This is a genomic window from Micromonospora sp. DT63, assembly GCF_049841615.1.
Taxonomy (GTDB): domain Bacteria; phylum Actinomycetota; class Actinomycetes; order Mycobacteriales; family Micromonosporaceae; genus Micromonospora.
In genome coordinates, this window is the sequence record NZ_JBNCKQ010000003.1 from 677,699 (window position 1) to 727,228 (window position 49,530).

A 49,530-nucleotide genomic window follows, 5' to 3' on the forward strand; every position below is an offset into this window, starting at 1 on the left:
CGATCGCCGGCACCCAGTCCGCCGACGACGTCTCCGCCTACGCGCGCCGGATCGCCCAGGAGCTGGAGAAGGCGCACCCCAAGCTGATCGTGTCGAAGATGGCGAAGAACCTGCGCCCCGGCAAGGTCTTCATCGACTGGAGCCAGAACAACGCGGCGAAGACCACAGTGGCGCCGTACTCGCTGCGCGCCCAGCGCACGCCCTCGGCCTCGACGCCGTTGACCTGGGACGAGGTCGAGGCCGGCGCCCGCGGCCGGAAGCCCGCCGTCCGCCAGTTCACCGCCGCCGAGGTCCTGGAGCGGGTCGAGGAGTACGGCGACCTGCTGGCCGCCCTGCTCGACGGCGGCCCGGAACTGCCCGGCGGACGCTAGCCCGGCCCGGTCGTTCGGGCCGCCCACGTAACGGTGGGTGCGTGACCGGCGCCGTCGCCACCTGTCGCTCAGTGTGACTGCCCCAGCCGCCCCCGTTCGAACCGCTCAGCCCCTTTGCTCTGCTTCAACAGAGGAAACACCGGGATCTACCTGCTGTTCTGTCTTCAGGAGAGATGACCGGTCAGGTGCGGCCTGCACGGAGCGTGTGTGTTTCCTTGGTTGAAGCAGAGCAAAGGGTGCCGAGGTGGAGGCGACCCCGGACGTCCAGGTTGCGGTGTGTGACTGGCCGACGGCCCGACCGTGGGGCTGGACGCCACATCGAACGTCCCGGATGAGACCGGTCTGGCCGACAGCCGCTAGAGTGCGTCGATGCTTCAGAGTGAAGTCGTCGCCGCGTTGAGTGAACTTCGCGCGCTACGGGTCGAGCAGGACGGGCCCGCCCTGCTCGTCACCGTGCCGGCGATCGACGTGAGCCTGCGGCTCTACCCCGAGACGGTGGTGTGGCTCAACCACCTGACGTTGCCGCAGGGTGAGCCGATCCTCCAGGTGGTGGTCCGCCAACACGGCCGGGACCTGCGGATGATCCTGCTGAACGATGACGTCGCCTGGGAGCCGGCCGACCTCGACTCCCTGCTCGACTCCCCGATCCCGGTGCTACTGACGGACATGCCGGAGCTGGTGGCGTACAGCGAACTGGAACGGAACTCCGTCGGCGCCCTGCGGGCCTACGACGAGCCGAGGGCGAACCTGGCGGCGCTCGCGGGCACGCTGCAACTGCACCGGTGCGTCCTCGTCGCCGCCATGCGGCTCGGCCTTCGACCCCTCAACGCGGTACGGCTGTGGCACGAGCTGTGGTGCCGCGTCAGCGAGTTCGCGCCGGCCCCGTACTGGCCCGACCCGGACTTCGATCGGCTCCTCGTCGAGGCGGGGGTGCCGTTGACGCCGTACGAAAAGGTCCGAGCCGGGGATCGACCGGTCGAGATCGAGGCGTTGACAGTGGCCGACCTGCGGGCGGCGGAACCGGCGCTGACGGTCGGCCGGGCGGACGAGGCCGCGCTCGCCGCCTGGCGACAGTGGATGAAGCTGACGCCGAGGCAGTTCCACGAGGTGTTGACAGCGGAGCTGCCCGAGGCGCGTGTCGAGGTCTCGTTGTATGCCGACGGCGGTGCCGCGGTCTCGCTGCGTATCGCGCCGTCCGACGTCCTGCGGGTCCTGCTCGAACTGCGACTCTCCTTCCCGCGCCGGATGGCGATGCTGGACGAGATCCGCATCACCGAGGAGGCCACCGACACCGGGCTCTTCCAGCGCATCATGTCCAACCTGGAAAGGCTCACCCGGTCGCTGGGCCTGAAAGCGATAAAGGTGTACGCCACCGGGGACGGCAGCGTCGCGTTCGCCCGCGCCGGCTTCGACTGGGACCGGGATCCGGGCGACTGATTCCGCTCAGCGGTGCTGCTGTCGGGGCGTCAGCGTCCGCCGGATCCGGGCGGTGGCCGCCGGACCGATGGCCTCCTGGGTCGCCGTGAGCAGCCGCGCGCACAGCGCCCGGGCGGCGGCCAGGTCGGCACGGGCCCGGCCCGCGTCCCGCAGCAGCGTCGCGCGCTCGTCGTCCGCGACGGCTCGGATGTCCGCCACCTCCCGTCGGCGCACGCTGCGTACCTCGTCCGCCATCACCAGCACGAAGTCTGTCCGGTTCCGGTCGAGTGCGGTGGCGGTCGAGGCGGCCGGGCTGGCGGCCACCACCCGCGTGACCGCCTCGGCGGGCAGGAAGAACAGCGTCGTGGTGGAGTACCGACTGACGGCCGCCTGCTGTTGCCAGCGGGTGAGCAGCCCCGACTTGCCGTCGAGGAAGGGCGCCATCGCGAACGCGAAGTCCACGTCGACGGTGGCGAGCAGCGCGCGGGAGTCGTCGATGCCGCGTCGGAGCTGGTTGATCAGCACGGACTGGCGGTGCAGCAGGGCGGCGAACTCCGCCTGGTCGTCGGCCCGCGGCTCCGCACCGGAGATCATGGTGTCGGCCAGGCTCAGGAGACGGTCGCCGTTGAGGCACAACTCCTGCAACGTGAGGACCACGTCCAGCAGGTGGGCGCCGACCTCGGCGTCCTGGGAAACCGCCCGCCGATCCAGCAGCCTGGTGACGTACGAGTTGAGTATCTGAACCACAGTCGACAGCAGTTCACCCACTGCGCCGCCCCCTCCACGTGGTGTGGGGGTGAGTGTAATCGCCCAGGTCGCGGCACCCGGCCCAGTGCCGAACGTGATCAGCGTGCCGCCTCCGCCGGATCGGCCGGTACGAGCGACTGGGCCAGTCTGGCGTAGCTGTCACCTCCGTGGCCCGCCGCGATGGCCCGTTCGATGATCGAGTGCACGGCCTGTAGCGGCGCGGGGTCGACACCGCGCGCGGCAGCGGCGTCGCGGACGTGGGCGACCGCCGAGCCCGCCGACGCGATGGTGGACACGTCGGCGGCGAAGGTTCCGGACGTGAGTTGATCGCCGAACCGGTCGGCCATGTCGGGCAACAGGCCGCCGATTCCGCGGGCGAAGCGGGCGAACGCGGTAGGGGATATGCCCTCGGTGGCAGCCAGGGCGAAGGCGTGCGCGAGCCCGCCGACGGACATGGTGAACAGGTCGAGCAACGCCATCTCGTACGCCGCTGCCGTGCCGGCGTCGGCGCCGAGGTAGGCGCTGGTGCCACCGAAGCTCTCCAGCCAGAGAAGGCTGTCGTCGAAGAGGGCCCGCGGACCGCTGTAGAGGATCGTCGCGGCAGGTGTCCCGATGGTCGGCGCGGGCGTCAGGATCGCGCCGTCGAGATAGTTGACGCCCCGCTGCGCCGCCCAACCCGCCATGTCCCGTGCCTCGGCGGCGTGCCCGCTGCTGAGGTTGACGAACGTTCCTCTCGGCGGGCGTTCGAGCCCCGACAGGACGGCGCGGACCGCCCGGTAGTTGATGACGCAGGCGATGACGACCGATGCCCGGTGTGCCGCATCGGCCACCGTCGGAGCGAGCACCGCCCCCTGGGCCACCAGCGCGGACGCCTTGGCGGGTGAACGGTTCCAGAGCACGGTGGGGTGGCCGGCGGCGAGCGACGCGGCGGCCAGGGCCCGGCCCATCGGGCCGAGTCCCAGGACGGCGACGGCTGCGGATTGATTGTCATGGCTGCGGTGAGTCACAGCGACGACGCTAAACCTTCACGTTGACGTGAAGGTCAAGCCCTGATCTGCTGTCGGTGTGCGGATCAGCGAACTGGCGCGGGAGGCGGGCACCACCCCGCGCGCCCTGCGCTACTACGAGGAGCAGGGCCTGTTGCGACCCGCCCGTCTCGCCAGCGGCTACCGTCACTACGACCCACAGGCGGTGGGCACGGTGCGGCACATCCAACTGTTGCTGTCCGCCGGCTTGAACACCGCGGCGATCGCCGAGATCCTTCCCTGCATCCCGGACGACGTGACCGTGCTGGCCCCCACCTGCCCGGAGCTCCTCGACGCTCTGGCCGTGGAGCGCGCCCGCATCACGGCGTCCATGGATCGGCTCGGCGCCGCTCGCGATGTCCTGGATCGGCTCATCCAGGCCGGCCCTGCTGTCAGCGAGAGCGTCACCTCGCGGCGACGGGAACAGCGGCCGAGCTAGGGCGGCCCAGACGCCACCAGGCGCCCACGACCAGTGCGACGGTGATGACGGTGACCGCGACGTCACCGGCGAGGGCCGCCGTCGGGCTAGCCGGGGAATATGGCGGCACCAGGTACGCGAACGCGGCGGCGCTGACCACGCTCGCCCAGCCCGCGGCGAGCACGTGCCGCTGCCCCCAGCGCGCGCCCGCCGACAGGTACGCGAGCACGGCCCCGACGGTGGCGGCGAGCGCCAGCGCGATGACCACTCCCGCCCAGCCGGGTGCCAGGTCGGTGCCGAAGTGGACGAGGACGACAAGCAGACCGACCCAGAGCGGGTGCGGCACCCGGCGGACGCGGCGCGGGTGCGGGCGACGCCAGCGGGGCAGCAGGGCCGTCGCGACCAGGGTGAGGACCACCGCCGTGGCGAAGGCCAGTTGAAGCGGGCTGGCCAGGAAGTTCTTCCGGCCCTCGGGAGAGGCGAAGACCAGCAGGCTGCCGAGCAGGTAGACCACAGCGACCACCGCCAACCCCTGTCGTCCGAGCCACGGCGAAAGCCGCCGCTTCGCACCGAGGAAGGACTCGACGAACACGATCGGCGCGCAGATGGTCAGCACGACGTGGTTGCCCACGTAGTCGAACGCCTGCCGGAGGCTGAACCCGAGCCCCGGCACCAGCGACGCCTCGGCGGCGGCCCGGGTGTCGGCGTACTGCGTGTCATTCAGGTAGCCGGGGTTGAACAGGGACTGGTCCACCAGGCCGGCCTGGAGCACACCGAAAGCGGCGGCGAGCAGCACGATCGCCGGCCAGCCCGCGCCGAGGTGTCGGGCGGTCTCCCGGATCAGGATCGCCGCCCCGCCGTACATCGGAGCCAGGCCGATCACCACCGGGAGGAAGCCGTCGATGGCGAAGCCACCCCACGAACACTCGGCCGCCCAGGGCGCGAGCAGCAGCAACGCGACGACCGGCACGAGCCGGCGGCGCAACGGGGGACGGTCGGCGGGGTCGGACTCGGTAGGCATGGGCACTCCTCGATGGCGCTGCGGGGTCGCCCGTAGCGTCAGTGGGCCACCCGGCCAGCCGCTACGGCCATCGGCCGACGAGGGGTACGACCAAAGTCGTTGCGTAAGGTGGTGCCGACGTCGCCACCCGGGGAGCGCCCAGATGCAGCCACACGCCACGGCCGACCTGTCGGACCCGTACACCGCCACGGAGATTCCGCTGCTCAGCTACCGCGACGAGGCGACCGGCGAGCGTGTCGACCTGACCGCCCAGCAGGTCGGCGCCTGGGCGGCGCGCAGCGCCAGCCTCCTGCGGGACGGGTGCGGGCTCGGCCCCGGCAGCCGCGTAGCGGTGCTGCTGCCGCCGCACTGGCGTACCGCAGCGGTGTTGTTGGGGGCTTGGGCGTGCGGCCTGGCGGTGTCGTTCCGACCGCGCGCCACGGCGGGCCTGGCGGTGCTGGAGCCCGGCGGCGACCGGCCGTTCGACGCGGTCTTCGTGACCCCCGAACGCCAGGACGACTGGTTGGAGGACGTGCCGGACGCCCCGCACCGCTACCTCGTCGGTACCGGGCCGGGTCGCCTGGCCGACGTGCCGCTGGGCTGGTTGGACTGGTCCGCCGAGGTGCTCCGCCACTCGGACGTCACACCCGACCACACCGCCATCCGCCCGTCGGATCCGGCGAGCGCGGACGGCACGACCTACGGCCAGTGGGGAGCGCTCGCCCGGGAGGTCGCCGGGATGCTGGACCTGCGCGCCGGTGACCGGCTGCTGGTCGACGCCGCCGAGCACGAGCAGCCGTTGAAGTGGTTGCTCGCGCCGCTGTCGGCGGGCGCGTCCGTGGTCATCAGCGCCAACCTCGACCCGGTGCGACGGGATGCCATCGTCGCCGCCGAGCGGGTGACCCGGATCCTCTGAGCCAGGTGACCGTCCCGGGGCCGAGCAGCGCACGCGCCGACCGAGGTTTCCGCTTCCGGCGTGCCCCCCGGCCCGGGACATCCGCTGATCCCGGGCCGGGTCCGTTGCCGATTCAGCCGAACGCGGCGGCCAAGGTGCCGGGCTCGTAGGAACCGCCCCGCTGGTGCACGATCACGGCGAGCCGGTTGGCCGCGTTGATCAGAGCGACCAGGGCGACCAGCGCGGCGACCTGGTCATCGTCATAGTGCTTGCGCACCTGAGCCCAGGTCTCGTCGGACACGCCCTGGTAGGCGTCGGCGAGCCGGGTGCCCTCCTCGGCGAGCGCGAGCGCCGCCTGCTCGGCCTCCGTGAAGACCGTGGACTCGCGCCAGGCAGCGACCAGGCTGAGCCGAACCGCACTCTCGCCGGCCGCGGCGGCCTCCTTGGCGTGCGTGTCGATGCACCAACCGCAGCCGTTGATCTGGCTCGCCCGCAGCGACACCAGCTCCTGCGTGGACTTCGGCAGCGGCGACTGCTGCAGCACCATGCCGGCGTTCGCGAACCGCTTGAAGAACTTCATGGCGAACTCGTTCTCGAACATGTTGAACCTGGCGTCCATCGTTCCGTCCTTAACTCTGGTGTTGGATCGGACGACCATGAGATGCCGGCGAGCGCAGCCCTGTGACGGCCGGGCAGGGTGACGACCGCCACAGGCCGGAAGGTGTCACAGAACGGCCGGCTCCGGCATCTGGTGGGTGACGCAGTCGACAGCGAACAGGAGTCACGCTGGTGGGCATGCCGCAGACCGCACCCGACGACCGGCCGGACCGGGCCACCGAGGCTTTCCTCGCCCACCGCAACCTGCTCTTCACCGTCGCGTACGAGATGCTCGGCTCGGCCGCCGACGCGGAGGACGTACTCCAGGACACCTGGCTGCGGTGGGCGGGCGTCGACCTGGGAGCGGTCCACGACCAGCGCGCCTACCTGGTGCGCATCACCACCCGCCAGGCGCTCACCCGGCTGCGGACGCTCGGTCGCCGCAAGGAGTCCTACGTCGGATCCTGGTTGCCCGAGCCGCTGCTCACCGCGCCCGACGTGGCCGAGGACGTCGCCCTGGCCGACAGCGTCTCGATGGCCATGCTGCTGGTGCTGGAGACGCTCGCGCCCACCGAACGGGCGGTGTTCGTGCTGCGCGAGGTGTTCGACCTCGAGTACGACGAGATCGCCGAAGCCGTCGACAAGAGCCCCGCTGCCGTCCGCCAGATCGCGCACCGGGCCCGGGCACACGTCTCGGCCCGCAGGCCCCGCCAGGTCGTCTCCGCGGCGGAAGCCCGGTGCGCGCTCGACGCGTTCCAGCGAGCGGTCGACATGGGCGATCTGCAGGGCCTGCTCGACGTCCTCGCGCCGGACGTGGTGTTTCTCGGCGACGGCGGCGGGATCAAGCAGGCAGTCCCGCGGCCGATCCTCGGTGCCGACAAGGTGGCCCGCGCCCTGGCATCTTTCTGGGGCAAGGTCCCGGCCAGCACGTCGTGGCGGCCGGCGCAGGTCAACGGCTACCCGGCGCTGATCGTCCACGTCGACGGCGAACTGGACACCGTCGTGGCCGTGCGCATCGACGGCGGCCTCATCACCGGGATCTACGCCGTCCGCAATCCCGAGAAGCTGTCCCACATGCAGCGGGAGAATGCCCTGAGCCGCTGACGCCAGGCGATAACAGCGCCCGTCGTGCCCCTGCCGTTACACCCCACATCAGGGCCGTACGCAGGTCTTTTGCTGCTGCCGTCGACGTGGTCTCATACCCGGAGACGACGTCGTCGAGCAGGTCATGACGACCCTGCGCCGTCTCCATCCCCCGAGAGGTGCACCGATGCACAGGAGACCAATTTTCCGACTGGCAGTCCTCACCGCCACCGCTGCGACGTTCCTGGCCTCCGGCGGCGCCTCCGGGGCGCTCGCCACCGCCGCCCCCGCGACTGCCTCCCCGGGTGTCGCGGCGTGCGACCCGGGCACCGCGGCGCGGGCCGCCGAGGGCGCCACTGCCCAGGAGCCGGCGCTGTACTCCAAGAACGAGGCCAACGCGTACGGCGTGATCAAGGACGCGCCGCGCCTGCCCAACGGCAGCATCACCGTGCCGACGGTCTTCCACATGGTCTCCGACCACCCGCTCACCGCCGCCGAGGCGACCAGGTGGAACACCCTGATCGCGGCCCAGATGAGGGTTCTCAACGACTCGTACGCGGGCCGTACGGCAGCCAACGCCTCCGACACCCCGTTCCGGTTCTCGCTCGTCGACACCACGTGGACGGTCAACAGCGCCTGGTACACGGTCGAGCCGGGCAAGAACGAGCGCGACATGAAGAAGGCGCTCTACACCGGCGACTCCCGCACGCTGAACGTGTACGCGGCCAACATCGGTGGCGGCCTGCTCGGCTGGGCGTACTTCCCGAAGGGCTACAACAACGGCCGCGACTACATCGACGGCGTGGTGATGCTCGACGAGTCGATGCCGGGCGGCACGGCCGGCAAGTACGCCCTCGGTGACACGCTGACGCACGAGGTCGGGCACTGGCTGATGCTGGAGCACACCTTCGCGCACGGCTGCTCCGCGTCCGGCGACTTCGTTGCGGACACCCCTCGCGAGGCGGCTCCGCAGTTCGACTGCCCGATCGGCGCGGACACCTGCACCGCACCGGGGCTGGACCCGATCCACAACTTCATGGACTATACGCAGGACTCCTGCATGGACATGTTCACCGCCGGCCAGGCGGACCGGATGAGCGACGCCTGGGTGGCGTTCCGCGCCGGCGGCGCCGGCTGACGCAGGCGTTGTCGGGGGCTGGCGGGCTGCGTCCCGCCAGCCCCTTCGCGTTCCTCCTCACCGCTGGTTGAGCCCGCCAGCGTCCGTCCGCTGGATCGTGCCCCCTGAGGCGCCTAGAACAGTCGGCCTTCCTGGGCTACCTGCTCGGCAACGTTGTCCGGGCCAGACGAGCACCACTCGCGCAAGAACTTGTCCAACCTGCCGCTCGCTAATGCCCGTGCCACCTGGCCGAGGTCGAATATCTGGGCGATGTGCTGGTCATTGATGACGGGTTGGTTGAAGGTCAGGATCGCGTCATACAGATGACGCAGGGATTCCCGCCGGATCAGGAAGTTGTCGCCGGAAGGAATGAATTGGTCTGACCGCGCCCACCGAACGTCCGCCAGTTTGTCCACGTAATCCGCTCTCAAGAAGAGCGGATCGAGATTCGCTACGAGCGCACCCCGCACCTTCGTGGCTGCCGCATCATCTCGGTAATAGGAACTAAATTTCAGTAGCTGATACGTGCCTTTTTTTATGTCGTCGGTACGGCCAAGGCCTGGCTTGGTCTTGTTCGAGTCGATCTCATCGCCCCATCCATTGACCAGGTAGGCAAGTCTGAGGTTGCGGTCTCTCCGCTGTGTCTTCGGGATTCGGTAGGCCTCGTACAGCTCGATCCACGCGGAGAGGAACTCGAGAAAATTGCCGGGTTCCAAGAAGAACGACGAGAGCTCATCGTACGGCCAAGACCCGCCCCTCTTCTTTCCCAGTGGGACCAGCCAGTCCCGGTGTGGCACATAGAGGGCGAGGTCGACCTCGGCCAGATTCATGTCCACCAACGCGTGCTGCGGATACTCCGCTGGTTCTCCATCGCGGTCGGTGAGGAGCGGCTCGGGCAGCACGGCAACCAACGGAAAAGTGACCATCGGCGAAGCCTTGATCTCGAACAACACAATCAGGTCGTCACGGTATCCGATGGCGTCTACATCGTGCGACTGTTTCGTGATGGTCGCGATCTGGAAGGGCTCCTCGTTTGCGGCCGCAACCAGTTGGAGGAGTAGTGCCGTGGCGACCGTGGTGATCTCGCCGATGTGGTGACTGGTCGGCTTGTGTTGGGCGCCATTGAGCCTGCCCTCGAGCCCCTTGTCCAAGCAGCATCTCGGGCACTGCTTCAGAAACGAGTAGTACACCCCCGGCGAGCTCCCTTCCCGGTGGCAATAAATCCACCTGGAATTGACCACTCTGCCGTGCAGGTACTCGGCGTTCGTCACGAGGTCGAAAGCGGCCGCCAAAGAGAGGCCGAAGAGTTGCGAATCCTGAGCGGCCTTCGCCAGGAAGGGGTCATTCCCGGTGTAGTGGTCGCCGGTGCCGTCTCGGTATGCGCCCAGTACCGTGCCAAGGAGACGGCTGGCTGCCATACCGTCGATGTACTGGGTGCTCGTGAGGCTCGCATCCAACAAACGGGCCAGGTCAGCTAGCTTTTCCTTCGCAGCCGAATCGGCATGGAACGGAAAGTCCATTATTACGCCACCGACGCGAGGTCGAGGGTAAGCTGGCTTGCACTGATGTTCGGCAATCCGAGGGCTAGCAGCTGAATGCTGTTCTCAAAAACCCAGCGAACCGCCGGTACGCATACGGCGTCGCCGAAAGCGAACAATGCTTCCTGTTCCGACTCTGGGATGACGAAGTTGGGAGAGTTGCCGTGCATCGCAACCCCTTGCAATCGGGCGCTCTCCGACCCGAGAATCCTGCGGATCTGCACCTTCCCGCTCCGCACCCGCACCACAAATTGAATTGAGGAACCGCCCTTCGGGGTCCTCAAGCAACTTGCAAGCCCGTCAAAGCGCAGGTTGAAGATCTGCTCCCGAATCCCACGCCGGCGTCCACGGCGCACAGCGGTAAGTTGAAGGTCAGCTCCGGCCGCTGCCATCGCCTCAAGTTTCGGCCGATGATCGTGCTCCAGGTGGTCCCAAAAGTACTGGGTGCGCTCCTCGTTCCACCAGTGCGGATCACCTTCCGGGAGATCGACCAGGACATCGCCGAGCTCCAGGCGTCGGGACGGCAACTCCGGGAAATCGAAGAACATCCAGGGCAGGTCCCGGTTCCTCTGGAAGATGTGCTGCACCTTGTATCGGCGGATATGAGTATCCGGCATTTGGTTCGAAGTAGCCAACGCCTGATCTCGCACGCCAAGGATGAAGACTCGATTACGGGCCTGCGGCACAAAATGACGAGCGTCCACCTGCACGAGATCGATCGCATAGCCTAATTCCGAGATCTGCCTGAGCAGCAAATCGATGCTCGTACCCTCGTGCAGGGTAAGAAGCCCTGCAACGTTCTCGAGAAGAAGGAACTGCGGTGCGCGCCCCTCTTTGACGAGCTGTGCGATGTGGTCAAGAAAGGACCATACGATACCGCTGTGCTCGCCATTGATTCCACGCCTGCCGCCGGCCTGGCTGAGGTCGATGCACGGGAAGCTGGCTGTTGCCAGCCGGGCGGTCGGGATCTTCTCGGTAGGCAGCTCACGGATGTCGGAGTCATCGATGGGCGTCGAGTAGTTCCGCTTGTAGGCCGCTACCTTCCGAGGGTCGTTGTCGTTGGCGAGGAGGCATGACCACCCGAGGGGCGCAAGCGCCTCGTGGATCAACCCGACGCCGGCGAAGAACTCGACGAACGTCAGGTCCGAAGATGGAGCCGGGGAGCCCTGGGGGGCAGCCGTCCCGAGGGGCACGGGGGTCAGCGGTGATGGCACCCTGCGACCTTACGCGAGGACCTGCGTGGCGGACGAGCGACGGACCGTGTGCCGGAGACCGCTCCGCCCTCTGCCGGATGGCGACCTCGAAGGGCTGTTGCCCGCAGCGCAGTTGATCAACTAACTGTTCATCCGCGCTGCGCCCGCTTCTCATCAAGCTCGCCTGGCGAGTTCGCCAACGGCCGGCAGGGTCACCGAACGGCCGCGCCCACCGGCGTGCCACAGCACCTGTAGACCGGAGCGCTGGCATGCCCTCAACCGCACGGTGGTCCCGCCGCGTCGTGATCGCGGTGGCGTTCACCCTCACCCTGCTCGCCATGGCCGTCCCTGCCGAGGCCCACCCGTACGGCTATCCGCAGACGGTGACCATCGCGGCGGACGCGGCCCGTCCCGAGGTGGTGCATCTGACGTGGAAGGCGGGCGGCGTCGACGAACTGACCCTGCTCGGCGTTCACCTCGGCCTGCTGCCGCAGGACCGCGTCCTGCTCGACGGGGCCGTCGACACCCGGGACTCGGACGGCACTGTGCTCGCGTCGTCGACGCAGTTCGCGAGCTACCTGCTCCGGCAGCTCACGCTCAGCAGCGACGGTCACGCATGCGCCGGCACTGTCGGGAAGGCGAGCGGTCTCGCAGCCTCCGGTGTGGACGTCGGCTACACCTGCCCAGGTCCGGTCGGTGTCGCCCGCATTGAGGTCCGGATGCTGAGCGACCTCGACCCCGCGTACCGGACGGTGGCGACCGGGCCCCAGGGCAAACGCCAGGTGTACGGCGCCGACGCGTACTCCCACGACTGGGTGCTCGGGGACGTGCCCGCCGCCGTGGCCAGCGGGGCGAGCGATGTCGGCCACGACCGCGCCACCGCCTGGAAGGTCGCCGGGAGCGTCGGCCCCCTGCTGCTCCTCGCGGCAGTCGTCGCGCTGCTGCGACACCAGGTACGTCGCCGGCGGGTCGCCCACGCCCGCCCGTCCTGAGACCGGCCACCCGCTCTGGCCCCCCGTGCCCGCCGTGGTCGGCATTCCGGTGCTCGGCGTTGGCGGTTCCTCGCACCCAACAAAGGAGAAACCTCGCCATGACGCACGCTCCACGTGCGCGTAGGAAGCGATCACGCGGACTCCTGTCCGCGGTGGCGCTCCTCCTCATCGCCGGACCGGCGACGACCCTCAGCCCCGCCCTCGCCGGAGCACAGACGACCCTGACCAGCGGTAACGCGCCGCTGATCAGCCTGAGCGACGGGCAGAACATCGAGGGTAAGGTCCCCGTCGTCGTCGAGCCGGTCACCGAGAACGATTCGGTGACCACGCTCGCGGTCGACGGCGACAAGATCAGCGCCGAGCGGACCGCCGGCACCGCCCACTTCGCCTTCGAGATGGGCGGCAACGGCACCGAGGCCCGCTACCGCAACTACATCACCGTCAACGGCCACACCGCCGCGGCCGACCGGGTGTACCTCCCGGACATCCCCGGTGGTCAGGTCGGCACGCTCGACTTCCCCGGTGACTGGCTGCAGGTCGGCACGAACACCATCACCGTCCAGGCCGGAGCGAACTGGGTCGACACGACCACCAAGACCGCCGTCGGCTACGAGGAGCTGCCGAACGGTGAGGGCGGCCGCTGCCCCAACTACGACGACTACGCGCTGAGCAGCATCAGCCTCAGCCTGCTCGGCGTGGTCGCCGACGGCGAGCAGAACCTGTTCAGCTACAACTTCGGCGACGGCACCTGCGGCAGCTCGGCGAAGTTGCTCAACCAGGCTCTGACCTTCGTCATCTCCGGCGAGCCGGGCAGCACGTCCGGCCTGCGGACCGACCTGGACACCACGAGGCTCACCAACGGTACGCACACCGTCAGCGCGACGACCCAGTCCGGCGCGAAGACGTCCGTGACCGTCGACGTCAACAACGCTCCGGCCGGCGCGGCGGCGGTCACCCCCGGTGACGGTGCCCGCGTACACGGCACCCAGCCCGTCATCGCCGCGCTGTCCAGCGGCGGCAAGGACCATGTCGAGTCGCTGGCCATCGACGACAAAACCGCCGAGAACGCGGAGGCGTTGGCCACCGGAACCGCCACCCTCGGCCTCGCGGTCGCGGCCGGCAACTCGATCGAGGCCCGCTACCAGAACTACGCGCTGGTCAACGGCCACCGGGTCGATCTCGGCGGCGACTACGGCGCCACCGGAGCCGAGGACGTCAGGCTGGCGTTCCCGACCGGGTTCCTGCACCTGGGCGACAACGTCGTCGAGGTCCGCACCGGCGACTACAACGGCACCCTCAACGGCGCGACCTGCGCCAACCACGACGACTTCACCCTCACCCGGGCGGCGACGAGCCTCACCCTGAGCACTGCGGGCACGGTGACGGCCGGCACCACGTACCTCGTCACCACGAGCGGCACGACAGTGACGAAGGCGGAGACGACAGCCGCCACGCTGGCGCTGGGCGACGCCACCTGCGGGGCCAACCGGGACGCCGAGTTCCACTTCACCATCGACGGCGCCCCGACGACCCGTACCGTCGACACTCTCGGCAGCGGGGGCGACGCGCACCTCAAGGTGTTCGTCGGCGGCAACGGCAGCGACAACGGGTACGACAACAAGGTGCTGATCAACGGCATCCCGCTGGAGATCGGCATGTGGGAGAAGGAGGTCGCCGACCTCGCGTTCCCGAACGAGTGGCTGGTGCCGGGCGTCAACGTCGTGGAGTTCGTCGCGGGCAACGACCACGGCAGCGCCAAGCCCGGCGGCTGCGACAACTTCGACGACTTCACGCTGCGGGACTTCGAGCTGCTGCCGACCGGCGCGAAGGCGACCCAGCTGATCCGCTCGATCGCGCAGACCACTGTCACCATCGGTTCGGCGAGTTACCCCGCCGGCTCCCAGGTGACCACGTACCTCGGCGACGGCACCTGCGGCAGCAGCTACAACGCGGTACTGACCAGGACCGTCCTGTTCGACGTCACCGCGCCTGACGGCACCGCGCTGCCGGCGCTGGGCAAGCGCGCCGACGTGGACACGACCACGATCGCGGACGGCCCCCACACCATCAAGGCTGTCGTCGGGGAGAAGACCTCGACGCGGCGCTTCACCACCGACAACACCGCCCCGGAGATCTCCAGCAGTGTCCCGGCGGCCGGGCAGCGGCTGACGTCGACAGTCGCGCTCAACGTCACGATCAAGGACGCCTCCGGCGTGGTCGGTACGCCCGTCATCACCCTCGACGGCGCTCCCGTCAAGCAGGGCGACCAGATCGGCCACGGCCTGCCGGCCGGTGAGCACACCATCGCGCTGACGGCTACCGACGCGCTCGGCAACACCGCCACCCGCGAGGTGCGCTTCAGCAGCGCGAGCATCCCGGACGTCCCGACCGAGCTGAACTCGACGGTCAAGAACACCGACCCGCTCTCGGCCGAACTGTCCGCCCGGATCCCCGGCGCCGAGGGCGTCGGGCTGACCGCCACGTTCACCAAGGCGGACGTGGTCCTGCCGACCGGCGGCTACCAGGGCGAGGCGGCGGACGTGCCGACCACGCTCGACGTGCAGCACGACAAGACCGTGGACGTCGCCTCGCTGCGTCCGCTCGACGGCGCGACCATCGAAACCCCGTCCAGTCGTGGGGTGGTCTTCCAGCGGTACGACCTGCCGCTGGGCGCGACAAAGCAGGAGCCGACGCTGCGCTGGTCCGGCACCATCGATCCGGCGCGGATCGTGGCGCTGCGGGCGTGGGATCCGGCCACCAGGAAGTGGGTCGTGCTCACCAGTTCGCGGGGGCAGTCCGGGCAGGACACCGTCCTGACCGCGCAGATAGAGGCCGGCTACCGCGACGGCGGCGTGGTGCACGTGCTGGTCACCGGTGAGGACCCGTTCGCCGACGACCTGTCGCCGCACGACGCGTCGGCGCAGAACGACAAGGACCGCTTCGAGGATCCGAGTTCGTACGACTTCTCGTTGGCGCACTTCACCGACACCCAGTACATCACCGAGGGTGCGGCCGGCGGGACGTACGACGACTTCGACGGCAACGCCGAGCCCTCCGACGTCGAGACGGCCGAGGAGCAGGCGATCTGGTCGGCGGCGTACCGCGAGCAGATGCAGTGGATCGCCGACAACGCGGCCAGCCGCAAGATCGCGTACGCCGCGCACACCGGCGACGTCATCGAGAACGACTACTACGACCCGCTGGCCACCAACCCGGACGGCTCGTTGAAGCGGCCCGGTCTGCACGAGCAGGTCGAGAAGGAGCTGGCCACGGCCTCGGGCTTCCAGAAGATCCTCGACGACAACGGTGTCGTCAACCAGGTCATCGCGGGCAACCACGACGACCAGTTGGGCGCCGAGACGGGCCCCACGTCCCGGTTCAGCCGGACCTTCAGCGCGGACCGGTACTACGGGACGGCGAAGGGCTGGCCGAAGGGCACCGAATACCACGCCTGGGATGAGAAGACGAACGCCGACGGGTCGGTCACGCCGGGCAAGGACAACCAGAACAACTACCTGCTCTTCTCGGCAGGTGGCCTGGACTTCGTGGCGGTCGGCCTGTCGTACGGCGTGACGCCGGCCGAGGCCAAGTGGGCTGACTCGATCTTCAAGCGGTACAAGGACCGCAACGGGATCCTGCTCTCCCACGACTATCTGAAGCCGTCGGCCAACCCGGATGGGCGGGGTGCGGACTTCTCCGCTCCGGACGGCTCTCCGCTGTTCAGGCAGGTCGTCGAGGTCAACCCGAACGTCTTTCTGGTCCTCGCCGGTCACGAGCACGGCGTCGGCACCAACCTGAAGTCGAAGATCGGCGTGACGGTCAGCCACGACGTCGTCGAGCTGCTGGCGGACTACCAGTTCTATACGGTCACCGCCGCCGAGCTGTGGCCGACGCGGGTCGCTCCCGACGGCACCATCGACGTCAACGGCGACGGCAAGCCGGACCACAAGGCCACCGACCGGCTGCAGTTCGGCGCGAGTTTCCTGCGCCTGCTCCAGTTCGACGTGGACCGGGCCGAGATGCACATCGACACGTACTCGCCGTTCCTGAAGAACTTCGGTGCGACCGAGTACGACATCCGCCAGGACGGTAGCCAGCCCAAGCCGCGCTACAACGGCTCGGAGGACAACCTGACCCTGCCGGTGGATCTCAGCACCCGCAAGACGTCCTTCGGCACCGACTCGCTCGCCGCGTACGTGCCGGCCGGCACGATCGGCACCGACGAGGTGACCTCGAACGGCGTCGCCACGGCGACCTGGGACACGCTCCTGCCGGGCACCTCGTACGGCTGGATCGTCTCCGCGAAGAGCGCCGACGGCGGCGAGGCGGTGGCCCAGCCGGCCGTGTTCACGATCGCCAAGCAGGTCCCGACGATGACAGTCACCGTCGCCCCGACCAACTGGGGTACGGCGGCGACGGTGACCGTGCAGGTCGCGGCCGACAGCACGCCGGTCACCGGCGCGGTGGAGTTGCGCGAGGGCACGACCGTCCGCGGTTCGGCCGCGCTGACCAACGGCACGGCGACGTTCACCCTGCCGGCGGGCCTCGCGGGTGGCCAGCACACGCTCACCGCGTCGTACGCGGGCGACGACCACCTCGCTCCGGTGCAGGCCACCGCCGTCCTGACGGTGAACCTGCCGGCCCAGTGGAGCTCGTCGACCGTCTACAACGACGGCGACCGGGTCACCTACCAGGGCCGGGTCTTCGTGGCCTCCTGGTACACGAAGAACCAGAAGCCGGGCGCCGACGCCAACGGCGCGTGGCAGGCAATCGCCATGACCGAGGACGGCACGGCGATCTGGACCGCGTCGCGGATCTTCAACGCGGGTGACTTCGCGATGTACGACGGTAGGAAGTGGCGGGCCCAGTGGTACACCCGCAACCAGAAGCCGGGTGACCGCAACGGGTCCTGGGAGGAGATCGCCCCGACCCCCCCGGACAACAGCCCGGCGGCCTGGACGCTCACGAAGGTCTACGACGCCGGCGACCGGGTGACGTTCAAGGGGCACGTCTACGAGGCGAAGTGGTGGACGCGCGGCCAGGAGCCCGGTGACAGGTCCGGTCCCTGGAAGCTGATCAAGTAGTCAGGTTCGCGTGACGCCGGCCCGGGACCGCTTTCGGTCCCGGGCCGGTGGGCGTCTCGTCACCCGACCGGTGGAGCCGCAGACTTCCGCCAGCTCTCACATTTTTCCTGCTCATACGCTTCGCCGAAGGCGGGACCGCTGTCGAAGCGCCCGCCCTCGTGCACACCGGCGGAGGGCAGATGGCTTCGAGGCGTACCCATCGGATGGTGGTGTCGGCCGTTGCCGGCGGTCTGTTCGCCCTCGGCGTCGTCGCTCCGGGTCCGGCGGCGGCGCCGCTGCCCCACGCGGTCCGGGCGGACGGTCCTCCGGCCCCTGACACGCGCGAGCCGCGGCCGCCGCTGCTGCCGGCGGACTTCCGCGGCACCGGCCGGTACATCGTGCGGGACCTCGGCATCGACGTGCCGTTCACCTGGCAGGGCCGCGACGGCAACAGCCAGATGGTCGCCGGCGGGCCGGAGCACCCGATCTGGTTCACGAACCTGATCTACGAGAACACCCTCTACACGCTCACCTACAAGTGGCCGAACATCCCGCTGTTCCCGCCGCGTCCCTGCAGCAAGGTGCCGGGGTTCTTCAACCGGCAGATCTTCAACGACAAGCTGAAGACCGCCCGCTATGTCGGCCCGGAGATTCTGCAGGGAGAGAAGGACCGGCACGTGGACCACTGGCGGGTGGGCGTCGTCGGGGGTTCCACAGTGCCGGGGGAGTTCTTCCGGTTCCCGCTCGCACTCGGCGACATCTACGTCGACCAGCACGACTCGACCCGGTGGTGGCAGGTGTTGCAGTTCGGCCTGCAGAACCTCTTCGACCCGGAACTCGACGAGTGGTTCACGATGGACAGCTTCGACCTGCGCCCCGGCGAGGTCAACCTCCCCGACCGCTGTCCACCCCCCACCCCCTGACCTCCGGCCCCCGGCCCCGGCCCGGCCTCCGGCCCGGCCTCCGGCCCCGGCTGCGGTGATCAAGAGGTTTGCGTCACCGATCGGCCCGTCGGTGACGCAAACCTCTTGATCAACCCGGGAAGGGTAGGGGTTGGTTACAGGGCGAACAGCAGGGCGGCGTCGAGGAGTACTACCACCGCCGTCGCGAAGTGGATGCCGAAGGCCACGGCCTTCGTTCCGCCGTTGCGCAGCACGATGAGGGTGTCGCCCAGCGGGACGAGCGCGACGATCAGCATGAACCACGCGACCGCGTCGGCAGTGGTGAAGGCGATCAGGGCGAGGCCGATCAGCCCGAAGGTGAGGTCCTTCAGCCCTTTGACCGTCAGGTAGGCGGGATCGCCGTCCGGCCGGGCCGGCACGCCGTACCCGGCGGCTGCGGCCTGCGGCACCAGCAGGAACCGCGCACCGATGAAGGCGACGAAGAGGCTGAGCACGACGGCGAGTCCGTAGGCGAGGGGTGACAACATGATCCGCTCCAATTGCTAGCGCCGCTAGATGTAAGAGCGACGCTAGCAGAGCGACGACAGCAACGCTAGCAGTGCTAGGGTTTTGTCATGTCGACTCAGACGCGCCGGGAGCGCGAGCGGGCGGAACGGGAACGGGCCATCGTCGCCGCCGCACGCGACCTGGCCCTGGCCGAGGGCTGGGACGCGGTGACCACCCGGCGGCTCGCCGCTGAGATCGAATACAGCCAGCCCGTCCTCTACAGCCACTTCAAGGGCAAGGACGCCATCATGGCGGCGGTCGCCGTCGAGGGCTTCGCCGAGTTGGCGACCGCCCTGGCCGCGGCCCGGACCTCGGCCGCCGACCCCCGGCAGGCTATCGCCGACGTCGCCGAGGCGTACACCACCTTCGCCGAACAGCGGCCCGCCCTCTACGACGCGATGTTCACCCTCGCCGTGGACCTGCCGTTCGCCAGCCAGGACGTTCCGACTGACCTGGCCCGGGGGTTCGCCGAGCTGGCCGACGCGGTGCGTCCGATCGCCGGTGACGACGACCTGGAGGCGGTCACCGAGACGTTCTGGAGTGGCCTGCACGGTCTGGTCACGCTGATGCGCAGCGGCCGGCTCCGCCGCGCCGACCACGATCGGCGACTCGCGGTGCTGGTGGACCGCTTCTCCCGCTGAGCGTCGCCGCGCACGGCTGGCAGGGCCGTCGACCGGGTGGGTTGGTTGGTGCCGGGGGCTCAGAGCTGGTTTGCCCGCTCCGGGCTCACCGGGGCCCCGAAGAATGCTGCGATCGGCTCGATGATCCTGCTCGGCGCCCGGTTCAGGCCGTCGTGGCCGCTGCGCGGGATCGGCAGGACCCTCGCTCGTGGGAGGGCGCGAGCCAGCTTCCCGTTGAGGTCGGCGTAGTAGGGCGGCCCCGCGGCCCCGTAGGCCAGCAGCACGTCCGCGCTCACCCCCGACCACGCCTCGGCCGGACCGCCGCGCAGCCGGATCTGGTTCGTCTCGTCGAGGGTCATCGGCAGCAGGTCGGCCATCGTCCGGCCGATCGGCGTACGCAGGAACGCCCGGACCAGCGCGACGCGGACCCGCAGCGGAAGTCTGGTGGCCGGGTTGTGGGTGTTGATGCCGGCGTCGGTGATGGCCATCGCGCGGGCGATGTCACCGTCGCGCGCCGCCTGTCGTGCCTCGTCGAGCCATGCCGTGGGGAAGCCACCGTCGATGTCGATCGCGATGTCGTAGAGCGCGAGCCGGTCGATCGGCAGCCGCACCGCGGCCTGCAGGGCGATGAAACCGCCGGAACTCTGCCCGATGACGTTGCGGGTGTCGGTGTGCTTCAGCACCGCGGCGAGGTCGTCGATGTCCTGGTCGAAGGTGTACGGCTGAGCGCGGGGGGCGGCGTCCGCCCGCCCTCGCCGATTGTAGAGGTGCACCGTGAAGCGGTCGGCCAGCCGTTGGGCGAGCCGCCGGTAGACGTCGATGGTGATCCCGCCGCCGTGCACCACCACGATGCCCGGTCCGGCTCCTGTCGAGTGCAGCACGATCGACGCGCCGTCGTGTGCCGTGATCCGTTCCATGCGTGCCCACCCCCGATGGATGAAACTGCGAACACTGTACGCAGTTTACAGTGGATCGGTGAGCGACGCACCTACGAATTCCGACCCGGGCGGCGCCGACCGGCAGTCGATCTGGGCCCGGCCCGTACGCGGCAGCCGCGGCCCCACCCCGACCCACAACCGGGGCGCCATCGTCACCGCCGCCATCGCCCTGGCTGATGCCGAGGGAATCGCGGCGGTGTCGATGCGCGCCGTCGCCACCGCGCTGGGTGCCAGCGCCGGCGCGCTCTACCGCCACCTGTCGTCCCGTGACGACCTGCTGGACCTGATGACCGACCGGGTCGTCGGCGAACTACGGCCGTACCCGGAGCCGAACGTCGACTGGCTCGACGGCATGCTCCTGCTGGCCGGCCGGCAACGGGCGCTCTTCCGGCACCACCCTTGGCTGCTCGACACGATCAACCGGATGTCCGCGCCCGGCCCGGAGAGCCTGGCCTGGTTCGACGCCTGCCTGGGGGTTCTGGAGCCGGTCGACAGCGCGGTGACCGCCAAGTTCGAGGCCATCGGCATGATGACCGGCGTGGTGAGCCTCTTCGCCCGCAGCGAGGCCAGCTCCCGCTCGGTCAGCTTCGCCGAGGTGGACGTCGCGGCCTACCCGCACCTCGCCGCGGCATTCAGTCGACCCGCGCGGCCGCCCGCCGAGCGCGATCTCTTCGACACGACCCTGCGGATCCTGCTGACCGGACTGCTCGACGCCGACCCGCCGGCCCGACCCTGAAACCCGCCCCGGCTTACCGCAGCCGCCCGCGTTCAGTCGACAGTCGGCAGCTTCGGGCCGAGGACGTCGTCGGCGTCGACGATCGTGTACGCGTACCCCTGCTCGGCGAGGAAGCGCTGGCGGTGCGCCGCGTACTCGGTGTCGATCGTGTCCCGGGAGACCACCGTGTAGAAGTGCGCCTGCCGGCCGTCGGCCTTCGGGCGGAGCACCCGACCCAGCCGCTGCGCCTCCTCCTGGCGCGACCCGAACGTGCCGGACACCTGGATCGCCACCGCCGCCTCGGGCAGGTCGATGGAGAAGTTGCCCACCTTGGAGATCACCAGCGTGCGGATCTCCCCGGTGCGGAACGCGTCGAACAGCCGCTCCCGCTCCTTGTTCGTGGTCGAGCCCTGCACGATCGGCGCGTCGAGGTACTCGCCGATCTGGTGCAACTGGTCGATGTACGCGCCGATCACCAGGACCTGGTCGTCCGGGTGCCGGTCGACGAGCGCCTTGACCACCGGCAGCTTGGTGCGGGCGGTCGCCGCCATCCGGTAGCGCTCCTCGGCCTCGGCCGTCGCGTACGACATCCGCTCCGCGTCGGTCAGGGTCACGCGGACCTCGACGCACTCGGCCGGGGCGATCCAGCCCTGCGACTCGATGTCCTTCCACGGCGCGTCGTACCGCTTCGGGCCGATCAGGCTGAACACGTCGCCCTCCCGGCCGTCCTCGCGTACCAGAGTGGCAGTGAGGCCCAGCCGACGGCGGGCTTGGAGGTCCGCGGTGAACCGGAAGATCGGCGCGGGCAGCAGGTGCACCTCGTCGTAGACGACCAGGCCCCAGTCGCGGGCGCCGAACAGGTCCAGGTGGGTGAACGCGCCACCGCGCCGCGAGGTGAGCACCTGGTACGTGGCGATGGTGACCGGGCGGATCTCCTTGCGCTCGCCGGAGTACTCGCCGATCTCCTCCTCGGTCAGCGACGTGCGGGCGATCAGCTCCCGCTTCCACTGCCGGCCGGCGACCGTGTTGGTGACGAGGATCAGCGTGGTCGCCTTCGCCTCGGCCATCGCCGCCGCCCCGACCAGGGTCTTGCCGGCCCCACACGGCAGCACCACCACGCCCGACCCGCCGGCCCAGAACGCCTCGACGGCCTCCCGCTGGTACGACCGCAGCGTCCACGGCTTGCGCCCGTCCTTGCCGGCCTCGGCCAGCTCGATCGGGTGCGCCTCACCGTCGACGTAACCGGCCAGGTCCTCCGCCGGCCAGCCCAGCTTGAGCAGCGCCTGCTTGAGCCGGCCCCGCTCGGACGGGTGGACCCGGATCGTGTCGTCGTCAATCTTGTCGCCGAGCATCCCGGCGAGCTTCTTGCTCTTGGCCACCTCGATCAGCACCAGCCGGTCGAGCGCGCGCAGCACCAGCCCGTGCGCCGGGTCGTTGGCGAGCTGGAGCCGGCCGTACCGGTCCATCGTCTCGGCCACGTCCACCAGCAGGGCGTGCGGCACCGGGTAGCGGGAGTACTTGATCAGCGAGTCGACGACACCCTCGGCGTCGTGCCCCGCGGCGCGGGCGTTCCACAGACCCAGCGGGGTCAGGCGGTAGGTGTGCACGTGCTCCGGCGAGCGTTCCAGCTCCGCGAACGGCGCGATCGCCATCCGGCAGGCCTGCGCGTCGGGGTGGTCGATCTCCAGCAGCAGGGTCTTGTCCGACTGCACGATCAGGGGTCCACCACTCACGCCAGCGTCCTCTCCTCGGTTGGCCGTCCGGCCGGAACGGGTCGCATACCCGCCGCTGGCCGACCATCCAGTGTTGCACGGCGGAGAACGTCGAAAGAAAGATGAGCACCGGGTGCAACCAGGACGGCACTCACGAACGTCTAGCAAAGGGACGACTGTCCAGGGGAGGTGCCATGAGGCGTGTCCGGAGCACTTCCCGGCTGGTTGCCCTGGCGGTGGTCGTGCTGGTCGGTGCCGGCGCGTGCACGTTCGATCCGCAGTCCGGTGGGAGTGGTGGCGGGGGAGCCGCCCCGGTCGGTGCGGCGGAACAGGCAACGGGGGCGAGCGGCACGTCCGGGCCGGGCCAGCGCGGCCGGCCCACGCCGGCCGCGCCCACCCCGAAACCCTCCCGGAAACCCACGCCGAAGCCGACCCGCACGGCGTCGACCCCGACCCCGACCCCGAGCACCGGTACGCCGACAGTCGCCGGTTGCCCGCAGGGCCAGCACCAGCGAGCCGTGGAGACGTACCTCGCCCGGCTGGGCGGGTTCGGGGCCGTCACGGTCGATGGTCGGCAGTCCGCCGCCGACTGCGCCGCCATCAAGAAGTTCCAGAAGAGGTACGGCATTCGCCCCGTCGAGGGACGCGCCGGACCGACCACCCTGGACGTGGCCCAGCGACTCGCCACCACCGACACGAAAAGCTGCAAGGCCGGCACCGGCACCACCTTCTGCGTGGACCTGACCCGGCAGACCGTGTGGGCGGTCCGGGGCGGCAAGGTGATCATGGCGCCGACGGTGACGCGCACCGGCATGTCCGGCTACCGCACCCCGTCCGGCACCTACACCGTCAACTACCGGAATCCGAAGGAGTGGTCCAACCCGTACGAGGTGTGGCTGCCGTACTGGCAGCACTTCACCCAGGGCATGGGGTTCCACGAGACCACTACCTACCTGCACGACAAGTCGATCGGCTCGCACGGCTGCGTCAACCTGCTGCACGCCGACGCCGTCCGGATGTGGGAGCTGGGCAAGGTCGGCACCCGGGTGGTGCTGATCGGCCGCCGCCCCGGCACCTGAACATCCCGCCCGACTCGGGGTTTATCCCCTGTCACAGCCGTCCCGGGAGTGACACTCTTGGGAGTCCAGGGCCGCACCGGGCGGGGAGGCTGGGCATGACGGTCGACCGTGACGTGATCGCAGAGCATGAACACGCGCCACCCGACGAGGTGTCCCGCGCGACAGTGGTCGCGTACGCCCTCGCCGCGGCGCTCCTCGTCGGGTGGTTCCTCTTCGGCTGGCTGGTGCTGCGGCAGGGCTTCGTCGACTCGGTCGGTGAGTCCGCCGGCGCCGGCTTCGCCCTGTTGCTGGCCGTCTCGGTGGTCGGCACCTTTCGCCGCAGCCGCCGCTGAGCAAACACACCAGCGGCGGCTGAGCCCTGTTCAGTCCGCCAGCACCGCCGCCGTGATCCGGTGCAGCGCGAAGGTGTGCAGCATCTCGGTCCGCTCGTCCTCGGCCCGCAGGTAGCCGGCGCCGATCGACACCGGCTTGACCAGCCGGGACGCGGTCGCCCCGTGGGCGTCGACGTACCCGACCCAGACCAGCGCCTTGTCGCGGACAGCCTGCTGGAGCACGGCAAGTGCCTCGCTGTGCGTGTGCGCGGGCACCGGGCCACCGCCCAGCCCTGCCGCCCCGCCCCGGACGACGGCAGGCGCCCGGCGGGCCGCCCGCGCCGCAGCGTCGCCCCGCCGGATGTGCTCCACCACCCCGAGCAGCCGGGGCATCGGCAGCTTCGGGGCGGCCAGCGGATCGAGCGTCCTGGTGGTCACCGCGACCCGTGCCGGAGCACGCCGGATCCGGGGTCGGGACAACATCGTGCCGCCCGTGCCGTCCTCCTGCACCGGCGCGTACCCGGCGTCCCGCAGCGCGCCCAGCAGCCGGCTGACCTGGTACGGGGTGCTCAGCACCGTCGGCGCCAGCCGTCGCAGCGTCAACGACTCCAACCGCCGGTCGGCCAGCACCTCGGTGAGCAGCGCCTCGTCGTCGCTGCGCAGGTACGCCCCGGCCGACCCGACCCGCAGCCCACCGTGCTTACGGGCCACGTCGTCCACCAGGTAGCTGAGCCCCTGCGGCACCGGGGTACGCGAGCGTCGCCGGAACAGCTCGTGCAGGTCGTCGGCCGTGTAACCGGCGTCCAGCGCCCTCCGCACGCTCGCCGTGGTGACCCGGTGCACACTCGCCCCACCGGCCGACTCGGGTTCGGTGGTCGCCTCCAACTCGGCGGCCAGCGCCGGCTCGGGCGGCCCCGGCACCACCACGGTCAGGTCGGCCTGCACCAGGAAGTGATCGACCGGGGCGGGCAGCAGCGCGTCCAACGCCCGCGCGGCACTGGACGGATCGCCGCTCTCCGCGTCCATGTGCAACCCCAGGGGGTCGCCGCCCGGCTCGTCGGCCGACGTCAGCTCGCCCAGCAACAACCGCCCGTACGAGGTGAGCGCCCCCAAGCCGGTCACGCCGAGCTGCGCCGCCTCGGCCAGCACCTCCCGGTGGGCGGCCTCCCGACCCCGGCTGCGCCGCGGCGCCCGCCAGTCCAGCAGGGCCTGCACCTCCTCGGCGGTGGGCGCGGTCGCCGGCTCCAGGTCGGCGAGCACACCGAGCACCGCCCGCCGGGTGGCCGGAGCACCGGCCCGCTCGGCTTCGGCGGACAGCGCGGTGATCGGCCGGTCCCGGTCGTCACGCCTACCGACCAGGCCGACCTGGCGGGTCATCGTCAGCCAGGCGTGGGCCAGGTGCTCCCACCGTTGGGCCAGCGAGGCGGCCCGCCACACCTCGTACCCGCCGGTCGGCAGCACCTGCTGATCCGCCCCGTACCGGCCGGTGGTCGAACCGGGCAGCTCCAGCTCACCGGCGAGCCCCGCCGCGTACGCCACCTCCAGCAGCAGCGCGGTGGTCGGCTCGTCCAGGCCGGCGGTACGCGCCAGCCGGCGCAGGTCCCGGACGCCGATGCCGCCGGAGCGCAGCACCGGCGCGGGTTCGGCGGCGAGCTGCTCCAATAGCCCCTCGGTGTGCCGGACCACCTCCATCGTCTGCCCGGCGCCGGCCGAGTCGACCGCCTTGGGCTCGCGGGGCGCGGTGGCCACCGGCGGCGGGCTGGTGCGCAGCGGCCCGAGCGGGCCACTGTCGCGGCGCAGCAGGAGCCCCACCTCGCGGGGCAGCTCGACCGTGCCGCTGGCCGTCGACGAGCCGGCCGAGACGCTGACCAGCAGCCGGTTGTCGACCAGCCAGCGCACCGGCGAGCCGGTCGGCGCACCACCGTTGGTCGGGTCGGCGAGGACGGCGTCCTGCGCGCCGATCGGCGGTGCCTGCAACGCGCCCGGGGGCACGCTGCCCACGGGTGGTCCGGCCGCCAACCGGTCCAGGATCGCCCGGGCCGACGGGGGTGCCGCGAGCAGCGTCCGGCGCAGTTTCGCCGGGTCCGCGCAGAGCGCGGCCGTGCGCGGGTCCAGCTCCGCGGCGGGTCGGCCGAGGCCAGCGGGGTACGGGGAGACCTCGTCGACGGCCGGCACCACGTGCAGGGCGTGTTCGGGGCCGTACAGCAGGAAGAGCGCCCTCAGCCGGTTGACGGCGGCGCGGACGGCCGTCGGCGCCGGCGGGTGCGGCCCGGTGGTCGCCATGGCGAGCACGGCGTCGGTGGCCGTGGTGCCCTCGTCCGGGTGCCGGGTGAGCCGGGCGGCGTCGAGGATTCCGAGGGTGAACTGGTCCAGCCCGTCCAGGGCCCGGGCCACCGAGACCCGGGACTGGGCGCGGATGGCCAGGGCGGAGACGTCGGCCGGCACGGGCACGACGAGGTCCGGCCGGAGCTGGAGGAGCGCGGCCAGCGACTCGTCGGGCAGCGACCGCAGGTGGTCGGCGAGTGAGGTGGTCATCGTCTTTCCACGCTAGCCCGGGGTGGGGCTGTCGCGCCCCTCGGACGTCCGGCCGGTAGGCGGTCGCCCGGTAGGTTTCTCGACATGCGCGCGCTGACCGTCGGATTCGATCTCGACATGACCCTGGTTGACTCCCGGCCCGGCATCGCCGCGGCCTATCGCGCGCTGACTGCCAGGACGGGCGTACCGGTGGACGCTGACCTGGCCGTGTCCCGGCTCGGCCCGCCGCTGCGCACCGAGATCGCGCACTGGTTCCCGCCGGAGCAGGTCGAGTCGGCCGTGCTGGTGTACCGGGAGCTGTATCCGGCGTACGCCATCACGCCGACGGTGCCGCTGCCCGGGGCGCGGGAGGCGATCGACGCGATCCGTGCCCGGGGCGGAAGGGTGCTCGTCGTCACGTCCAAGATCGGCCGACTGGCCCGGTTGCACCTGGACCACCTCGGCCTCGTGGTGGACGAGCTGGCCGGTGACCTGTTCGCCGAGCAGAAGGCGACCGCGCTGAGCGAGCACGGCGCGACCCACTACGTCGGTGACCACGTGGCGGACATGGTGGCGGCGGGTGTGGCGGGGGTGCCGGGAATCGCTGTCGCGACCGGGCCGTGCTCCCCGGATGAGCTGCGTGCGGCGGGGGCGAGCGTGGTGCTGGACGATCTCACCGGATTCCCAGCGGCGCTCGACGGCATGATCCAGCTAGCCTGGGAGCAGTAGCGGCTCAAGTGAAGCAGGGGTTTTCAGGTGCCTACGGGTCGAGTGAAGTGGTACGACACGGCCAAGGGATACGGCTTCGTCACCAGTGACGAGGGCGGCGACGTGTTTCTGCCCAAGGGTGCTCTGCCGGCGGGCGTCACCGACCTCAAGGGTGGTCAGCGGGTCGACTTCAGCGTGGTGGACAGCCGCCGGGGCGCGCAGGCCATGGGCGTAAAGCTGCTGGACGCGCCGCCGTCGATGGCGGAGCTGCGACGTCGGCCGGCCGAGGAGCTGCATGGTCTCGTCGAGGACATGATCAAGGTGCTGGAGGCGAAGGTCCAGCCGGACCTGCGCCGGGGCCGTTACCCGGACAAGAAGACGGCGCAGAAGATCGCTCAGCTGGTCCACGCGGTGGCGCGCGAGCTGGAGGTCTGAGGCACCAGGCCGGCGGTGGCGGCGCGGTCGAGGAGCGCCGTCACCGCGGCGAAGCCGGCCTCGCCCAGGTCGGCAGTGAACTCGTTGACGTAGAGGCCGATGTGCCGGTCCACCACGTCGAGTTCCATCTCCTGGGCGTGCGCGAGCACGTACTCCCGGCTGGCCGCCGGATCCGCCCAGGCCTGCCGGACGGACTCGCGAATCCATCCGGCCGCTTCCACCGGGTCCACGGCGCCGCGCCGGGTCAGGATCGCGCCGAGAGGGATGGGCAGCCCGGTGTCGGCCTCCCACCATTCGCCGAGGTCGACGAGCGCGGTCAGGCCGTGCCGGTGGTAGGTGAACCGCGCCTCGTGGATGACCAGCCCAGCGTCGTAGCGACCGGCCGCGACGCCCGGCATGATCTCGTGGAACGGCACCACCTCGATCCGAGCCGGTGCCTGCCCGGCTGACCAGAGCCGGAACAGCAGGTACGCCGTCGTCCGATCACCGGGCACCGCCACCGTGGCACCGGTCAGGTCGGCGCGGTCACCCCTGGTGAGAACCAGCGGCCCACACCCGCGACCGAGCGCGCCCCCGCAGGGCAGCAGGTGGTAGTCGTCGAGCAGCCAGGGCAGCGCCGCGTAGCTGACCTTCACCAGGTCGAACGCGCCCCGCTCGGCCGCCGTGTTGGTGACGTCCACGTCGGCGTACGTCACCTCGACCGGCGGCGCACCGGGCACCCGCCCGTGCACCAGGGCGTCGAAGACGAACGTGTCGTTGGGGCAGGGCGAGATCGCAAGGGAGAGCGCCACGCCCTCACGTTAGCCCCGCCCCCGGCCAGCAGCCCGCGCGCACCCCGCCCACTGTGATCCACGACGGCCCGCCCCGCCCGGGCCCGCCCCGGCCCTGCCCCCCGCCCCGCCCGGCCCGCCCCGCCCGGGCCCGCCCCGCCCGGGCCCGCCCCGCCCGGGCCCGGCCGCCCGGGCCCGGCCCGGCCCGGAGGCGGCCTTCCGGCCTCTCGGGCTCTTGGCCTCGGGCTCTCGGCCTCCCGGCGTCCTGGCTTTCCGGCGTCCTGGCCTCCCGGCGTCCTGGTCTTCCGGCGTCCTGGCCTCTCGGCCTCCCGGCGGGCGCCGGCAGTGTCCCCGTCGGGCTGGGCGGGGTGCTTCCGTTCAGCTCAGGCGGGGTGCTCGGCCGGCCTTCGGTCGAGGTGGGTGAGGTCACGTCGCGCCCTGTCGAGCTGCCCCACACATGGGGCGAGGTGACCGCCTGCGGCGAGCGGTGGCGGCGGTGGCGCGGGCGGTGAGCGGGCGCCGAGGGGCGATCTTGGTGGCTCGTCCCGCCCCATTCATGGGGCAGCTCGACAGGGCCCGACGGACTCGACAGGGCCCGACCGACCCGATCCACGAGGGCACCCACGGCATCCAGGCGCTTGGCTCGGCAGGGCCCGACCCGCTCGGCAGGGCCCCGACGGACTCGGCGGGGCCCGACCGGCTCGGCGGGGCCCGACCGGCTCGGCGGGGCCCGACCGGCTCGGCGGGGCCCGACCGGCTCGGCAGGGCCCCGACCGACTCGGCAGGGCCTGATGGATTCGGCAGCAGCCCGACCGAGGGGATACCCACAGCAGAGGTGACGTTGTCCACATGGTTATCCACAGGCGGAAGGAGGCCTGTTGACGGCGTTCGCCGGGCAGAAAACCATGGGTGGGTGGCAGTCGGAGGGGATGCGATCGATGTGGGCGCTGCGCTTCGTGATCTTCGTCGGCGTGCCGATCTGAGCCAGCGGGAGTTGGCTGAGCGGGCCGGCGTCCCGAAGAGCACGCTGGCGCGGATCGAGGCCGGTCAGGGTGGCGGGCCAGCCTTTCGAACGGTGGCGCGGCTGGTCGCGGCCGCGGGGGGCGAGCTCGCGCTCCGTCTGCCCGGCGACGAGCCCTCCACCGCGGGCGGCGGGCTGCTGGGTCTGCCGGCCGACGAGCCACGGGACGAGGCTGACCGTCGGTACCCGGCCCACCTCGACGTCCGGCGGGTCCGCACCCTCAGGGACTGGCCGGGCGCCTGGTGGGCGCACTCGTACACGCTCCCGGAGAAGTTGTGGCCGGTGCGGGTTCCGGAGTTGACGTACGACCTGGACCGGAAGCGGCGGGACTTGCGGCGGTGGCGGTCGGAGGCGCGTGCGCGGGTGGTCTTCCGGCGCGCGTCCGACGGGCTGCCGTCCACGTCCTGGCGGTTCCTCGCCGAGGTGCCCGGCGGCGGGCCGGTCGGTGAGCTGCGGGCCCATGAGCGGAGCGTCGATCTGCTCCTGGGCGAGGATCTGGACGACCGGCGTGAGCTGGTGCTGGAAGGTGTGGTCGTTGCCCCGGGCCTGCGGTTGCTTGGCATCGGGCGGCGGCTTGTCGAGCTGTTGGCGGAGGAGATGACACGGGCCGGCATTCGCGCCGCGCACGCGGTCGCCGAGTTGTTCGTCGACCGCGAGTTCCTTCTCGCCTGTGGGTTCGAGCTGCAGGCGACCAGACCGTCGGCGCTGATGCTCGAGGTGTGCGGAGTGCACTCGGTCAGCGCAGCGCCGGAGCTGCCGTCGTCAGCGCGGTGAGGGCCTCGCGCAGCCGCCAGGCGTCGCGGTCGCGGGGGCCGATGGGGTTGGAGATGGTGCGCAGCTCGACGAAGGGCACCCCGGCCTGCGCGGCGGCGACCGCGACCCCGTACCCCTCCATGGCCTCCGCGACCGCCTCCGGATGCCGACGGCGCAGCTCATCGGTGCTGGCGGCGGTGCCGGTGACCGTGCTGACGGTGAGCACCGGGCCGGCCGTAGCCGACGGCAGGGCCGCCCGGAGTGCCGCGAGCAGGCCCGGGTCCGCGGGCACCACGCTGCCTCCGCCGAGGAGCGCGGGCGGCATGCCCAGCTCGTCGATTCCGATGAAGCCGTCGGGTGACTCGGCGCCCAGGTCGGCGGCGACGCTGGCGGTGCCGAGCACCGTGTCGCCGACCGAGGCCCGCCCGGTGAAGCCGCCGGCCACGCCGGCGCTGACCACCGCGCGGTACGGGCGACCGGCCGCCTCGGCCAGGGCCAGCAGCCGTGCGGTGGCGGCACCCGCGACCGCCGGGCCCACCCCGACCGGGGCGACGGTGACGCTGGGGTCGGTCAGCCCGGCCCGTACGGCGTCCGCCTCGGCCGGCACCGCCGTCACCACCAGCAGGCCGGTCACGAGAGTGAGCCGGGGGACTCCCGGCGGGTCTCGTCGTCCGCTCCGCCGCCCGGGCCGCCGACGGACGAGGAGGGGCGGTAGATGTGGTAGCCCGGTGGCGCCAGCCCCGGCTCGTCGTGCTGCGGCGAGTGGGCCTGGGTGGGAGCCGGCGAGGTGGGGGCGACATCCGCGGGCTCGGTCACCGGCTCGTCCTCGGCCAGCTCGTCGTCAGCCAGCGGCCGGCCGGCGAGCTTCTCGGCGCGTAGCCGAGCGGCGACCAGCACCCCCCGGACGGCGGCCAGGATGCCCACGCCGGCGGCGACAGCGATGCCGGTGCGGCCGTCGAACGGGACCAGCCCGAGCCCACCACCGACGACGAAGGCGAGCATCAGGACCGTCTCGGAGTGGGCGAAGGAACTGGCCCGCAGCCGCTCCGGGATGCGCTCCTGGATCGAGGCGTCCACGGCGAGTTTGGCCACCCCACTGACCAGCGCGGTCACCAGACAGAGCAGGGCCACCATCAGCAGCGAGAACTGGATGACGGCGAGCACCGCCACCCCCGCCACGATGATCATGCTGCTGGACTGGATGGCGGTCGGGCGGTGGATGCGCAACCGGGTGCCGACGGCGGTCGCCAGGAAGCTGCCGACGGCCAGCGCGCCGCCCACCAGGCCCAGCGCCCACTCCGCGCCCAGATCCCGGCCGAACACGTCGGTGGTCAGGTCGCCCTTCTTGATGGCGAAGGCGAGGAACAGCAGCAGGAAGCCGTACACCGCGCGCAGCGTCGCGGCGCCGATCAGGGTGGCGATCACCAGCCGACCGGCGGGTCGGCCCCGGCCCAGCGGCCGGTCTCCGCGGCGGCTCAGCGCGCGCAGCGCGCGGGGGACCCGCTCCGGTGGCTCCGAGTCCGCCTTTGGCGGCAGCCGCAGGGAGATCACCATGCCGATCAGGAAGATCACCGATGCGACGCGCAGCGGCCACTGCGGCCCGAACCAGAAGGCCGCCAACCCGATCGGGGCCACCAGCGCCCCCGCCACCGTGCCGTAGACGCTGGCCCGTGCTCCGACCTGGGAGAGGCCCAGCCCTTCCGGCAGCAGCCGGGGCACCGCCGCGGACCGGGCCACGCCGTACGCACGCGACAGCGCGAGCACACCGAACGCGGCCGGATAGAGCCCGAAGCCGTGGATGTAGTCGGAGATCAGCCAGGCCAGGAACGCCCGGCCGAGCATGGTCGCGGCCAGCGCGTACCGCCGGCCGTGCCGGAAGTGGTCCAGCAGCGGGCCCACCACGGGGGCGAGCATCGCGAACGGCACCATGGTCACGAGCAGGTAGAGCGCGACCTTGCTGCGGGCCTCGCCGAGCGGCACGTTGAAGAAGATCGTCCCGGCCAGACCGATGGCGATTAGCGTGTCGCCCGCGCACGAGACGGCGTGCAGATCGAACAGGCGGATCATGCCGACCTCGCCGCCGGCGCCCCGCGTCCGGGCCCGACCGGCCCGGCGGGTCACCCAGCGGCCGCTGCCCACCGAACCACGCAGGAGCAGTCGGACGGCCCGGATGCCGGTGCCGACGGTCCGCCCGAGGACGGATCGCCCGGAGCGGGAGTACGGCGGCATGTGCACCATCCTCGCCCATCTGATCCAGGTACGCCGCACCACTGCGGTGAAAGGTTCCCCGGGAGTCCCTGTCACCCCTGCGGGGAGCATGGGGAACAATGGTCGGGTGACCAGGCCCGCCTCCACCCGTGCCGCCCGTCTCGACCAGGTCTGCGCCGCCGCCGTCGAGGTGGCCCGCGCTGGCATCACCGAGGTGGACGCCGACGACGTCGGCGACCACCTGCAGGTCGTGGCCGAGGGTGAACGGCTGGTCACCCACTACTTCGAATGCCGTCTCGCCGGCTACCGCGGCTGGCGCTGGGCGGTCACCGTCACCCGTGTGGCGCGCAGCCGGACGGTGACCATCTGCGAGACGGTGCTGCTGCCCGGCCCGGATGCGCTGCTCGCGCCCGGCTGGCTGCCCTGGCAGGAGCGGCTCAAGCCGGGTGACCTCGGCCCTGGTGACCTGCTGCCGACGTCTCCGGAGGACGAGCGGCTGGTCCCCGGCTATCTGCTCTCCGACGATCCCGCGGTCGAGGAGACGGCCTGGGAGTTGGGTCTCGGCCGGGCGCGGGTCCTCTCCCGGGAGGGCCGTGCCGACGCGGCGCAGCGCTGGTACGACGGCGATCACGGCCCTTCGGCGGCCATCTCCACCGCCGCTCCGGCCGCCGCCCGCTGCGGCACCTGTGGCTTCTACCTGCCGCTGGCGGGTGCGATGCGCCAGGCGTTCGGGGCGTGCGGCAACTTCTACGCCCCGGACGACGGCCGGGTGGTCAGCGCCGACCATGGTTGCGGCGCCCACTCCGAGACGCTGATCGAGGCCGCCGAGACCGCCGTGGAGGATCTCCCGACGGTGTACGACGACAGCGCGGTCGAGGCCATGTCGGTCAGCCGTGGGCCGGGCTCGGTGGAGTCGGCCGAGCCGGCGGAGCCGTACGGGCACCCCTGAGCGTTCGCGCCGGCGTAGCCCGGTGCGCTCAGTTCGCGCGGCGGCGGCGTCGGTTGGCGTCGTGACGCAGCATGACGGCGAGGCCGGGGAATCCCCACAGGAAACCGGCCAGGCAGGTCCAGAGCCAGTTCTCGTGGTGGTGCTCGGTCAGCCAGCCCCGGAAGAAGACCAGCAGCACCAGCCCGACGACCGCCCATGCGATCAGCCCGGCGACGGCGAACGGCACCATCGGTGGGTCCAGCGGCGCGGGGCGCGGTGGCTGGTCGTTCGGCATCGGGCAAGCGTACGCGATCCGCTTCCCCTGCCCGTCGGTGATCTGGGACGATGCGCGCGACAACCGGAAGATCACCTGCGAGGACCTGATGGCAGTATTGCCGCCCGAGAACGGCACACCTCCCGACCCCGCTCACCCGCGTAACGGCTTCGACCGGTTCTTCGAGATCTCCGCCCGCGGCTCGACGTTGAGCCGTGAGGTACGCGGTGGCCTGGCGACCTTCTTCACGATGGCGTACATCGTGGTGCTCAATCCTTTGATCCTGGGCGGTGCCGTCGACGGTGACGGCAAGTCCCTCCCGATTCCGGCGCTGGCGGCGGCGACCGCGCTGGTCGCCGGCCTGATGACCATCCTGATGGGTGTGGTCGGCCGGTTCCCGCTGGCGCTCGCGGCGGGCCTGGGCGTGAACGCCCTGGTGGCGTACGAGATCGCCCCCGAGATGACCTGGGCCGACGCGATGGGCCTGGTGGTGATCGAGGGTGTGATCATCGCGGTGCTGGTGCTCACCGGTCTGCGTACCGCGGTGTTCCACGCGGTGCCCACGCAGATGAAGACGGCGATCGGCGTCGGTATCGGCCTTTTCCTGACCATCATCGGCCTGGTGGACGCCGGCTTCGTCCGGCGGATCCCGGACGTCGCGAACACCACAGTGCCGGTCGGCCTGGGCATCGGCGGCAAGCTGGTGAGCTGGCCGCTGCTGGTCTTCGTGGTGGGCCTGCTGCTCACGTTGGTGCTGGTGGTGCGTCGGGTCAAGGGCGCGATCCTGATCGGGATCCTGACCTCCACGGTGCTTGCCGTCATCGTCGAGGCGATCGCCAACATCGGCCCGTCGTTCGTCGACGGGAAGCCCAACCCGAAGGGCTGGGCGCTGAACGTGCCGGAGCTGCCCAAGACGGTGGTGGACGTGCCGGACCTGTCGCTGCTCGGCAAGTTCAACGTGCTCGACTCGTGGGGCCGGGCCGGCTGGGTGGTCGTGCTGATGTTCGTCTTCACCCTGTTGATCACGGACTTCTTCGACACCATGGGCACGATGGTGGCGGTCGGTCAGGAGGGTGGCCTGCTCGACGAGCGGGGCACCCCGCCGAAGGCCAAGGAGATCCTGCTTGTCGACTCGATCGCGGCGGCGGCCGGTGGTGCGGCCAGCACCTCCAGCAACACGTCGTACATCGAGAGTGCCGCAGGTGTCGGGGAGGGTGCCCGGACCGGCGTGGCCAGCCTGGTCACCGGCGTTCTCTTCCTGCTGGCGATGTTCCTGGCGCCGCTGGTGGTGATCGTGCCGTTCGAGGCGGCGTCGACGGCCCTGGTGGTGGTCGGTTTCCTGATGATGACCGCGGTGCGGACGATCGACTGGTCCGACTACGAGATCGCCATTCCGGCGTTCCTCACCATCGTGCTGATGCCGTTCACCTACTCGATCTCCAACGGGATCGGCGCCGGTCTGATCACCTTCGTGGTGGTCAAGCTGGCGCGGGGTAAGGCCCGGGAGATCCACCCGCTGCTGTACGGGGTGGCCGTGCTCTTCGTGCTGTACTTCCTGCGCGGGCCCATCGAGTCGCTGGTGCTCTGAGGCCGTCCGGGCGGGGGGTCGATCGTGATTCCCCGCCCGGAGCAGCACAAACATCCTCGTGAGCCTGGTCATAACGGATGTCGTTAGCCAGGCTCATTAGTTAAGCTAACTAACGTGATGGAGCGGACGGTGACGGCGGAACGCGTGCCACCGGCGCAGCTGGCTCCCCAGTTGCGAGATGCGATCACCCGACTCAACCGGCGGGTCCGACGGGCCCGGCCGGTCGGCGACCTCACGGTCACCCAGGTCTCCGCGCTCACCAGCCTGCGGCTGGCGGGCGCGATGACGCCCCGGGAACTGGCCGAGGTCGAACGGGTGCAGCCACCGACGATGACCAAGATCGTCGCGAAGTTGGAGGACCGCGGCCTCGTGCGGCGGACCCCCCATCCGACCGACGGTCGGCAGGTCATCCTCGCGGCGACCGAAGGAGGGCAGGCCGTGCTCGACCAGTTCGAGCGGGCCCGCGACGAATGGCTGGCCCACCGGCTGGCCGCGCTCGACGAGGACCAACGGGAGACCCTGCACAGGGCCGCCGAGATTCTCCAGCAGCTCGCTCGCGCCTGAGCCCGCGCGCGCCACTCCGGCCGTGCCGTCACCTGTCGATGACGCGTACGTCCGAGGAGGCGCACCAAGAGTGCAGGCCAAGCTGAGCACGATGTTCCAGTCCCTACAGGTCCGCAACTACCGGCTCTTCGCAACCGGACAACTGATCAAACTGATCGGTGTCTGGATGATGTTCATCGCCCAGGACTGGCTCGTCCTCGACCTCTCCGACAACTCGGCGACCGCGCTCGGCGTGGTGACCGCGTGTCAGTTCACCCCGGTGCTGCTGCTCACCCTGTTCTCCGGCCGGCTCGCCGACCGCTACGACAAGCGGGTGCTGCTGTTCGCCGCCAACGCCTTCTGGACGGTGCTGGCGCTCGGTATGTCCGTGCTGGTCCTCACCGACCTGGTGCAGCTCTGGCACGTCTTCGCGTTCGCCGCGCTGCTCGGCACCGCCAACGCCGTGGAGACCCCGGTCCGTCAGGCGTTCGTCTCCGAACTGGTCGGCACGCCGCTGCTGCCCAACGCGTTGTCGCTGAACGCCGCCGTGTTCAACTCGGCGCGGATCGTCGGCCCGGCGGTCGCCGGCCTGGCGATCGCCGCCTTCGACGTGGGCCCGGTGTTCCTCTTCACCGCGCTCAGCTCGGTCGCGCCGCTGGTCAACGTGGTCCGGATGCGGACGAGCGAACTGCACCGCGACGCGCTCCCACCGCGCGACGAGCGGGCGTCCGCGAAGGTCGTCGACGGGCTGCGGTACGTGTGGCGCCGCCCGGACCTGCTGTTGCCGATGGCGGTCATGTCGGTGATCGGCATGTCGCTGTTCAACTTCCAGCTCACCCTCGCCGCGCTTGCCAAGACGGTCTTCCACACCGGTGCCGCCTCGTTCGGCCTGTTCAGCACGGCGCTGGCGGTCGGCGCGCTCGGCGGGGCTCTCAGCGGCACCGGCCGACGCAGTCGGCCCTCGGTGTGGCTGGTGCTCGGCGCCGCGGTCGCATGCGCCAGCTTCGGCACCCTGGTCGGCTTCGCGGGGACGTACTGGCTGGTCGTGGCCCTGCTCGTGCCCACCGGCTTCTTCATGGTCTTCTTCGCCCAGGCCGCCAACCAGCGCGTGCAGCTCGGGGTGGACGCCGCCTTCCGGGGACGGGTGATGGCCCTGTGGGTGCTGGTGTTCCTGGGCACCAACCCGGTCGGCGCACCGCTCATCGGCTGGATCGCCGAGCGCTTCGGCGCCGGGGCGAGCATCTGGATGGGCGGGCTGGTCTCGCTGGCCACCGCGCTGATCGCGCTCACCTGGCAACTGCGCCGCTCCGGTGCGCGACTGCGCTTCCGGGTGCTGCCCATGCCCCGCTTCTACGTGACCTCCGCCGACTGCTGAGCTACCTGAAGGGCCCCTTCCGGTCGGAACGGGGCCCTTCGTGCACGCTCGGCAAACCTGGGGAAGTCCCGATCGGCGGATAGCGCGGATGCAGCCAAATCGCTGGCGAGGTGGCACGACGGGGCTTAGCGTCGATATGTGGGAGTCGAACGCGCGCTGATGCTTGCCCTGGCGTTCCTCGCCGTGGCCAGCCTCCCGGCGGCGTTCGCCCTGCTCTTCTGCGCCGACGAGATCATCGACCGGGTCGTCTGCGGCTGGTCCGAGTGGCGCGAGAGCCGGCGGGAGCGCCGCACCATCGCCCGCCTAGACCGGGCCATCGAAGCCGACGCGCTGACCCGCGACATCGACCTCAGCGAGTTCGACCGCACCGACCGTCGCCCGTTGGAACAGCTCGCCGCCGACCTGCGTCGCCTCGGCGGGCAGCGGCTCGGCGGCACCGGCCGGTCGATGGTCTGGCACGGCGCTGTCGTCCAGGCGTACGACGACCGGCTCCGGCTGGCCTGCCGCGCCCTCGGGATCACCGAGCACCTCACCGAGTTGTCCGGCGTCGACCAGGAGATCGAACGGGTACGGGTGGAGGGCGTCCTGCACGCCGCCGGTCTGACCCTGCCGGCGGCCCGGGCCGGGCACCGGCAACGGCACCGCTGACCGGCCGGTCGGTGCGGCTCTTCGTCGCGGTCTACCCGCCCATGGAGGCGGTCACCCACCTCGGCGCACGGGTGGCCCGTCTGTGCGTCGCGGCGGCGGCCGCCGCGGGCGTCCGGGTCCGGCTCGCCGACCCGGTGAACCTGCACCTCACCCTGGCCTTCCTCGGTGACGTCGAGGCCGCCCGGCTGGTCGAGGTGCAGGGCGCGCTCGGGCTCGCCGCGCTGTGGTTCCGCGACGGCCGGGACGCCCCGCCCCGGCTGAGTCTCGGCGGCGGCGGGGTGTTCGGCGACGGCCGGCACACAGTGCTCTGGGTGGATGCTCGCGGCGACGTCGAGGCGCTGCACGATCTGGCCCGACTGATCCGGGATCGGCTGCGCCGCGCCGGGCTGGCGTACGACGACAAGCCGTTCCGCCCGCACCTGACCGTGGCCCGGCCCGGCGACCGGGTCGAGCCGGCAGCCGTCGACGCCGATCGGGCTGCCCTGGACGACTATCAGGGACCCCAGTGGTCGGCCGACGAACTGGTGCTGGTCCGCAGTCACCAGGGGCCGGAGCCGCGCTACGAGCGTCTGGCCGCCTGGGCGCTGTGACGATCCACTCCGGATCGCCGATGTCGGGGCGTCAACCGCACGGGACACCGCGACATCGACGATCTCGGGAGCGGACCACCGTGAGTCGGCGGGGCCGTCCGCCGCCCTCCGACGTCGAGCGTCAGGAGGACTCGCGGGCGGCCGGGCCGCTGCCGAAGAGCACGTCGTCCCAGCTCGGCAGGCGCTTGCGCGGCTTGCCGCTGGCGTCGGTGGACTCGCCACCGGCCGCCGCCGCGGCCGTGCCGGTCCGGCGGGGCCGCAGCACCGCCAGCGACGGAACGGCCGGGACCTCCTTGGGCGCGTCCGAATCGTCGTCGAAGGCCGAGCCCTGGCCACCACCGAGCAGCGCGGCGGCACCGCCGCCGACCGGCCGCTGCCGGGGCGCGTCCGACCCGGCCAGAGCAGCCGGGGTACGCGGTTCCAGCCCACGCCCCGACGACGCGCCGAGGGGACGGTCCAGCGAGGCGAGCAGGGCGTCCCGACCGGCCCGGATCGGGTCCCGACCCGGACGCGGGTGCTCGGACGCGGCCGGCAACCCGTGCCCACCACGACTCGGCTCACCACGCGACGGGCCGGGCAGGCCGTGCCCACCCCGCTCCGGCGCCGGCTCCTGGCCGAGGATCGGCGTGGGTCGCTCGGCGCACAGGTACTGCGCCATGTCGTCGTGCGGCGTGACCGCCTGCCGGGTCTTGTCGAGATCCCAGATGGCCTGCGCGGTGGCCTTGCCGGACGGCCAGGTGGCGATGATCCGCCAGGTGCCGTCCTCACGCCGGTACGCGTCCCAGGAGATCTTCTCGGTGTCGATGCCGTGCTGGCTCAGCCGGCCGTTGACCACCTCGGCGAGGGGGGTCGGCTTCTCCGCGCCCTTGAGCCGGGTGCGACGGGCGTGCTGGGCGAGCATCGCCCGCTCCTGAAGCACCGGGCCGGCGTAACGCAGGACCCGGTCGACGGGCACCCCGGCGATCCGGGCGACGTCCTCGGCGGACTCACCGGAACGGATGCGGGCCTGGATGTCGCGAGGGGACAGCGAGGGAATCGGGTCGGCGGCCGTGGGCGCCACCGCGAGCGGCGGAGCGCCGGGCTCCGCGTGCAACGCGCCGGCGATCCGCTCGTCGATCGGAAGGGCGAGCAGGCGCCCGACCTCGTCGGCGAGCACAAGAGCATGGCCGTCCTCGGAGAGGGCGACGAAGCGTACTGGGCGCATAGCGTTGCCTCCGTCCCGCTTCGCTGGCCGCACGCCACGAGTCGGCCACCCAGGCGTCTCGGACCACCGTACGCGCATCTGTCTCGGGGTGGGGGAAGCGACACCCCGCATGTCGCGACTGAGCTGCGGCGATGATCACGGTGGGTGTCCATCGAGGCCCCGACGGACACCCACCGTGACGATGCTCAGAGGCGCTCGACGACGTAGTCGATCGACGCGGTCAGCGCCTCGACATCGGCCGGCTCGACGGCCGGGAACAGGGCCACCCGCAACTGGTTGCGGCCGAGCTTGCGGTACGGCTCGGTGTCGACGATGCCGTTGGCGCGCAGCGCCTTGGCGATCGCGGTGGCGTCCACCCCGTCGGCGAAGTCGATTGTCGCGACCACGTTGGACCGCAGCGCCGGGTCGGTGACGAACGGGGTGGCCACCGTGGACCGCTCCGCCCAGCCGTACACCGTGGCGGCGCTCTCCGCCGTGCGCTTGGCTGCCCAGGACAGACCGCCCTGCGCGTTCATCCAGTCGGTCTGCTCGGCCGCGAGGAAGATGGTGGCCAGCGCCGGGGTGTTGTACGTCTGCTCCAGCCGCGAGTTGTCGATCGCGGTCACCAGGTCCAGGAAGGCCGGGATGTAGCGCCCCGACGCCTTGATCTCGGCGGCCCGGTCCAGCGCGGCCGGCGACATCAGGGCCAGCCAGAGGCCGCCGTCGGAGCCGAAGCACTTCTGCGGCGCGAAGTAGTAGACGTCGGTCTCGCCGACGTTGACCTCCAGGCCACCGGCGCCCGAGGTGGCGTCGACCAGGAGCAGCGAGCCCTCGTCCGCACCGGCCACCCGGCTGATCGGCACGGCCACGCCGGTCGAGGTCTCGTTGTGCGGCGTCGCGTACACGTCCACGCCGGCCTCGGCGACCAGGGCCGGCGCGCTGCCCGCAGCGGCCTTGCGGACGGTCGGCTCACCCAGGAACGGAGCGTCGGAGACCGACTTGGCGAACTTCGCGCCGAACTCGCCGAAGCTGGCGAACTGGGCACGGTCGCGGACGAGGCCGAAGGTGGCGACCTCCCAGAACGCCGTGGTGCCGCCGTTGCCGATCACGACCTCGTAGCCCTCGGGCAGCGAGAAGAACTCGGCGATGCCGGAGCGCAGCCGGGCCACCTGGTCGCGGACCGTCTTCTGCCGGTGCGACGTGCCCAGGTAGCTGGTCGCCACCTCGGCGAGCGCGGACACGGCCGCCGGACGGACCTTGGACGGGCCGCAGCCGAAACGTCCGTCGGCGGGCTTGATCTCGTCGGGAATCCGGATGATCGGTGCGTCAGCCACGGTCTTGAAGGTCCTTCCGCATGGGCGAGGGCGGGCTCGGCGCGGACCGGCGGCGGGCGCGTACGCGGGCGCACGGCGGCCGGGATCCGTACCGGCGATCCGGCGACACTGCCGACCCTCATCCTCGCACCCGGTCCGGGCCGGGGAAGTCGGGGTCCCGAGGGCCGGCCTGAGTCCTTCGCCACACCGGGGCGTCGATCGCCCGGCGCGGCGTACGGAAAGGGCCCCTCCGGACGTGGGGACGTCCGAAGGGGCCCTCGATGCCGGTCAGACGCCGTGCGGGATGGCGCTCCAGCCCTCGACGTCGCTGGGCTTGCGGGTGTTCGGGCCGACGTAGCGGGCGGACGGGCGGACCAGCCGCTGCAGGCGCTTCTGCTCCAGGATGTGCGCGCTCCAGCCGCCCATCCGGGCGCAGGTGAACATCGAGGTGAACATGTGCGCCGGCACCTCGGCGAAGTCCAGCACCACTGCCGACCAGAACTCGACGTTGGTGGCCAGCACCCGGTCCGGGCGGCGGGCCTGAAGCTCGGCGAGGGCGGCCTTCTCCAGCGCCTCGGCGATCTCGAAGCGCGGTGCGCCCAGCTCCTTGGCGGTGCGCCGGAGCACACGGGCGCGCGGGTCCTCGGCGCGGTAGACGCGGTGGCCGAAGCCCATCAGCCGCTCGCCGCGGTCCAGGACACCCTTGACGTAGCCCTCCGCGTCGCCGCTGCGCTCCACGGCCTCCAGCATGCTGAGCACGCGGGACGGAGCGCCGCCGTGCAGCGGCCCGGAGAGGGCGCCGATGCCCGACGAGATGCAGGCCGCCGCGTCCGCCCCGGTGGAGGCGACGATGCGGGCGGTGAAGGTGGAGGCGTTCAGGCCGTGCTCGGCGGCCGAGATGAAGTACGCGTCGACGGCCTTGACGTGCCGCGGGTCGGGCTCGCCCCGCCAGCGCTTCATGAACCGCTCGACGATGGTCTGCGCCTTGTCGATCTCCTTCTGCGGCACCGCCGGCAGGCCGAGACCACGGGCGGACTGCGCGACGAACGAGAGCGCGGTCACCGACACCCGGGCGAGGTCCTCGCGGGCCTGCTCGTCGGAGATGTCCAGCAGCTGGCTGAGCCCCCAGTACGGCGCCAGCATCGCGACCGCCGACTGCACGTCGACCCGGATGTCGCCGGAGTGCACCGGCACCGGGAACGGCTCCGCCGGCGGCAGGCCCGGCCCGAACCGGCCGTCGACCAGGAGCGCCCACACGTTGCCGAACGAGACCTGGCCGATCAGATCCTCGATGTCGACCCCGCGATAGCGCAGCGCGCCACCCTCGCGGTCGGGTTCGGCGATCTCGGTCTCGAAGGCTACGACGCCCTCCAGACCGGGTTTGAAATCGGCCATGTCGCTCTCCTGGATCTGGTCGGTGCGCCTGATCAGCTGAGCCGGCCCGGTCGGCCGGGCGCCTTAGGCGACCCTCAGGGATGTGTTCGGAACATCTTGCCTGCTGCGTAACCGGATATGCGACCCGCTGCGACTGTGCTGCACACGACATCCCCGGACGCGCATTCTCCGCGCCACTCGGTGAGACTGGGCGATGCGGACTGGCCAGCGCGGAAGGGTGCTCGTCGGATCGCTGAAAAGGAGTGGGGACGTGACGGGCGACACACCAGCCCCGGCCGCGATGCGTAACGAGTACGCCGCGGACCTGGGCCTGACCGAAGCTGACCTGGCCGCCGACTGGCACCGCCAGTTCGACAGCTGGTTCGCCGACGCGGTGGCCTTCGGGCTGCCCGAGCCGAACGCGATGGTGGTGGGCACCGCCGACGCCGCCGGCCGGCCCAGCGGCCGGACGGTGCTGCTCAAGGGGTACGACCCCGAGGGCTTCGTCTTCTTCACCAACCACCTCTCCCGCAAGGGCGTCGAGGCGTCCGCCAACCCGTACGCCAGCCTGGTCTTTCCGTGGTTTCCCATGCAGCGGCAGGTGGTGGTCGCCGGGTCGATCGCCCCGGTCGATCAGGCGGTGACCGAGTCGTACTTCGCGAGCCGGCCACGCGGCTCGCAGGTGGGCGCCTGGGCCAGCCCGCAGTCGCAGGTGGTGCCGGACCGGGCCGCGCTGGAAGAGCGCTACCGGGAGGTGGCCGAGCGGTTCGACGACGCGACGGTCATCCCGCCTCCGCCGCACTGGGGTGGTCTGCGCGTCCGGCCGGAGTCGGTGGAGTTCTGGCAGGGGCGGGCCGGTCGGCTGCACGACCGCCTGCGCTTCCGTCGTGTCGACGGAAGCGACTGGATCGTCGAGCGGCTGGCGCCGTGACGGGTGTGCAGGAGGCCCGGCCGCGCGGAGCGCGCCGCTGGGCGATCGACGTCCGTCCGCTGCGGGTTCCGGCGTACCGCCGGTTGTGGCTCGGCAACACGGTGGCGATGTTCGGCTTCCAGTTCACCGCCGTCGCGGTGCCGGTGGAGATGTACGCCCTGACCCGGGACTCGTTCTGGGTCGGTCTGCTGGGTGTGGCTGCCTTCGTACCCCTGCTGATCTTCGGGCTCTGGGGTGGCGCGGTCGCCGACGCCCGCGACCGCCGTGCGGTGCTGCTCGGCGGCTCATTGTTGCTCTGGGCATCCACTCTCGGTCTGCTGGTCCAGGCGCTGCTGAACGTGGGCAGCCCGGTGCTGTTGCTGGCGTTGATGGCGGTGCAGTCGGTGGCCTTCGCGATCACCTCGCCGGCCCGCAGCGCCATGCTGCCCCGGCTGGTGCCCGACGATCTGGTCGCGTCCGCCACCACCCTGAACTACACGACCTTCACCGCCGCCTCGGTAGCCGGCCCGCTCGCCGCCGGTCTGATCCTCTCCGCCTCGCCGGACACCACTGTGGTGCTGCCGATCGCGTACGGGTTGGACGCGGTGCTGTTCACCGCCATGCTCTGGGCCGCGCTGCGGCTGCCCTCGCTCCCACCCGAGCCGACCGCGGACGGCCAGGCCCGGCGTGCCGGCCTGGCCAGCGTGATCGACGGATTCCGGTACCTCGCCACCACGCCGGTGCTGCTGCTCTCCTTCGGCGTGGACCTGATCGCGATGATCCTGGCCATGCCGAGGGCGCTGTTCCCGGAGATCGCCCACGAGCGGTTCGGCGGCGGCGGCTCGGTCGGCCTGCTCTACAGCGCCATCGCCATCGGCTCCATGATCGGCGGGCTGACCTCCGGCTGGATCGGTCGACTCCGCCGGCAGGGGGTCGGCCTGGTGGTCGCGGTCGTCGGCTGGGGACTGGCGATCGCCGCGGCCGGGCTGGCCCACCAGCTCTGGCTGATGGTCCTGCTGCTCGCTGTGGCCGGCGCCGCCGACCTGGTCAGCGCCGTACTGCGCCAGTCCATGCTGCTGGTGTACGCGCCGGACCGGATGCGCGGTCGGCTCCAGGGCGTCAACACGGTGGTGGTGGCCGGTGGTCCGCGCCTGGGTGACCTGCGGGCCGGCACCATGGCCGCCGGGCTCGGCGGAGGTGTGGCCTGGGTCGCCGGCGGGCTCGCCTCGGCGGTGCTCGTGGTGGTGCTCGCGGTCGCCTTCCCGGCGCTGCTGCGCTACCGGGCCACGACGGCGTCGAGCGGCGACCGGCCGTGACCGGTTAGGGTCGCCGGCATGGAAAGCCCCGACCAGCGCCCCTTCTCCGGCGCACAGTGGACCATCGCCGCCGCGGGCCACGAGGCAGTCATCGTGGAGGTGGGCGGCGGGCTGCGGACGTACCGGCACGACGGCGTCGACCTGCTCGACGGCTACCGCACCGACGAGGTCTGCCCCGGCTGCGCCGGGCAGGTGCTCGCGCCCTGGCCGAACCGGATCCGCGACGGTCGCTACCCGTTCGCCGACCGGACGCACCAGCTCGCGCTGACCGAGCCGGAGCGGCACGTCGCCATCCACGGCCTGGTCAACTGGGTGCCGTGGCGGCTGCTGGAGCAGTCCGCGGACGCGGTGACCCTCGGCTACGACCTGCCGCCGCAGCCCGGCTACGAGTGGCCGCTGCGGCTGGTCAGCCGGTGGAGTGTGAGCGCGGACGGTCTTCGGGCCGAGCACGAGGTGACCAACATCGGCGCCGAGGTGGCCCCGTTCGGCTTCTCGGTGCACCCGTACCTGCAACTGCCGGGTGTCGCGGTGGACGACCTGGTCATGCGGCTGCCGGCGCGTACGCGTGTGCTGGTGGACGGTCGGCTGCTGCCGGTCGGGGTGACCCCGGTGGCCGGCACCGAGTACGACTGGACCAGCCCGCGTCGGATCGGCGGCGCGGAGCTGGACCTCTGCTTCGGCGAGGTGATCCGCGACGCCGACGGCGGTTCCTCGGTGAGCCTGGCCGCGCCGGACTCCTCGTCCGGGGTGAGCATCTGGGCGGACGCGGAGTTCGGCTGGTGGCAGGTGTTCACCGGGGACGCGCTGACCGGCGAGCGGCACCGGCGTTCGGTGGCGATCGAGCCGATGACCTGCCCGCCGGACGCGTTCCGCTCGGGCAAGGACCTGCTCACGCTCAAGCCCGGCACGACCTGGCGTGGTGCCTGGGGCATCCGTCCCGGGGCCTGATGGAGTTCGCCGAGGTCGTCCGCCGCCGACGGATGGTGCGCAACTACGACCCGGACCGTCAGGTCCCGCCCGACGTGGTGGATCGGCTGCTCGACCACGCCGTGCGCGCCCCGTCGGCCGGCTTCGCCCAGGGCTGGGGTTTCCTGGTGTTGGAGGAGGCGGCCGACCGGGAGCGGTTCTGGGCCGCCACCACGCCGGAGGGTGGCGGGCGGGAGCGCTGGCTGGCCGGTATGCGCCGCGCTCCCCTCATCGTGGTGCCGCACGCCAACGAGTCGGCCTACCTGCAGCGGTACGCGGAGCCGGACAAGGGCTGGACGGACCGGTCGACCGACCGCTGGCCGGTGCCCTACTGGTACGTGGACACCGGCTTCGCCGCGCTCCTGATGCTGCTCACCGCCGTCGACGAGGGGCTGGGGGCGTGCTTCTTCGGGATTCCGCCGCAGCGGCTCGCCGCCTACCGGGACGCGTTCGGCGTGCCGGCGGAGTACCACCCCATCGGTGCCGTCACAATCGGTTACCGCGCGCCCGACCATCGGTCACCATCGCTGCGCCGAGGGCGGCGCGAAATGGACGAGGTGGTGCGGCGCGGGCGGTGGAGTTGAGTGCGGCGTCCCGTTCGTCGGAGTTGAGGATCGGGCGAGCGATAGCGAAACTGACATCAGGGAGCAGAACGTCGCGTGCGCTGGGCCGCTAGGCTGGCACGGTCATCGGTGCCGCGCCGCGCGGTGCCCGCCGCGGCCCGGCTCGGCGTCGTCGGTCGGCCCGGCCACGGGGAGGGGAGCGTGCCGTCGTGATCTTCAGAGCGGTCCGGGACGGGCGTCCCTATCCGGAGCACAACCTCACGCTCAAGCAGTGGGCGGAGATCCCGCCCCGTCCCCTGCGCCTGGACCAGTTGATCACCACCAAGCGTGAGCTGGCGCTCGACAAGCTCCTCGCCGAGGATTCGACCTTCTACGGCGACCTGTTTCCGCACGTGGTCCAGTGGAACGGCGGGCTCTACCTGGAGGACGGGCTGCACCGCGCCCTGCGTGCCGCCCTGCAGCAGCGCAACCAGATCCATGCCCGCGTGCTGGTGCTCTCGGGTGCGGGCGATCCCGCCTGAGGCTTCGTTAAGGTGACGGCATGACTGCCCTCGATCTGCTCGACCTGGACCCGTCGCTCAGCGAGGAGGAGCGGCAGATCCGCGACGTCGTCCGCCAGCTCGTCGACGAACGGGTCCGCCCACACGTCGCCGAGTGGTACGAGCAGGGTCGCGTCCCGGCCCGCGAGCTGGCCCGGGAGTTCGGCAAACTCGGCCTGCTCGGCATGCACCTGAGCGGCTACGGCTGCGCCGGCGCCTCCGCCGTCGCGTACGGGCTGGCCTGCCAGGAACTGGAGGCCGGCGACTCCGGGCTCCGCTCACTGGTCTCGGTGCAGGGCTCCCTGGCCATGTACGCCATCTGGCGCTACGGCAGCGAGGAGCAGAAGCAGCGCTGGCTGCCGGCGATGGCGACCGGCGAGGCGATCGGCTGCTTCGGCCTCACCGAACCCGACCACGGCTCCGACCCGGCGTCCATGACCACCCGGGCCCGCCGCGACGGCGACGACTGGATGCTCACCGGCGCCAAGATGTGGATCACCAACGCCCCGATCGCCGACGTGGCGGTCATCTGGGCGCGCACCGACGAGGGCGTCCGCGGTTTCGCCGTACCCATGGACACGCCCGGCGTCACGGCCCGCGAGATCAGCCGCAAGATGTCGCTGCGCGCGTCGGTGACCGGCGAGATCGTGCTCGACGACGTCCGGCTCCCCGCCGACGCCCAACTGCCCGAGGCGGTCGGGCTCAAGGCCCCGCTGAGCTGCCTGACCGAGGCCCGGTACGGCATCGTCTGGGGCTCGCTCGGCGCGGCACGGGACTGCCTGGAGACCGCCCTGTCGTACGCCACCAGCCGCACCCAGTTCGGTCGGCCGCTGGCCGGGTTCCAGCTCACCCAGGCCAAGCTCGCCGACATGGCCGTCGAACTGGTCAAGGGTCAACTGCTCGCGCTGCACCTCGGCCGGCTCGCCGACGACGGCCGGCTGCGCCCCGAGCAGGTCAGCGTGGGCAAGCTGAACAACGTGCGGGAGGCCCTGGCCATCGCCCGGCAGTGCCGCACCATCCTCGGCGCCAACGGCGTCTCCGGGGAGTACCCGGTGATGCGGCACGCGAACAACCTGGAGAGCGTCCTGACGTACGAGGGCACGTCCGAGATCCACCAGCTCGTCGTCGGGCAGCGGCTCACCGGGCTCTCTGCCTTCGCCTGACCTGCCCGTTTACGCATTCCGGCCGCTCGCCGCGCGCCTGTCGTACGGGGGCCGTACCGTCATTGACAGACGACGTGTCTGACGAGGACGGTGAGTGTGATGGCCCGCGACGCTGGCATCAACGAGCCCACGAGGGAGTTCCCCGGTTACCCGACCGGCGACGACCTCAAGGAGCGCTCGGCCGCGACACCCGACCCGACTCCGGACGGGCCGGGCGGCACCGACGGCCCCCCGAGCGGTGGTGCCGGCCCAGGCGGTGGGTCCGGTGGTGCGGCCCGCGGGCTGCTCCTGCTGCTCGGCGCCGCCGCGCTGGCAGTGGTGGTGCTGCTCGGTGTGCAGGTGACCGGTTTCCTGCCCGATTTCCGTAACCCGTTCGCCAAGGAGCAGACCGACCGCAGCCAGCCGCCGCTGCTGAAGTCGATCCAGGATCTCAGTCGCTACGTCGCCGCCGAGGGCAACTTCCAGGTCGTCGTCGACACCCAGAACGACCGGCGCAACGTCCCGGACTTCCTGCTCAACGAACGCACCCTGTTCGTCGGGGCCGGCAGCGTCGAGGCGTACGTCGACTTCACCAAGATCGGTGAGGGTGCGATCGTGCAGTCCGCCGACGGCAAGTCGGTCGAGATCAAGCTGCCCGCGCCGCAGCTCGGCGAGACCAACCTCGACATGGAGAAGAGCTACGTCTTCGCCGAGCAGCGCGGCCTGCTCAACCGGCTCGGCGACCTGGTCGGCAACGACCCCAACCGGCAGCAGCAGGTCTACCAGCTGGCCGAGGAACGGATCACCGCCGCCGCCCGGGACAGCGGGCTCTCGGCCCGCGCCGAAGAGAACACCCGCAAGATGCTGGAGGGGCTGCTGCGCTCGCTGGGCTTCCAGCAGGTGACGGTCACCTACACGGCCCCCTGACCCCGGCGCTTCGGCTCTCGGGCATCGTCAGCACCTCGACGCCCGGGCGCCGTCTCTGGGCCGTCCTCGGCAGGTGCTCACCCGCCCGGGCCGCGCGTGCAGCGGCTCCCGCACCCCCCGGCGGCCCGTGCTCGTCATCCGTCCCCGCCGGCGGCCCGCCGCCGGCGGGGTGCGCGATGCGCAGATCTTGGACAGTTTCCGTCAGCTGGGCGGGCTCAACCGATGGTTGCAACACCCTTTCGTGATCGTCGTTGGGGTGGTTATGGCGTCGAGGTTGAGTCCGCTGGAGCGGGAGCAGATCGGGTTGGGTCGGGCTGCGGGTGAGTCGTTGGGGTCGATCGCGCGGCGGTTGGGGCGGTCGGTGTCGACGATCTCGCGGGAGGTGGGTCGGTTCGAGCGTTATGGGCAGCGGTATCAGCCGTTGATGGCGCAGTGGGCGTCGTTTCTGCGGCATAACCGCTCTGGTCGGGTGCCGCGGTTGGCTGGTGACGGGCCGTTGCGGGCGGTGGTGCTGGATATGCTGCGGCGACGTCGTTCGCCGCAGCAGATCAGTGCTCGGTTGCGGGCGCAGTTCCCGGACATGCCGGAGATGTGGGTGTCGCACGAGACGATTTATCAGGCGATCTACCTGCAGGCGCGGGGGAACTTGCGGGCGGAGTTGACG

47 protein-coding genes (1 of these 47 running past the window's edge) are annotated in these 49,530 nt (G+C 71.2%); 30 read left to right on the forward strand and 17 right to left on the reverse strand.

The window, feature by feature from the left end; genetic code table 11:
- Both ligD and ACLQ27_RS15565 read left to right on the forward strand, forming a co-directional pair.
- Positions 1–371, forward strand: the 3' portion of a protein-coding gene (gene ligD / locus ACLQ27_RS15560) for a non-homologous end-joining DNA ligase (protein WP_234584192.1). Its footprint begins 547 nt before the window's first position; only the last 371 of its 918 coding nucleotides appear in the window; its start codon lies beyond the left edge, outside the window; it ends in the stop codon at positions 369–371.
- Positions 372–740: 369 nt separating this feature from the next.
- Positions 741–1,808, forward strand: coding sequence for a hypothetical protein (locus tag ACLQ27_RS15565; protein WP_425867276.1), 1,068 nt, complete (start codon positions 741–743; stop codon positions 1,806–1,808).
- A gap of 6 nt (positions 1,809–1,814) precedes the next feature.
- Here ACLQ27_RS15565 and ACLQ27_RS15570 read toward each other — a convergent pair whose 3' ends face one another.
- Positions 1,815–2,555 (reverse strand): hypothetical protein, encoded by a 741-nt coding sequence (locus ACLQ27_RS15570; RefSeq protein ID WP_357573514.1) that lies wholly within the window; start codon positions 2,553–2,555, stop codon positions 1,815–1,817.
- 77 nt (positions 2,556–2,632) lie between these two features.
- Complete coding sequence (locus ACLQ27_RS15575) at positions 2,633–3,541, reverse strand: NAD(P)-dependent oxidoreductase (protein WP_357491065.1); 909 nt, start codon at positions 3,539–3,541, stop codon at positions 2,633–2,635.
- A 58-nt stretch (positions 3,542–3,599) separates the two neighbouring features.
- Here ACLQ27_RS15575 and ACLQ27_RS15580 point away from each other — a divergent pair, with 58 nt between their 5' ends.
- Entirely contained in the window at positions 3,600–3,998 is a 399-nt protein-coding gene (locus tag ACLQ27_RS15580) for a MerR family transcriptional regulator (RefSeq protein WP_425867279.1), read from the forward strand.
- On the opposite strand, the gene ACLQ27_RS15585 is transcribed toward ACLQ27_RS15580, so the two are convergent.
- Positions 3,964–4,998, reverse strand: coding sequence for a hypothetical protein (locus ACLQ27_RS15585; protein WP_425867281.1), 1,035 nt, complete (start codon positions 4,996–4,998; stop codon positions 3,964–3,966). The genes ACLQ27_RS15580 and ACLQ27_RS15585 overlap by 35 nt on opposite strands.
- 142 nt (positions 4,999–5,140) lie before the next feature.
- Here ACLQ27_RS15585 and ACLQ27_RS15590 point away from each other — a divergent pair, with 142 nt between their 5' ends.
- The gene (locus ACLQ27_RS15590; RefSeq protein WP_357491059.1) at positions 5,141–5,893 is read left to right on the forward strand and encodes a TIGR03089 family protein; all 753 of its coding nucleotides are present in this window, start codon (positions 5,141–5,143) and stop codon (positions 5,891–5,893) included.
- Positions 5,894–6,005: 112 nt separating this feature from the next.
- On the opposite strand, the gene ACLQ27_RS15595 is transcribed toward ACLQ27_RS15590, so the two are convergent.
- Positions 6,006–6,491: a carboxymuconolactone decarboxylase family protein gene (locus tag ACLQ27_RS15595; protein ID WP_234584199.1), complete on the reverse strand. Its 486-nt coding sequence runs from the start codon at positions 6,489–6,491 to the stop codon at positions 6,006–6,008.
- 176 nt (positions 6,492–6,667) lie between these two features.
- On the opposite strand from ACLQ27_RS15595, the gene ACLQ27_RS15600 reads away from it, so the two are divergent.
- The gene (locus ACLQ27_RS15600) at positions 6,668–7,573 is read left to right on the forward strand and encodes an RNA polymerase sigma-70 factor (RefSeq protein WP_357491056.1); all 906 of its coding nucleotides are present in this window, start codon (positions 6,668–6,670) and stop codon (positions 7,571–7,573) included.
- A gap of 166 nt (positions 7,574–7,739) precedes the next feature.
- Entirely contained in the window at positions 7,740–8,690 is a 951-nt protein-coding gene (locus tag ACLQ27_RS15605) for a zinc metalloprotease (protein ID WP_425867283.1), read from the forward strand.
- Positions 8,691–8,803: 113 nt separating this feature from the next.
- Here ACLQ27_RS15605 and ACLQ27_RS15610 read toward each other — a convergent pair whose 3' ends face one another.
- Together ACLQ27_RS15610 and ACLQ27_RS15615 are read right to left on the reverse strand one after the other, a co-directional pair.
- The gene (locus ACLQ27_RS15610; RefSeq protein WP_425867284.1) at positions 8,804–10,189 is read right to left on the reverse strand and encodes a hypothetical protein; all 1,386 of its coding nucleotides are present in this window, start codon (positions 10,187–10,189) and stop codon (positions 8,804–8,806) included.
- Between the two features lie 2 nt (positions 10,190–10,191).
- Positions 10,192–11,421: a DNA cytosine methyltransferase gene (locus ACLQ27_RS15615; protein ID WP_357491050.1), complete on the reverse strand. Its 1,230-nt coding sequence runs from the start codon at positions 11,419–11,421 to the stop codon at positions 10,192–10,194.
- Between the two features lie 248 nt (positions 11,422–11,669).
- Here ACLQ27_RS15615 and ACLQ27_RS15620 point away from each other — a divergent pair, with 248 nt between their 5' ends.
- From ACLQ27_RS15620 to ACLQ27_RS15630, 3 genes are all read left to right on the forward strand, one after another.
- Positions 11,670–12,392 (forward strand): hypothetical protein, encoded by a 723-nt coding sequence (locus ACLQ27_RS15620; RefSeq protein ID WP_357573512.1) that lies wholly within the window; start codon positions 11,670–11,672, stop codon positions 12,390–12,392.
- A 152-nt stretch (positions 12,393–12,544) separates the two neighbouring features.
- Entirely contained in the window at positions 12,545–17,476 is a 4,932-nt protein-coding gene (locus tag ACLQ27_RS15625) for a carbohydrate-binding protein (protein WP_425867286.1), read from the forward strand.
- Between the two features lie 179 nt (positions 17,477–17,655).
- Positions 17,656–18,378, forward strand: coding sequence for a hypothetical protein (locus ACLQ27_RS15630; RefSeq protein ID WP_425867288.1), 723 nt, complete (start codon positions 17,656–17,658; stop codon positions 18,376–18,378).
- Between the two features lie 134 nt (positions 18,379–18,512).
- Here the strand turns inward: ACLQ27_RS15630 and ACLQ27_RS15635 are convergent, their stop codons facing one another.
- Positions 18,513–18,884 carry a DUF4267 domain-containing protein gene (locus tag ACLQ27_RS15635; RefSeq protein ID WP_425867290.1) on the reverse strand — a complete coding sequence of 124 codons (372 nt, stop codon included), beginning with the start codon at positions 18,882–18,884 and terminating at the stop codon, positions 18,513–18,515.
- A gap of 87 nt (positions 18,885–18,971) precedes the next feature.
- Here ACLQ27_RS15635 and ACLQ27_RS15640 point away from each other — a divergent pair, with 87 nt between their 5' ends.
- Positions 18,972–19,544 carry a TetR/AcrR family transcriptional regulator gene (locus ACLQ27_RS15640; RefSeq protein WP_357491040.1) on the forward strand — a complete coding sequence of 191 codons (573 nt, stop codon included), beginning with the start codon at positions 18,972–18,974 and terminating at the stop codon, positions 19,542–19,544.
- A 59-nt stretch (positions 19,545–19,603) separates the two neighbouring features.
- On the opposite strand, the gene ACLQ27_RS15645 is transcribed toward ACLQ27_RS15640, so the two are convergent.
- Entirely contained in the window at positions 19,604–20,440 is an 837-nt protein-coding gene (locus ACLQ27_RS15645; protein WP_357491038.1) for an alpha/beta fold hydrolase, read from the reverse strand.
- 58 nt (positions 20,441–20,498) lie between these two features.
- On the opposite strand from ACLQ27_RS15645, the gene ACLQ27_RS15650 reads away from it, so the two are divergent.
- Entirely contained in the window at positions 20,499–21,197 is a 699-nt protein-coding gene (locus ACLQ27_RS15650) for a TetR/AcrR family transcriptional regulator (RefSeq protein WP_425867292.1), read from the forward strand.
- Between the two features lie 32 nt (positions 21,198–21,229).
- Here ACLQ27_RS15650 and ACLQ27_RS15655 read toward each other — a convergent pair whose 3' ends face one another.
- Complete coding sequence (locus tag ACLQ27_RS15655) at positions 21,230–22,909, reverse strand: DNA repair helicase XPB (RefSeq protein ID WP_425867294.1); 1,680 nt, start codon at positions 22,907–22,909, stop codon at positions 21,230–21,232.
- Positions 22,910–23,082: 173 nt separating this feature from the next.
- On the opposite strand from ACLQ27_RS15655, the gene ACLQ27_RS15660 reads away from it, so the two are divergent.
- Together ACLQ27_RS15660 and ACLQ27_RS15665 are read left to right on the forward strand one after the other, a co-directional pair.
- Positions 23,083–23,967, forward strand: a complete 885-nt coding sequence (locus tag ACLQ27_RS15660; protein ID WP_357491033.1) for a L,D-transpeptidase family protein — start codon at positions 23,083–23,085, stop codon at positions 23,965–23,967.
- A 95-nt stretch (positions 23,968–24,062) separates the two neighbouring features.
- On the forward strand, positions 24,063–24,299 hold the full coding sequence (locus ACLQ27_RS15665) for a hypothetical protein (protein ID WP_234584209.1): 237 nt from the start codon (positions 24,063–24,065) through the stop codon (positions 24,297–24,299).
- A gap of 30 nt (positions 24,300–24,329) precedes the next feature.
- Here ACLQ27_RS15665 and ACLQ27_RS15670 read toward each other — a convergent pair whose 3' ends face one another.
- Positions 24,330–26,813, reverse strand: coding sequence for a helicase-associated domain-containing protein (locus tag ACLQ27_RS15670; RefSeq protein WP_425867298.1), 2,484 nt, complete (start codon positions 26,811–26,813; stop codon positions 24,330–24,332).
- 84 nt (positions 26,814–26,897) lie between these two features.
- Between ACLQ27_RS15670 and ACLQ27_RS15675 the strand changes: the two genes are divergently transcribed.
- Both ACLQ27_RS15675 and ACLQ27_RS15680 read left to right on the forward strand, forming a co-directional pair.
- The gene (locus ACLQ27_RS15675; protein ID WP_357491030.1) at positions 26,898–27,521 is read left to right on the forward strand and encodes an HAD family hydrolase; all 624 of its coding nucleotides are present in this window, start codon (positions 26,898–26,900) and stop codon (positions 27,519–27,521) included.
- A gap of 27 nt (positions 27,522–27,548) precedes the next feature.
- Positions 27,549–27,935 (forward strand): cold-shock protein, encoded by a 387-nt coding sequence (locus tag ACLQ27_RS15680; protein WP_088986676.1) that lies wholly within the window; start codon positions 27,549–27,551, stop codon positions 27,933–27,935.
- On the opposite strand, the gene ACLQ27_RS15685 is transcribed toward ACLQ27_RS15680, so the two are convergent.
- Entirely contained in the window at positions 27,896–28,726 is an 831-nt protein-coding gene (locus ACLQ27_RS15685; RefSeq protein WP_357491028.1) for a 1,4-dihydroxy-6-naphthoate synthase, read from the reverse strand. The two genes, ACLQ27_RS15680 and ACLQ27_RS15685, sit on opposite strands and share 40 nt — an antisense overlap.
- 973 nt (positions 28,727–29,699) lie before the next feature.
- Between ACLQ27_RS15685 and ACLQ27_RS15690 the strand changes: the two genes are divergently transcribed.
- Positions 29,700–30,500 carry a GNAT family N-acetyltransferase gene (locus ACLQ27_RS15690; protein ID WP_425867299.1) on the forward strand — a complete coding sequence of 267 codons (801 nt, stop codon included), beginning with the start codon at positions 29,700–29,702 and terminating at the stop codon, positions 30,498–30,500.
- Here the strand turns inward: ACLQ27_RS15690 and ACLQ27_RS15695 are convergent.
- Positions 30,463–31,113: a futalosine hydrolase gene (locus tag ACLQ27_RS15695; protein WP_234589019.1), complete on the reverse strand. Its 651-nt coding sequence runs from the start codon at positions 31,111–31,113 to the stop codon at positions 30,463–30,465. The genes ACLQ27_RS15690 and ACLQ27_RS15695 overlap by 38 nt on opposite strands.
- Positions 31,110–32,708 (reverse strand): MFS transporter, encoded by a 1,599-nt coding sequence (locus ACLQ27_RS15700; RefSeq protein WP_425867301.1) that lies wholly within the window; start codon positions 32,706–32,708, stop codon positions 31,110–31,112. The genes ACLQ27_RS15695 and ACLQ27_RS15700 overlap by 4 nt, the downstream gene beginning before the upstream one ends.
- On the opposite strand from ACLQ27_RS15700, the gene ACLQ27_RS15705 reads away from it, so the two are divergent.
- Positions 32,707–33,636: a DUF3027 domain-containing protein gene (locus ACLQ27_RS15705; protein ID WP_425867303.1), complete on the forward strand. Its 930-nt coding sequence runs from the start codon at positions 32,707–32,709 to the stop codon at positions 33,634–33,636. The two genes, ACLQ27_RS15700 and ACLQ27_RS15705, sit on opposite strands and share 2 nt — an antisense overlap.
- Before the next feature lie 28 nt (positions 33,637–33,664).
- On the opposite strand, the gene ACLQ27_RS15710 is transcribed toward ACLQ27_RS15705, so the two are convergent.
- Complete coding sequence (locus ACLQ27_RS15710; protein ID WP_234589025.1) at positions 33,665–33,910, reverse strand: DUF2530 domain-containing protein; 246 nt, start codon at positions 33,908–33,910, stop codon at positions 33,665–33,667.
- Between the two features lie 88 nt (positions 33,911–33,998).
- Between ACLQ27_RS15710 and ACLQ27_RS15715 the strand changes: the two genes are divergently transcribed.
- The 5 genes from ACLQ27_RS15715 to thpR all read left to right on the forward strand — a co-directional run bounded on the left by ACLQ27_RS15715 (position 33,999) and on the right by thpR (position 38,633).
- A complete protein-coding gene (locus ACLQ27_RS15715) occupies positions 33,999–35,477 on the forward strand; it encodes an NCS2 family permease (protein ID WP_425867353.1) in 1,479 nt (492 codons plus the stop codon).
- A gap of 114 nt (positions 35,478–35,591) precedes the next feature.
- Positions 35,592–36,041 (forward strand): MarR family winged helix-turn-helix transcriptional regulator, encoded by a 450-nt coding sequence (locus tag ACLQ27_RS15720; RefSeq protein WP_357491017.1) that lies wholly within the window; start codon positions 35,592–35,594, stop codon positions 36,039–36,041.
- Between the two features lie 70 nt (positions 36,042–36,111).
- Entirely contained in the window at positions 36,112–37,395 is a 1,284-nt protein-coding gene (locus ACLQ27_RS15725) for an MFS transporter (protein WP_357491015.1), read from the forward strand.
- A 138-nt stretch (positions 37,396–37,533) separates the two neighbouring features.
- Positions 37,534–38,043: a hypothetical protein gene (locus ACLQ27_RS15730; RefSeq protein WP_234589030.1), complete on the forward strand. Its 510-nt coding sequence runs from the start codon at positions 37,534–37,536 to the stop codon at positions 38,041–38,043.
- A gap of 11 nt (positions 38,044–38,054) precedes the next feature.
- A complete protein-coding gene (thpR, locus tag ACLQ27_RS15735; RefSeq protein WP_425867306.1) occupies positions 38,055–38,633 on the forward strand; it encodes an RNA 2',3'-cyclic phosphodiesterase in 579 nt (192 codons plus the stop codon).
- A 121-nt stretch (positions 38,634–38,754) separates the two neighbouring features.
- Here the strand turns inward: thpR and sepH are convergent, their stop codons facing one another.
- From sepH to ACLQ27_RS15750, 3 genes are all read right to left on the reverse strand, one after another.
- Positions 38,755–39,837, reverse strand: coding sequence for a septation protein SepH (gene sepH, locus ACLQ27_RS15740; protein WP_234589032.1), 1,083 nt, complete (start codon positions 39,835–39,837; stop codon positions 38,755–38,757).
- A gap of 185 nt (positions 39,838–40,022) precedes the next feature.
- On the reverse strand, positions 40,023–41,150 hold the full coding sequence (serC, locus tag ACLQ27_RS15745) for a phosphoserine transaminase (protein WP_357573498.1): 1,128 nt from the start codon (positions 41,148–41,150) through the stop codon (positions 40,023–40,025).
- Positions 41,151–41,417: 267 nt separating this feature from the next.
- On the reverse strand, positions 41,418–42,524 hold the full coding sequence (locus ACLQ27_RS15750) for a citrate synthase 2 (protein WP_234589034.1): 1,107 nt from the start codon (positions 42,522–42,524) through the stop codon (positions 41,418–41,420).
- Between the two features lie 193 nt (positions 42,525–42,717).
- On the opposite strand from ACLQ27_RS15750, the gene pdxH reads away from it, so the two are divergent.
- The 8 genes from pdxH to ACLQ27_RS15790 form a co-directional block, all read left to right on the forward strand.
- Positions 42,718–43,434 carry a pyridoxamine 5'-phosphate oxidase gene (pdxH, locus tag ACLQ27_RS15755; protein WP_425867308.1) on the forward strand — a complete coding sequence of 239 codons (717 nt, stop codon included), beginning with the start codon at positions 42,718–42,720 and terminating at the stop codon, positions 43,432–43,434.
- Positions 43,431–44,729 (forward strand): MFS transporter, encoded by a 1,299-nt coding sequence (locus ACLQ27_RS15760; protein ID WP_234589036.1) that lies wholly within the window; start codon positions 43,431–43,433, stop codon positions 44,727–44,729. The genes pdxH and ACLQ27_RS15760 overlap by 4 nt, the downstream gene beginning before the upstream one ends.
- Positions 44,730–44,747: 18 nt before the next feature.
- Positions 44,748–45,677 carry an aldose 1-epimerase family protein gene (locus ACLQ27_RS15765; RefSeq protein ID WP_357491006.1) on the forward strand — a complete coding sequence of 310 codons (930 nt, stop codon included), beginning with the start codon at positions 44,748–44,750 and terminating at the stop codon, positions 45,675–45,677.
- Positions 45,677–46,279 (forward strand): nitroreductase family protein, encoded by a 603-nt coding sequence (locus ACLQ27_RS15770; RefSeq protein WP_357491004.1) that lies wholly within the window; start codon positions 45,677–45,679, stop codon positions 46,277–46,279. The genes ACLQ27_RS15765 and ACLQ27_RS15770 overlap by 1 nt, the downstream gene beginning before the upstream one ends.
- 188 nt (positions 46,280–46,467) lie before the next feature.
- On the forward strand, positions 46,468–46,779 hold the full coding sequence (locus ACLQ27_RS15775; RefSeq protein ID WP_234589042.1) for a type II toxin-antitoxin system VapB family antitoxin: 312 nt from the start codon (positions 46,468–46,470) through the stop codon (positions 46,777–46,779).
- A 20-nt stretch (positions 46,780–46,799) separates the two neighbouring features.
- On the forward strand, positions 46,800–47,960 hold the full coding sequence (locus tag ACLQ27_RS15780; RefSeq protein ID WP_357491001.1) for an acyl-CoA dehydrogenase family protein: 1,161 nt from the start codon (positions 46,800–46,802) through the stop codon (positions 47,958–47,960).
- 99 nt (positions 47,961–48,059) lie between these two features.
- Positions 48,060–48,866: a DUF4230 domain-containing protein gene (locus tag ACLQ27_RS15785; protein WP_425867312.1), complete on the forward strand. Its 807-nt coding sequence runs from the start codon at positions 48,060–48,062 to the stop codon at positions 48,864–48,866.
- Between the two features lie 127 nt (positions 48,867–48,993).
- On the forward strand, positions 48,994–49,530 hold a 537-nt coding region (locus tag ACLQ27_RS15790; protein WP_425867314.1), incomplete at its 3' end, for a transposase.

What these genes read in the sequence shown, in the direction of transcription:
- ACLQ27_RS15620 (WP_357573512.1), top strand. Translation starts at nt 11,670, where the DNA reads ATGCCCTCAACCGCACGGTGGTCCCGCCGCGTCGTGATCGCGGTGGCG.
- ACLQ27_RS15675 (WP_357491030.1), top strand. Translation starts at nt 26,898, where the DNA reads ATGCGCGCGCTGACCGTCGGATTCGATCTCGACATGACCCTGGTTGAC.
- ACLQ27_RS15635 (WP_425867290.1), bottom strand. Translation starts at nt 18,884, where the DNA reads ATGTTGTCACCCCTCGCCTACGGACTCGCCGTCGTGCTCAGCCTCTTC.
- pdxH (WP_425867308.1), top strand. Translation starts at nt 42,718, where the DNA reads ATGCGGACTGGCCAGCGCGGAAGGGTGCTCGTCGGATCGCTGAAAAGG.
- ACLQ27_RS15710 (WP_234589025.1), bottom strand. Translation starts at nt 33,910, where the DNA reads ATGCCGAACGACCAGCCACCGCGCCCCGCGCCGCTGGACCCACCGATG.
- ACLQ27_RS15765 (WP_357491006.1), top strand. Translation starts at nt 44,748, where the DNA reads ATGGAAAGCCCCGACCAGCGCCCCTTCTCCGGCGCACAGTGGACCATC.
- ACLQ27_RS15565 (WP_425867276.1), top strand. Translation starts at nt 741, where the DNA reads ATGCTTCAGAGTGAAGTCGTCGCCGCGTTGAGTGAACTTCGCGCGCTA.
- ACLQ27_RS15660 (WP_357491033.1), top strand. Translation starts at nt 23,083, where the DNA reads ATGAGGCGTGTCCGGAGCACTTCCCGGCTGGTTGCCCTGGCGGTGGTC.
- ACLQ27_RS15700 (WP_425867301.1), bottom strand. Translation starts at nt 32,708, where the DNA reads ATGCCGCCGTACTCCCGCTCCGGGCGATCCGTCCTCGGGCGGACCGTC.
- ACLQ27_RS15705 (WP_425867303.1), top strand. Translation starts at nt 32,707, where the DNA reads ATGTGCACCATCCTCGCCCATCTGATCCAGGTACGCCGCACCACTGCG.
- ACLQ27_RS15670 (WP_425867298.1), bottom strand. Translation starts at nt 26,813, where the DNA reads ATGACCACCTCACTCGCCGACCACCTGCGGTCGCTGCCCGACGAGTCG.
- ACLQ27_RS15780 (WP_357491001.1), top strand. Translation starts at nt 46,800, where the DNA reads ATGACTGCCCTCGATCTGCTCGACCTGGACCCGTCGCTCAGCGAGGAG.
- sepH (WP_234589032.1), bottom strand. Translation starts at nt 39,837, where the DNA reads ATGCGCCCAGTACGCTTCGTCGCCCTCTCCGAGGACGGCCATGCTCTT.
- ACLQ27_RS15785 (WP_425867312.1), top strand. Translation starts at nt 48,060, where the DNA reads ATGGCCCGCGACGCTGGCATCAACGAGCCCACGAGGGAGTTCCCCGGT.
- ACLQ27_RS15715 (WP_425867353.1), top strand. Translation starts at nt 33,999, where the DNA reads ATGGCAGTATTGCCGCCCGAGAACGGCACACCTCCCGACCCCGCTCAC.
- ACLQ27_RS15595 (WP_234584199.1), bottom strand. Translation starts at nt 6,491, where the DNA reads ATGGACGCCAGGTTCAACATGTTCGAGAACGAGTTCGCCATGAAGTTC.
- ACLQ27_RS15640 (WP_357491040.1), top strand. Translation starts at nt 18,972, where the DNA reads ATGTCGACTCAGACGCGCCGGGAGCGCGAGCGGGCGGAACGGGAACGG.
- ACLQ27_RS15600 (WP_357491056.1), top strand. Translation starts at nt 6,668, where the DNA reads ATGCCGCAGACCGCACCCGACGACCGGCCGGACCGGGCCACCGAGGCT.
- ACLQ27_RS15665 (WP_234584209.1), top strand. Translation starts at nt 24,063, where the DNA reads ATGACGGTCGACCGTGACGTGATCGCAGAGCATGAACACGCGCCACCC.
- ACLQ27_RS15750 (WP_234589034.1), bottom strand. Translation starts at nt 42,524, where the DNA reads ATGGCCGATTTCAAACCCGGTCTGGAGGGCGTCGTAGCCTTCGAGACC.
- ACLQ27_RS15610 (WP_425867284.1), bottom strand. Translation starts at nt 10,189, where the DNA reads ATGGACTTTCCGTTCCATGCCGATTCGGCTGCGAAGGAAAAGCTAGCT.
- ACLQ27_RS15605 (WP_425867283.1), top strand. Translation starts at nt 7,740, where the DNA reads ATGCACAGGAGACCAATTTTCCGACTGGCAGTCCTCACCGCCACCGCT.
- ACLQ27_RS15630 (WP_425867288.1), top strand. Translation starts at nt 17,656, where the DNA reads ATGGCTTCGAGGCGTACCCATCGGATGGTGGTGTCGGCCGTTGCCGGC.
- ACLQ27_RS15590 (WP_357491059.1), top strand. Translation starts at nt 5,141, where the DNA reads ATGCAGCCACACGCCACGGCCGACCTGTCGGACCCGTACACCGCCACG.
- ACLQ27_RS15770 (WP_357491004.1), top strand. Translation starts at nt 45,677, where the DNA reads ATGGAGTTCGCCGAGGTCGTCCGCCGCCGACGGATGGTGCGCAACTAC.
- ACLQ27_RS15585 (WP_425867281.1), bottom strand. Translation starts at nt 4,998, where the DNA reads ATGCCTACCGAGTCCGACCCCGCCGACCGTCCCCCGTTGCGCCGCCGG.
- ACLQ27_RS15645 (WP_357491038.1), bottom strand. Translation starts at nt 20,440, where the DNA reads ATGGAACGGATCACGGCACACGACGGCGCGTCGATCGTGCTGCACTCG.